Source organism: Pseudomonas sp. 65/3-MNA-CIBAN-0223 (assembly GCF_040310425.1).
In the GTDB taxonomy this organism is placed as follows: domain Bacteria; phylum Pseudomonadota; class Gammaproteobacteria; order Pseudomonadales; family Pseudomonadaceae; genus Aquipseudomonas; species Aquipseudomonas gregormendelii.
This window is the reverse complement of the sequence record NZ_JBEOPV010000006.1, coordinates 1-56,770: the sequence shown is the minus strand read 5'-3', so window position 1 is coordinate 56,770 and position 56,770 is coordinate 1. Positions and strand designations below refer to the sequence as shown.

49 protein-coding genes and 2 pseudogenes (1 of these 51 cut by a window edge) are annotated in these 56,770 nt (G+C 60.9%); 23 read left to right on the top strand and 28 right to left on the bottom strand.

All coding sequences use genetic code 11. The features are described from left to right. Together folM and AAEZ09_RS08405 are read right to left on the bottom strand one after the other, a co-directional pair. Positions 1–554: the 5' portion of a dihydromonapterin reductase gene (gene folM, locus AAEZ09_RS08410; RefSeq protein ID WP_350599015.1), read on the bottom strand. 157 nt of this gene lie to the left of the window's left edge; 554 of the gene's 711 nt are visible here — the first part of the coding sequence; it begins with the start codon at positions 552–554; the stop codon falls past the left edge of the window. 225 nt (positions 555–779) lie between these two features. Further along, positions 780–1,349 carry an antibiotic biosynthesis monooxygenase gene (locus tag AAEZ09_RS08405; RefSeq protein WP_045061418.1) on the bottom strand — a complete coding sequence of 190 codons (570 nt, stop codon included), beginning with the start codon at positions 1,347–1,349 and terminating at the stop codon, positions 780–782. 211 nt (positions 1,350–1,560) lie between these two features. On the opposite strand from AAEZ09_RS08405, the gene AAEZ09_RS08400 reads away from it, so the two are divergent. Continuing rightward, on the top strand, positions 1,561–2,520 hold the full coding sequence (locus AAEZ09_RS08400) for a MerR family transcriptional regulator (protein ID WP_350599255.1): 960 nt from the start codon (positions 1,561–1,563) through the stop codon (positions 2,518–2,520). Between the two features lies 1 nt (position 2,521). Here AAEZ09_RS08400 and AAEZ09_RS08395 read toward each other — a convergent pair whose 3' ends face one another. Both AAEZ09_RS08395 and AAEZ09_RS08390 read right to left on the bottom strand, forming a co-directional pair. After that, positions 2,522–3,127 (bottom strand): hypothetical protein, encoded by a 606-nt coding sequence (locus AAEZ09_RS08395; RefSeq protein WP_122837544.1) that lies wholly within the window; start codon positions 3,125–3,127, stop codon positions 2,522–2,524. 72 nt (positions 3,128–3,199) lie between these two features. Beyond that, positions 3,200–3,658 (bottom strand): PAS domain-containing protein, encoded by a 459-nt coding sequence (locus tag AAEZ09_RS08390; protein WP_045061415.1) that lies wholly within the window; start codon positions 3,656–3,658, stop codon positions 3,200–3,202. A 102-nt stretch (positions 3,659–3,760) separates the two neighbouring features. Here AAEZ09_RS08390 and AAEZ09_RS08385 point away from each other — a divergent pair, with 102 nt between their 5' ends. The 4 genes from AAEZ09_RS08385 (at position 3,761) to AAEZ09_RS08370 (ending at position 7,090) form a co-directional block, all read left to right on the top strand. Further along, positions 3,761–4,216, top strand: a complete 456-nt coding sequence (locus AAEZ09_RS08385) for a flavodoxin (RefSeq protein WP_045061414.1) — start codon at positions 3,761–3,763, stop codon at positions 4,214–4,216. Between the two features lie 102 nt (positions 4,217–4,318). Continuing rightward, positions 4,319–5,101, top strand: coding sequence for a class II aldolase/adducin family protein (locus AAEZ09_RS08380; protein ID WP_350599012.1), 783 nt, complete (start codon positions 4,319–4,321; stop codon positions 5,099–5,101). Then, the gene (locus AAEZ09_RS08375; RefSeq protein WP_205892967.1) at positions 5,101–6,003 is read left to right on the top strand and encodes an alpha/beta fold hydrolase; all 903 of its coding nucleotides are present in this window, start codon (positions 5,101–5,103) and stop codon (positions 6,001–6,003) included. Before AAEZ09_RS08380 ends, AAEZ09_RS08375 begins: the two co-directional genes overlap by 1 nt. A 175-nt stretch (positions 6,004–6,178) precedes the next feature. Beyond that, positions 6,179–7,090: an SDR family oxidoreductase gene (locus AAEZ09_RS08370; RefSeq protein ID WP_045061411.1), complete on the top strand. Its 912-nt coding sequence runs from the start codon at positions 6,179–6,181 to the stop codon at positions 7,088–7,090. A 547-nt stretch (positions 7,091–7,637) separates the two neighbouring features. Here the strand turns inward: AAEZ09_RS08370 and AAEZ09_RS08365 are convergent. Continuing rightward, entirely contained in the window at positions 7,638–8,429 is a 792-nt protein-coding gene (locus AAEZ09_RS08365) for an IclR family transcriptional regulator (protein WP_045061410.1), read from the bottom strand. 164 nt (positions 8,430–8,593) lie between these two features. Between AAEZ09_RS08365 and hmgA the strand changes: the two genes are divergently transcribed. Genes hmgA through maiA form a run of 3 tightly spaced genes read left to right on the top strand, consistent with a single transcriptional unit; the run spans position 8,594 to position 11,860 of the window. Next, positions 8,594–9,904, top strand: a complete 1,311-nt coding sequence (gene hmgA, locus AAEZ09_RS08360; protein ID WP_350599010.1) for a homogentisate 1,2-dioxygenase — start codon at positions 8,594–8,596, stop codon at positions 9,902–9,904. Between the two features lie 3 nt (positions 9,905–9,907). Continuing rightward, entirely contained in the window at positions 9,908–11,212 is a 1,305-nt protein-coding gene (gene fahA / locus AAEZ09_RS08355) for a fumarylacetoacetase (RefSeq protein ID WP_350599008.1), read from the top strand. Between the two features lie 12 nt (positions 11,213–11,224). After that, positions 11,225–11,860 carry a maleylacetoacetate isomerase gene (gene maiA, locus AAEZ09_RS08350; protein ID WP_045061407.1) on the top strand — a complete coding sequence of 212 codons (636 nt, stop codon included), beginning with the start codon at positions 11,225–11,227 and terminating at the stop codon, positions 11,858–11,860. A 133-nt stretch (positions 11,861–11,993) separates the two neighbouring features. On the opposite strand, the gene AAEZ09_RS08345 is transcribed toward maiA, so the two are convergent. Beyond that, positions 11,994–12,797 carry a SirB1 family protein gene (locus AAEZ09_RS08345; protein ID WP_045061406.1) on the bottom strand — a complete coding sequence of 268 codons (804 nt, stop codon included), beginning with the start codon at positions 12,795–12,797 and terminating at the stop codon, positions 11,994–11,996. Positions 12,798–12,972: 175 nt separating this feature from the next. Here AAEZ09_RS08345 and AAEZ09_RS08340 point away from each other — a divergent pair, with 175 nt between their 5' ends. After that, positions 12,973–13,992, top strand: a complete 1,020-nt coding sequence (locus AAEZ09_RS08340) for a Glu/Leu/Phe/Val dehydrogenase family protein (protein WP_045061405.1) — start codon at positions 12,973–12,975, stop codon at positions 13,990–13,992. A gap of 158 nt (positions 13,993–14,150) precedes the next feature. On the opposite strand, the pseudogene AAEZ09_RS08335 reads toward AAEZ09_RS08340, so the two are convergent. After that, positions 14,151–14,405, bottom strand: a pseudogene (locus AAEZ09_RS08335) (YebG family protein); the annotation flags it as partial. A gap of 765 nt (positions 14,406–15,170) precedes the next feature. Here AAEZ09_RS08335 and AAEZ09_RS08330 point away from each other — a divergent pair. After that, positions 15,171–15,671, top strand: a complete 501-nt coding sequence (locus AAEZ09_RS08330) for a phosphate-starvation-inducible protein PsiE (protein WP_045061403.1) — start codon at positions 15,171–15,173, stop codon at positions 15,669–15,671. Here the strand turns inward: AAEZ09_RS08330 and AAEZ09_RS08325 are convergent. The 3 genes from AAEZ09_RS08325 to AAEZ09_RS08315 form a co-directional block, all read right to left on the bottom strand. Beyond that, positions 15,668–15,985 carry a DUF3509 domain-containing protein gene (locus tag AAEZ09_RS08325; protein ID WP_045061402.1) on the bottom strand — a complete coding sequence of 106 codons (318 nt, stop codon included), beginning with the start codon at positions 15,983–15,985 and terminating at the stop codon, positions 15,668–15,670. The two genes, AAEZ09_RS08330 and AAEZ09_RS08325, sit on opposite strands and share 4 nt — an antisense overlap. Before the next feature lie 283 nt (positions 15,986–16,268). After that, positions 16,269–17,570 carry a serine/threonine transporter gene (locus tag AAEZ09_RS08320; protein WP_350599005.1) on the bottom strand — a complete coding sequence of 434 codons (1,302 nt, stop codon included), beginning with the start codon at positions 17,568–17,570 and terminating at the stop codon, positions 16,269–16,271. 63 nt (positions 17,571–17,633) lie between these two features. Further along, positions 17,634–19,010 carry an L-serine ammonia-lyase gene (locus tag AAEZ09_RS08315; protein ID WP_205892975.1) on the bottom strand — a complete coding sequence of 459 codons (1,377 nt, stop codon included), beginning with the start codon at positions 19,008–19,010 and terminating at the stop codon, positions 17,634–17,636. A gap of 135 nt (positions 19,011–19,145) precedes the next feature. Here AAEZ09_RS08315 and AAEZ09_RS08310 point away from each other — a divergent pair, with 135 nt between their 5' ends. From AAEZ09_RS08310 to AAEZ09_RS08275, 8 genes are all read left to right on the top strand, one after another. Beyond that, positions 19,146–20,093 (top strand): LysR substrate-binding domain-containing protein, encoded by a 948-nt coding sequence (locus tag AAEZ09_RS08310; protein ID WP_350599002.1) that lies wholly within the window; start codon positions 19,146–19,148, stop codon positions 20,091–20,093. A gap of 214 nt (positions 20,094–20,307) precedes the next feature. Next, positions 20,308–20,715, top strand: a complete 408-nt coding sequence (locus AAEZ09_RS08305; RefSeq protein ID WP_045061399.1) for an HPF/RaiA family ribosome-associated protein — start codon at positions 20,308–20,310, stop codon at positions 20,713–20,715. A gap of 311 nt (positions 20,716–21,026) precedes the next feature. After that, positions 21,027–21,332: a DUF3649 domain-containing protein gene (locus AAEZ09_RS08300; RefSeq protein WP_205892976.1), complete on the top strand. Its 306-nt coding sequence runs from the start codon at positions 21,027–21,029 to the stop codon at positions 21,330–21,332. Beyond that, positions 21,329–22,909: a PepSY-associated TM helix domain-containing protein gene (locus tag AAEZ09_RS08295; protein WP_350599000.1), complete on the top strand. Its 1,581-nt coding sequence runs from the start codon at positions 21,329–21,331 to the stop codon at positions 22,907–22,909. The genes AAEZ09_RS08300 and AAEZ09_RS08295 overlap by 4 nt, the downstream gene beginning before the upstream one ends. Next, positions 22,910–23,236: a DUF3325 domain-containing protein gene (locus tag AAEZ09_RS08290; protein WP_350598997.1), complete on the top strand. Its 327-nt coding sequence runs from the start codon at positions 22,910–22,912 to the stop codon at positions 23,234–23,236. 4 nt (positions 23,237–23,240) lie between these two features. After that, positions 23,241–23,807: an RNA polymerase sigma factor gene (locus AAEZ09_RS08285; RefSeq protein WP_350598995.1), complete on the top strand. Its 567-nt coding sequence runs from the start codon at positions 23,241–23,243 to the stop codon at positions 23,805–23,807. Beyond that, positions 23,804–24,793 (top strand): FecR family protein, encoded by a 990-nt coding sequence (locus tag AAEZ09_RS08280; protein WP_350598993.1) that lies wholly within the window; start codon positions 23,804–23,806, stop codon positions 24,791–24,793. The genes AAEZ09_RS08285 and AAEZ09_RS08280 overlap by 4 nt, the downstream gene beginning before the upstream one ends. A gap of 166 nt (positions 24,794–24,959) precedes the next feature. Next, positions 24,960–27,389: a TonB-dependent siderophore receptor gene (locus AAEZ09_RS08275; protein ID WP_205892981.1), complete on the top strand. Its 2,430-nt coding sequence runs from the start codon at positions 24,960–24,962 to the stop codon at positions 27,387–27,389. 37 nt (positions 27,390–27,426) lie between these two features. Here AAEZ09_RS08275 and AAEZ09_RS08270 read toward each other — a convergent pair. After that, positions 27,427–28,299, bottom strand: a pseudogene (locus tag AAEZ09_RS08270) (helix-turn-helix domain-containing protein); the annotation flags it as partial. Positions 28,300–28,435: 136 nt separating this feature from the next. Between AAEZ09_RS08270 and AAEZ09_RS08265 the strand changes: the two are divergent. Then, positions 28,436–29,338, top strand: a complete 903-nt coding sequence (locus AAEZ09_RS08265; RefSeq protein WP_045061391.1) for a DMT family transporter — start codon at positions 28,436–28,438, stop codon at positions 29,336–29,338. A 73-nt stretch (positions 29,339–29,411) separates the two neighbouring features. Here the strand turns inward: AAEZ09_RS08265 and AAEZ09_RS08260 are convergent, their stop codons facing one another. Both AAEZ09_RS08260 and AAEZ09_RS08255 read right to left on the bottom strand, forming a co-directional pair. Next, positions 29,412–30,386: a 2-hydroxyacid dehydrogenase gene (locus tag AAEZ09_RS08260; RefSeq protein WP_045061390.1), complete on the bottom strand. Its 975-nt coding sequence runs from the start codon at positions 30,384–30,386 to the stop codon at positions 29,412–29,414. Positions 30,387–30,462: 76 nt separating this feature from the next. Continuing rightward, on the bottom strand, positions 30,463–31,431 hold the full coding sequence (locus AAEZ09_RS08255; protein WP_045061389.1) for a LysR family transcriptional regulator: 969 nt from the start codon (positions 31,429–31,431) through the stop codon (positions 30,463–30,465). Positions 31,432–31,690: 259 nt separating this feature from the next. Between AAEZ09_RS08255 and AAEZ09_RS08250 the strand changes: the two genes are divergently transcribed. The 4 genes from AAEZ09_RS08250 to AAEZ09_RS08235 all read left to right on the top strand — a co-directional run bounded on the left by AAEZ09_RS08250 (position 31,691) and on the right by AAEZ09_RS08235 (position 36,635). Beyond that, positions 31,691–33,202 (top strand): efflux transporter outer membrane subunit, encoded by a 1,512-nt coding sequence (locus AAEZ09_RS08250; RefSeq protein ID WP_045061388.1) that lies wholly within the window; start codon positions 31,691–31,693, stop codon positions 33,200–33,202. Between the two features lie 168 nt (positions 33,203–33,370). Then, positions 33,371–35,563, top strand: coding sequence for an FUSC family protein (locus tag AAEZ09_RS08245; protein ID WP_045061387.1), 2,193 nt, complete (start codon positions 33,371–33,373; stop codon positions 35,561–35,563). After that, entirely contained in the window at positions 35,553–35,753 is a 201-nt protein-coding gene (locus AAEZ09_RS08240; protein ID WP_045061386.1) for a DUF1656 domain-containing protein, read from the top strand. Before AAEZ09_RS08245 ends, AAEZ09_RS08240 begins: the two co-directional genes overlap by 11 nt. Before the next feature lie 24 nt (positions 35,754–35,777). Next, positions 35,778–36,635: an efflux RND transporter periplasmic adaptor subunit gene (locus AAEZ09_RS08235; RefSeq protein ID WP_045061385.1), complete on the top strand. Its 858-nt coding sequence runs from the start codon at positions 35,778–35,780 to the stop codon at positions 36,633–36,635. Positions 36,636–36,665: 30 nt separating this feature from the next. Here AAEZ09_RS08235 and AAEZ09_RS08230 read toward each other — a convergent pair whose 3' ends face one another. The 15 genes from AAEZ09_RS08230 to yaaA all read right to left on the bottom strand — a co-directional run bounded on the left by AAEZ09_RS08230 (position 36,666) and on the right by yaaA (position 56,460). Beyond that, positions 36,666–37,490, bottom strand: coding sequence for an SDR family oxidoreductase (locus AAEZ09_RS08230; protein WP_045061384.1), 825 nt, complete (start codon positions 37,488–37,490; stop codon positions 36,666–36,668). Positions 37,491–37,523: 33 nt separating this feature from the next. After that, on the bottom strand, positions 37,524–37,988 hold the full coding sequence (locus tag AAEZ09_RS08225) for a multidrug transporter (RefSeq protein ID WP_045061383.1): 465 nt from the start codon (positions 37,986–37,988) through the stop codon (positions 37,524–37,526). A gap of 244 nt (positions 37,989–38,232) precedes the next feature. Beyond that, the gene (locus AAEZ09_RS08220; RefSeq protein ID WP_045061382.1) at positions 38,233–39,684 is read right to left on the bottom strand and encodes a mannose-1-phosphate guanylyltransferase/mannose-6-phosphate isomerase; all 1,452 of its coding nucleotides are present in this window, start codon (positions 39,682–39,684) and stop codon (positions 38,233–38,235) included. 146 nt (positions 39,685–39,830) lie between these two features. Further along, positions 39,831–40,487, bottom strand: coding sequence for an alginate O-acetyltransferase AlgF (locus tag AAEZ09_RS08215; protein WP_045061381.1), 657 nt, complete (start codon positions 40,485–40,487; stop codon positions 39,831–39,833). 17 nt (positions 40,488–40,504) lie between these two features. After that, positions 40,505–41,680 carry an alginate O-acetyltransferase gene (locus tag AAEZ09_RS08210; protein WP_045061380.1) on the bottom strand — a complete coding sequence of 392 codons (1,176 nt, stop codon included), beginning with the start codon at positions 41,678–41,680 and terminating at the stop codon, positions 40,505–40,507. A gap of 11 nt (positions 41,681–41,691) precedes the next feature. Then, positions 41,692–43,257, bottom strand: coding sequence for an MBOAT family O-acyltransferase (locus tag AAEZ09_RS08205; protein WP_045061379.1), 1,566 nt, complete (start codon positions 43,255–43,257; stop codon positions 41,692–41,694). Positions 43,258–43,382: 125 nt separating this feature from the next. Continuing rightward, positions 43,383–44,513 (bottom strand): mannuronate-specific alginate lyase, encoded by a 1,131-nt coding sequence (locus AAEZ09_RS08200; protein ID WP_350598987.1) that lies wholly within the window; start codon positions 44,511–44,513, stop codon positions 43,383–43,385. A gap of 11 nt (positions 44,514–44,524) precedes the next feature. Continuing rightward, positions 44,525–45,973: an alginate O-acetyltransferase gene (locus tag AAEZ09_RS08195; protein WP_205892991.1), complete on the bottom strand. Its 1,449-nt coding sequence runs from the start codon at positions 45,971–45,973 to the stop codon at positions 44,525–44,527. Positions 45,974–45,983: 10 nt separating this feature from the next. After that, complete coding sequence (algG, locus tag AAEZ09_RS08190; RefSeq protein WP_205892992.1) at positions 45,984–47,558, bottom strand: mannuronan 5-epimerase AlgG; 1,575 nt, start codon at positions 47,556–47,558, stop codon at positions 45,984–45,986. 26 nt (positions 47,559–47,584) lie between these two features. Next, on the bottom strand, positions 47,585–49,072 hold the full coding sequence (locus tag AAEZ09_RS08185) for an alginate export family protein (RefSeq protein WP_350598985.1): 1,488 nt from the start codon (positions 49,070–49,072) through the stop codon (positions 47,585–47,587). After that, positions 49,069–50,571, bottom strand: a complete 1,503-nt coding sequence (algK, locus tag AAEZ09_RS08180; RefSeq protein WP_350598982.1) for an alginate biosynthesis TPR repeat lipoprotein AlgK — start codon at positions 50,569–50,571, stop codon at positions 49,069–49,071. Before algK ends, AAEZ09_RS08185 begins: the two co-directional genes overlap by 4 nt. Positions 50,572–50,586: 15 nt before the next feature. Then, positions 50,587–51,756 carry an alginate biosynthesis protein Alg44 gene (locus tag AAEZ09_RS08175; protein ID WP_045061373.1) on the bottom strand — a complete coding sequence of 390 codons (1,170 nt, stop codon included), beginning with the start codon at positions 51,754–51,756 and terminating at the stop codon, positions 50,587–50,589. Positions 51,757–51,792: 36 nt separating this feature from the next. Beyond that, positions 51,793–53,274 carry a mannuronan synthase gene (gene alg8, locus AAEZ09_RS08170; protein WP_412548515.1) on the bottom strand — a complete coding sequence of 494 codons (1,482 nt, stop codon included), beginning with the start codon at positions 53,272–53,274 and terminating at the stop codon, positions 51,793–51,795. 289 nt (positions 53,275–53,563) lie between these two features. Then, entirely contained in the window at positions 53,564–54,880 is a 1,317-nt protein-coding gene (locus AAEZ09_RS08165) for a nucleotide sugar dehydrogenase (RefSeq protein ID WP_045061371.1), read from the bottom strand. Positions 54,881–55,680: 800 nt separating this feature from the next. Next, a complete protein-coding gene (yaaA, locus tag AAEZ09_RS08160; protein WP_350598980.1) occupies positions 55,681–56,460 on the bottom strand; it encodes a peroxide stress protein YaaA in 780 nt (259 codons plus the stop codon). Between the last annotated feature and the right edge of the window lie 310 nt (positions 56,461–56,770).

Sequence of the window (56,770 nt, the reverse complement as noted above, 5' to 3'; positions counted from 1 at the left end):
TCAGGGTTGAACAGTAGCAGGGCCGGCGCAATGCCGTTGACCTTGATGGTCGGCGCGTACCTCGCGGCGAAGGACAGCGTCAGGCTATCGAGCCCGGCCTTGCTCGCACAATAGCCGATGTGGCGGCTGCTGCCCTTGCGCGTCACGTCGTCACTGATGTGCACGATGTCTGCCGGGCTCGAGCGTTCAAGCAGGTCGGCACAATGCAGGTTGATCAGGTAGGGCGCCAGCATGTGTACATTGAACATGCGGGTGAAGGCGAGCGCGTCGGTGTCGGGGGTTTCAGCCAGCCATTCGGAGGCGTTATGCACGATGGCCCGCAGGCTGTCGGTGTGGGTTTTCAGCTCGGCGATGAAGGCGAGAATCCCGGCTTCGCTGGAGAAGTCGGCGAACACCGCCGTGGCGCCCAGATCGCGCAGGGCCTGCACACCGGGGCGTTCGGTGCGATAGCTGAAGATGACCGGCTGACCTTCCTCGAGCAATCGCTGCGCACAGTGCAGGCCGACTCGCTGGCCGGCGCCGGTGATGAGGATTGGGGCTGCGCAAGAGGTCATGTCGGGCTCGCTTTGCGGTAAGAGCCAAACTATACCAGCGCCGGGGTGGATCTACCTCCGTCCTGTGAGGCTCCGGGATTGAGGCCTGAGTACTGAGACCTGAGCACTGTGGGAGCAAAGCTTGCTCGCGATGGTCTGCACGTCGCGGCAGCCACACTGTTGCCCCGCGTCATCGTTGGCGACCATCGCGAGCGAGCGCGCGCCTACAGGGGAGTGGTGGTGGCTTCAATGATTCTGCGCAGAAGCCTTCACCGCCACCCGCCGAGCAGAATCACCACTCAGCCATCCCGCCAGTACCTTCGTCGACAGCGGAATGAAGAAATAAACCATCAACGGCGTCAGGCACAGCGTACTGACCAGCACCCGCGGCAAAAGGCTCAGCTCGCCCAGCAACGGCTCCAGCACAAAGTTGAACAACAACGACACCGGAAAGAACGCCAGCCAGATAGCCACCGCCTGTTTCCAGCGCGGCGGACGTACACCTGCGGCGCCGAACCAGCCTTCAATACCGCTGACCCGATGCTCCTTGGGGTGGGCAAACAGGTCGCTGCCACGCGCCAGCCAGGCTGTACGCGAGGCGGAATGCTCCCAGGCGTGCATGGTTTGCTCGTCGGCGAAGCGGAAGATGATCTGGAATTCGTTATCGCCGGGCGGCGGAGCAAGCACGCCGGAGCCAAGATAACCCTTGAAGTCGGTGGCCAGCTGTTCGCCTTCGCGCAGCCAGTCCATCAGGTCCTGATAGCGCCCATCGGCGACTCGACGCGCAACCATCAGCGTGACGGGGGAAGTAGACATTGTGTATCTCCGTAAGACAAATGCGTCTCTCCGGGTAGGAGATTCGCCAGGCGCAGCACCGGGGTAATGGGCTGCGCGTTGAATCAAGCAAGGATTATTCCTGATTCTGGATAATTCACCAGCGCCTTTGGTCATTCATGAATTTCTTGAATGGTCAGGGGGCAGTAGAGCTAAGATGACTGCCTATTCTTGCAAGGACGTGGGCCGCGAAATGCCTGTATTGACTGACATCGCCGCTTCTACGCTGCAAGCGCGTTCGCTGGAGCGCGAAGACCTGTTTCCCATTCGGGAGGTCTGTCGCCTGACCGGAATCAATCCGGTGACCCTCCGTGCCTGGGAGCGCCGTTATGGGCTGCTTCAGCCCACGCGCACCGAAAGCGGGCATCGCCTGTATTCCATGGCCGATATCGAAAAAGTTCGCAGCATCCTCGGCTGGATCGAGCGCGGTGTAGCGGTCAGCAAGGTCGGCAAGATACTGGCCAAGGCCGAACCTCTCCAGACCCTGGCGAACATCATCCCTGACGAACTGGTGCTCGCCGACTATGCCCAGTGGCAGCAGCAAGTGCAGGCGGCGGTCAGTGGTTTTGATGAAGTGCTGCTGGAACAGATCTACGGCCAGATCTTTTCGAGTTATCCACTGGCGGTGGTCTTTCAGGACATCCTCATGCCGCTGTGGCAACAGTTGCTGCTGCGCCATGATGGGTTCGGGCAAACCAGCGAATGGCTATTTCTCGACGGTTTCCTGCGCTCCCGGGTGTTGCAGCGCCTGCAACTGATGCGCGTCATGCAACCGCGCCGGGTGATTGTCTGCGCCTTGGGCGACCAGGCCCGCGAGCTTGAGGTACTGGTGACGGCGCTGTACCTCAGCCATGTCGACTCGGCCATTCAGTTCCTGTCGATCGGTCAGCCTTTTGACGAACTCACCCTGGTCTGCGAACGGGTCAAGCCGCAGGCACTGGTGCTGGTGTCTAATCACGCACCAGCCCCCGACTTTCCTCGACGCCTGAATCGACTGGCCCTGAGCCTGGATTGTCAGTTGTTCCTCGCCGGTGATGCGTCTGACCTGGCGCAAGAATGCCTGGCCGAGTCGTCGATCGGTTGCCTGGGCAGTGAAGGTGTGGTGATGCGCCAGCGCCTGAAACAATTTCTGGCGGGCAATCTCGATACTTAAATCAGAGGTGCAGGGCGGGGTGGGTCAGGCGATGTTGCTGAAGGATGAACTGACGCAGCCGCTCGGTTTCGTCCTTGTCGCTCTGACTTAGCTGATAAGCAAAAAAGCCGCTTTCGGTTTCTTTCTCGAATGTTCCGCGCAACGCGATCCGTTCATAGCCGGACGGGCTGAACCACAAGGCGAAGTGTTTCGGCGGTTTGGTCTTGTTGCGCACTTCCAGCAGAACACCTTTGAACGACACCTCATGTACCCACAGGGTACCTGGCTGGCCGTTGGCGTTTTCCAGTGCTACCGGCTCCTCAAGCACCAGGCGCCAGGGCCTCACCATCGGCCCGTCTTCGTAGATGCTGGGCACGCCGAGGCGCAGATGCAGCGCATGGAATTCGTCTTCGACCAGGTGCAACGGAAAAGTCATCTGCTGATTTTCGAAATTGGCCTGGATGGTGACTTGCTCGTGCGCAGCCAGGCGCGTGAGCAGATCACGGATTTGCGAACCACCATTTACCAACAGGCTCGACGTCGCATCCCGCATGTTCAGTTGCGGGTTGTGTTGCATGGTCTGGATGAAATCCAGCTCATCCTGCGTCAGGAGCGCGTCGCGTTGCATGATCTACTCGAAAGAAATAGTTACAAAGTCATCGGTGATTGTAGTTAATGACAATTAATTCGCCTTTTTGTTTTAACCGTTCGTCGCTTTCAGCGCGGCAAGCTCGGCCTGGACTTCAGCCAGTTGGGTCTCAAGTTGGGCAATGCGTTGCCGCGCCTTGACCTGAGCGCTGACGTCCTTCTGCACGCCAACGATGTACGTTATACCGTCGCTTTCGCTTTTTACCGTGGAAAGCGACAGCTCGTTCCAGAAGGGCGTCCCGTCCTTGCGGTAATTGCGCAGCGTTTCCCGGCATGAGCCACCTGTGCTCAAGGTCTCGCGAATGACCGCCAGTGCGTCCTGGTCGCGGTCGCCGGACTGCAGGAAGCGGCAATCTTGGTACAGGACTTCCTCGCTGGAATAGCCTGTCAGGCGTTCAAATGCCGGGTTCACGTAAATCAGGATGGTGTCTTGATCGCCTTCTTTCTCGGCAATCACGATACCGTCGTTGGAGGCGTTGATGACCAGTTGCAGCAGCTGGGCATTGATCATTGAGAATCCTTTCCTGTCTGATTGACCTTCGCATTCTAAAAGAAACCATTGTGGGCCTGCTGGTAATATCCTCCTTAATTACTCAGCATTAGGATCAGATTGATGAAAGTCGCCATTTTTTCCGGCTCGGTTTACGGTTCTGCCGAAGAAGTCGCTCGTCACGCGGCAGGCATTTTGAAGGAGGCCGGTTTCGACACCTGGCATAACCCTCGGGCAACGCTTGCTGATGTGCAGGCTTTCGCCCCCGAAGCCTTGCTCGCAGTAACCTCGACCACTGGCATGGGCGAGCTGCCAGACAACCTGCAGCCGCTTTATTTCGCCATTCGCGACCAGCTGCCGGCGGCCTGGCGCGGTCTGCCGGGTGCGGTCATCGGCCTGGGCGATGCGAGCTACGGCGATACTTTTTGCGGCGGTGGTGAGCTGATGCGTGAACTGTTCGGCGAGCTGGGCGTTCGTGAAGTACTGCCGATGCTGCGCCTGGACGCCAGCGAGAGCGTGACCCCGGAAACCGATGCCGAGCCCTGGTTGGCAGAACTGGTGGTGGCGTTACGTAACTGACTCGCTCGGCCATCAAGCTGGCTGCCAATGCAACTACGCGAATCCCGGAGGCTGACTAGACTGCTGTCACGTGCAGAACAATAAGAACAGGAGTTCCTTGTCGTGAGCGTAGCCCCCGTCTCGTCACCGCCTAACGTCAAAGATCAGGTCAGCGCCGCCGAATGGCAGGCTCGCGTTGATCTGGCCGCCTGTTATCGGCTGGTCGCCCAGCATGGCTGGGATGACCTGATCTTCACGCACATTTCTGCCAAAGTGCCTGGCACTGAAGATTTTCTGATCAACCCTTTCGGGCTGATGTTTCACGAGATCACTGCGTCGAGCCTGGTCAAGGTGGATCAGGCCGGCAACAAGTTGATGGGCAGCCCCTACGAGATCAATCCGGCGGGGTACACCATCCACAGCGCCGTGCATGAAGTGCGTCACGACGTGGTGTGCGTGCTGCACACCCATACGGCGGCCGGTGTCGCGGTGTCGGCGCAGAAGCAGGGCGTTTTGCCGATCAGCCAGCAGTCGCTGTTCGTCTTGTCCAGCCTGGGCTATCACGCTTACGAAGGTGTCGCGCTCAACCATGAGGAGAAAGCGCGACTGCAAGCCGACCTTGGTCAGAACAATTTCCTGATGCTGCACAACCATGGCCTGCTGACCTGTGGCAGCAGCATCGCCGATACCTTCCTGATGATGTTCATCTTCCAGCGCGCCTGCGATATCCAGGTGCTGGCGCAAAACGGTCGGGCCGAGTTGATCGCCATCGAGCCGCAGATTCTGGCTGGGGCCAAGGCGATGATTGCGGGTGTGACCAAAAGTGCTCAAGGGATGGGTGGTGCACTGGCCTGGCCAGCGTTGCTGCGCAAACTCGATCAACTCGACCCGGGTTATAAACTCTGATGGCACTCGCCGAGATTCCGCTGTGCGTCTGGCGCAAACGTGGCCAGACCTTCATTTTCCGTGGCCAGCACATCCGTTACTGGACGGCGGGGCAGGGTGAGCCGTTGCTGCTCATCCATGGTTTTCCCACCGCCAGTTGGGACTGGCATTGCCTGTGGCCGCCACTGGCCCAGCGTTACCGGGTTATTGCCTGCGACATGCTCGGCTTCGGTGATTCTGCCAAGCCCACCCAGCATGACTACAGCCTGCTGGAGCAAGCCGACTTGCAGCAAGCGCTGCTCGCGCACTTGCAAGTCGCAGACCCGGTGCATGTGCTTGCCCACGATTACGGTGACAGCGTTGCCCAGGAACTGTTGGCGCGGCACCACGAGACGCGCATCGAGCTGGCCAGCTGCGTATTTCTCAATGGCGGCCTGTTTCCTGAAACCCATCGTGCCTTGCTGGTACAGAAACTGCTGCTCAGCCCGTTGGGCTGGATGATCGGGCGGGCCTTTAACCGGGACGCGCTGGTGAAGAGTTTCCGGCATGTCTTCGGCCCTCACAGTGGCCCGAGCGAGAGCGAGATGGACGACTTCTGGAGTCTGGTGGAAAGCAACCGTGGCCCGCGCATCATGCACAAACTCATTGGCTACATTCCCGAGCGCCGCGCGCAGCGTGATCGCTGGGTCGCCGCCATGCAACGCAACGAAGTGCCCATGCGAGTGATCGATGGCGAGGCCGATCCCATTTCCGGCGGGCACATGGTCGAACGCTATCGCCAGCTGATACCCAACCCCGACACGGTCGTGCTGCCCGGTATTGGTCACTATCCACAAATCGAAGCGCCTGCGCAGGTGCTCAAGCACTACCTGGAGTTCCGCGACAATTGCGTGTTACTGCCGCGCAAGGTCGCCTGTTCGTAAATCTGCGGTAAATATCGCTGTCGGCGTTTCTGCAGGAACTGCCGAAGGCTGCGAGCTTTAACGCATCATCCCCCTGCCTTATCGAGCACTATTCAGCCCCAGCCGTTTTCATTGTGACCCGCAGCCCCGTGCCTGACACTCGGGCTCATGTCCCTTTGGCCTGGAGTTGTCCCCCATGAGTGAGTCTGTGCGCTTCGAAGATAAAGTCGTGATCATTACCGGTGCCGGCGGCGGCCTCGGTCGCGCCCACGCGTTGCTGTTCGCCAGTCAGGGCGCGAAGGTTCTGGTTAACGACCTGGGAGGTTCGGCCCAGGGGGAGGGCGCCAACGCTTCGGCGGCTGATCGAGTGGTCGCGCAAATTCGCGAAGCGGGCGGCATCGCCGAAGCCAACCACGACTCCGTCACTGACGGCGACAAAATCGTCCAGCACGCCATGGACGCCTTCGGCCGGGTCGATGTAGTCGTCAATAACGCCGGGATTTTGCGCGACAAAACCTTCCACAAAATGGAAGACGCCGATTGGGACCTGGTCTACCGCGTCCACGTCGAGGGCGCCTACAAGGTGACCCGCGCGGCCTGGCCGCACATGCGCGAGCAAAACTACGGCCGGGTGATCTTCACGGCGTCGACTTCCGGCATTTACGGCAACTTCGGCCAGTCCAACTACGGCATGGCCAAACTCGGCCTCTACGGCCTGACCCGCACCCTGGCCATTGAAGGTCGCAAGAACAATATTCTGGTCAACGCCATCGCCCCCACCGGCGGCACCCGCATGACCGAAGGCCTGATCCCGCCGCAAGTGTTCGAACAACTCAAGCCGGAGCTGGTCAGCCCGCTGGTGGTGTACCTCGCCAGTGAAAACTGCCAGGAGACTTCAGGGCTGTTCGAGGTAGGGGGTGGCTGGATGGGCAAAGTTCGCTGGGAACGCAGCCTGGGCGTCGGGTTTGATCCGCGGGTGGGGTTCTCGCCGGAAGATGTGGCGGCGAATTGGCAGCAGATTTGCGATTTCGAGGGGGCGGCACATCCCAAGGATAATATCGAGGCGCTGAAGGAGATGATGGGGAATTTGCAGAAGTACTCGTTGTAAACGCAGGTTGTTTCTCTGTGGCCACACCTGTGGGAGCAAAGCTTTGCTCCCACAAAAACGCCATAAAAAAGGCCGCTGCAAACGCAGCGGCCAAAGTAAGACGTTCGATCAAGGAGCTACAAATCAACGTCTGTGTACACAGTGCAATGAACCGAAAAATCTTCAATTCATCTGAATCCGGTCAACGATGCAGTGGACAACAACACACCGCCATCGATCCGCGCCTCCAGCCTGTTCCCCCGAAAGCTCACCCAGAATAAAGCCTTGTTCCCAAAGGAAAAATAGCGATTATCGACATGCACTGTTGCAGCATCGGCAACAGTGTCTGCGCGGCGCATCCACGCCCCTGATACCGCCCCATACACCCCGCATACCCCGCGCGGAGCCTGGGCGCTCAGGCCACCCATCCTTTTTGGCGGATGACGCCCAGGCGTTCGTGCTACTGCGCGATGCGCAGCGCTTGATGCAGCAACGGCAGATCGCCGACATCGTTTAACTTGGAGTACGGTTCCAGGTCAGCAGTCAGTCTGGTTGCCTCATCCTGAGGTCACGGGGCAGGGGCGGGCTCAAAGCCCATGCGCCAGCTGACGGCGCGGGTAGCGGCCAGCAATCGCTGCGCTGCGGGGCCGTCTTCATCGGCGTGGAACAACGACGCCGGGCCGACAATGGTCATCACCGCCACCACCTGGCCCACGGCGTTGAACACCGGCGCCGACAATGCATCGACGCCGGGCATCAATAACCCGTGCACGTGATGCAGGCCGCGGTCGCGGATGCGTTCACACAGCGTTACGTAGGCCTGATCGTCCGCCAGCGGGTGGGGCTTGCCTGCCTGTAGCTCCATCTCGCGCAGATCCACGGTTTCGCGCTTGGGCAAGTAGGCACCAAACACCAGGCCGGTGGACGAACTGAGCAGTGGCAGCACCGATCCCAGTTGAGTCACCACCGTGACGGCACGAACCGCGGGCTCAATGTGCACAACCGTCGCACCTTGGTTGCCCCACACCGCCAGGAAACAGGTTTCGTTCAGTTCGTCGCGCAAGTCGGCCAGGGGCAGGGCGCCGACTTTCAGCACGTCCATACTGTTCAGGGCTGCCAGGCCCACGCGAAGAGCTTCACGGCCCAGGCCGTAATGGTTGGTCGCGGAGTTCTGTTCGGCAAAACCACTGGCGATCAACGCCTGCAAGTAGCGATGCACTTTGCTCGCCGGCATCTGCACGTGTTCGGCCAGGCGTGACAGCGAAGTCGAAGGCGACAACTCGGCGAGCGCCTTGAGGATGTCGGTGCCGACCTCGGCCGAGCGGACTTTCTGCTTGTCGTTGCTACGCGGCGTTTCCATGAAGGCGATCTGATCCTGTTACGAATGGGCGTCTTTATAGCTTGACGGTAGAAACCAATCAAATTACGTTATGCGTAATCGAATTACGATAAAAATAACCCGGGCGTGCCGAGATTTCTGCGAAGCAGGACTGGCCACGGCCTGCTCCCTGTTCAGGAGGCTCCATGAACCTCGATTCAACCGCGTCCGCCGCCGGGCCTGCCTACCAGTCCGGTTTCGGTAACCAATTCAGCAGCGAAGCCCTGCCTGGCGCCTTGCCGATCGGGCAGAACTCTCCGCAGAAAGCCCCGTACGGGCTGTACACCGAACTGCTGTCTGGCACGGCCTTCACCATGGCCCGCGCCGAGTCGCGGCGCACGTGGATGTATCGCATCCAACCCTCGGCCAATCATCCCGCATTCGTCAAGCTTGAACGCCAACTGGCGGGCGGCCCGCTGGGCGAGGTGACGCCCAATCGCCTGCGCTGGAACCCGCTGGACATGCCGGATGAGCCGACCGATTTCATCGACGGGCTGGTCAGCATGGTGGCCAACTCGGCGGCGGAAAAACCGTCCGGCATCAGCATCTACAGCTACCGTGCCAACCGTTCCATGGAGCGGGTGTTCTTCAATGCTGATGGTGAGTTGCTGCTGGTCCCCGAGAGGGGTCGCCTGCGCATCGCCACCGAGCTGGGGGTGCTGGAGCTGGAGCCACTGGAAATCGCCGTGCTGCCCCGGGGCATGAAGTTTCGCGTCGAACTGCTGGACCCACAGGCCCGTGGCTACATTGCCGAAAACCATGGGGCGCCGCTGCGCCTTCCGGACCTCGGGCCTATTGGCAGTAACGGCCTGGCCAACCCTCGGGACTTCCTGGCGCCGGTCGCGCATTACGAAAACCTCCAGCAGCCGACTACCCTGGTGCAGAAATTCCTCGGCCAGCTGTGGGGCTGCGAGCTCGATCATTCGCCGCTTAACGTTGTCGCCTGGCACGGCAACAACGTGCCGTACAAATATGATCTGCGCCGGTTCAACACCATCGGCACCGTCAGTTTCGATCATCCGGACCCCTCCATCTTTACCGTCCTGACATCGCCCACCAGCACCCACGGCCTGGCCAATCTCGACTTCGTGATCTTCCCGCCACGCTGGATGGTGGCCGAGAACACCTTCCGTCCGCCCTGGTTCCACCGTAACCTGATGAATGAGTTCATGGGGCTGATCAAGGGCGAGTACGACGCCAAGGCCGAAGGTTTCGTGCCGGGCGGTGCGTCCCTGCACAGCTGCATGAGCGCCCATGGGCCCGACGGCGAAACCTGCACCAGGGCAATCAACGCTGAACTGGCGCCGGCGAAAATCGATAACACCATGGCCTTCATGTTCGAAACCTGCCAGGTCCTGCGCCCGAGCCGGTTCGCCCTGGAGTGCCCGCAATTACAGAAAAACTACGACACTTGCTGGGCCACGCTGCCCGCCACTTTCGACCCGACCCGGAGATAACCCATGACTCAGACTTCCACTACTCGCAGCTGGGTTGCTTCGGCCAACGGCCATGTCGATTTTCCGCTGCAGAACTTGCCACTGGGCGTGTTCAGCATTGACGGCGGTGCACTGCGCAGTGGCGTGGCCATCGGCGATCACATCTTCGATCTGGAAGCGGCGCTGGATGCCGGTCTGTTCGAAGGCGCTGCCAAAGCGGCGGCCGAAGCCACCTGCGGCGGGCAACTGAATGCTTTTTTCCAAGCCGGTACGCCAGCGCGCAAGGCGTTGCGTGAGCGGCTGCTGCAGTTGCTGGCAGAAGGCAGCACCCTGCACGGCAAAATCGAAGCCCAGGGCGCGAGGCTGCTGCCGCTGGCGGCAAACTGCGTGATGCACCTGCCGGCGAAAATCAGCGATTACACCGACTTCTACGTGGGCATCGAGCATGCGCAAAACGTCGGCAAACTGTTCCGCCCGGACAACCCGCTGCTGCCGAACTACAAGTACGTGCCAATCGGCTACCACGGTCGAGCCTCGACCATTCGCCCCTCCGGTACCGACGTTCGGCGCCCGAAAGGCCAGACCCTGCCGGCCGGGCAGGCCGAGCCGGTGTTCGGTCCGTGCGCACGGCTGGACTACGAGCTGGAGCTGGGCATCTGGATCGGCCAGGGCAACGAGATGGGCGACTCGATCGCCATCGCTGACGCCGCAGATCACATCGCCGGTTTCTGCCTGCTCAACGATTGGTCGGCGCGGGACATCCAGGCGTGGGAGTACCAGCCACTGGGGCCATTCCTGTCGAAAAGTTTCATCACCAGCATCTCTCCCTGGGTGGTGACGGCTGAAGCACTGGAGCCGTTCCGCCGTGCCCAGCCCGCACGTCCCAAAGGCGATCCGCAACCGCTGCCGTATCTGTACGACCCGCGTGACCAGGCCGCCGGGGCTTTCGACATTGAATTGGAAGTCCTGCTGCTCACCGAAGCGATGCGCGAGCAGAATCTGCCGGCCCATCGCCTGACCCTGAGCAACACCCGGCACATGTACTGGACTGTGGCGCAGATGGTGGCGCATCACAGCGTCAACGGCTGCCAGTTGCAGGCGGGCGACCTGTTCGGTTCGGGCACATTGTCCGGCCCGAAGAACGGTCAGTTCGGCAGCCTGCTGGAAATCACCGAAGGCGGGAAACAGCCGATTGAACTGGCGAGTGGTGAGGTGCGTAAATTCCTCGAGGACGGTGACGAGATCATCCTGCGCGCCCGTTGCAGCCGCGACGGGTTTGCCTCCATCGGTTTTGGCGAGTGCCGCGGCAAAGTGCTGCCGGCGAGTTAAGAGGATCGGCCGATGGAACTCTTTACCTATTACCGTTCGACATCGTCCTACCGGGTGCGGATTGCCCTGGCCCTCAAGGGCCTGGACTATCAGGCGCTGCCGATCAATCTGATCGCGCCGGCGGGGGGCGAGCACCGCCAGGCGCTGTATCTGGGCCTCAACCCGCAAGGCCGGGTGCCGGCCTTGCGCACTGATGAAGGCGATCTGTTGATCCAGTCACCGGCGATCATTGAGTACCTTGAGGAACGTTATCCACACGTGCCGCTGTTGGCCACCGATCTGGCCGCTCGCGCTCATGAGCGCGGGGTCGCGGCGCTGATCGGCTGCGATGTGCACCCGCTGCATAATGTCAGCGTGCTCAACAGGCTTCGGCAGTTGGGTCACGATGAACAGCAGGTAGTCGAGTGGATCGGGCACTGGATCAGCCAGGGGCTTGGGACCGTTGAACAGTTGATTGGTGACGAGGGGTACTGTTTCGGATCGCAACCTGGGGTGGCGGATGTTTATCTGATACCGCAGCTGTATGCGGCTGAGCGCTTCAACATCTCCCCGCAGGCCTGGCCACGTATTCGCCGGGTGGCGGCGCTGGCAGCGGCTCACCCGGCATTCATCAAGGCACACCCGGCCAATCAGCCGGATACTCCCTGACTGCACACGCCAATATAAGCATCCTGCAACCTGTGGGAGCACAGCTTGCTCGCGATGGCGGGGTGTCATTCAACATCAATGTCTACTGACACGACGCCATCGCGAGCAAGCTTTACTCCCACAGGATTGGGTGTCAGTGGACGATGGTGTTCGGCGGCAAGTGCCCCAGCCGTTCGGTCAGGCGAATCCGCTGGATCGGATCTTCGCTGAGCATCAATGCATGCTCCAGGTCGAAGCGTTCGGCGTTGGGACAGTCCAGTCTTTGATACAGGCTCGCCCGGGCCAGGTAGTCGGCGGCGCTGGCGTTGCCCAGTTCCAGTACCCGCTCGGCGTCGATCAGGGCACCGATATAATCATCGTGAGCCAGATGCAGTTGGCGCAGGTTGCGGGACAGGCGTTGCAGCATCTGCAACGGTTCGGCGGTGACCAGATGCTCGGCGCTCAGCTTCATGTTCGGACCGTACTGGCGATGCAGCAACTCCCGGCAATCATTCGGGTACAGACGCCGCCCGCCGCAAGGATCAAGCAGGTGGTCGGCGCCCGGAACCCGCAGTAGAAAATGCCCTGGGAAATTGACCCCGACCATCGGTATTTCCAGGCGCCGGGCCAGCTCAAGCGCGATCAAGCCCAGCGCCAGGGGTTGTCCGCGTCGGCGTGTCAGCACCTTGTCCAGCAATGCCGCCTGCGGACGCAGCGGCGTGAAGTCGTCCTGGGCAAACCCCAGGTCATTCATGCGGCGCAGCAACGGTTGCGCCAACTCGCTCACCGGCAACATTGGCAAACCATGGCTAACCCGTTGCTGCAGATCCCTGAACCCAGCCAGTAGGGATTCGACGTTCAGCTTCTGGTCATGCTCGACACAGATCCACAGCGCCGCTTCGAACAGCGCGGGCGGTGATCGTTGCAGGCACTCGAAGAAGCATTGGCGGGGCGTCATCAAAATCTCCCGGGACATGCCTCGTTTTAGCCCCGTCTCCCTCATTCGTCCAGTGCCCCGGAAGGTTATGTCCGAATGCCTGAGCCGCAGCGCTGCTTATTCCGGCGCGCTTCAGCAAAATTCAGGCGCGAGCCTATACTGGCGACTACAAGAAGTGATTTTCGGGAGCCTTACGATGTTCGCTCTCATGCAGAGCAATCGCCTTGAATCGCTGCATCTGAGCGTCGACCCGGTCACCGGGTTGAAGGCGGTCATTGCCATTCATGACAGCCGTCTGGGCCCGGCCCTTGGCGGATGTCGATACCTTGCCTATCCTGACGACGAATCCGCCGTCGAGGACGCTGTGCGCCTGGCCCGGGGCATGAGCTACAAAGCGGCGCTTGCCGGCCTGGCCCAAGGTGGCGGAGTCGCCGTGATCATCCGGCCGATGCACGTGGAAAGCCGCGCCGCGCTGTTTGAAGCGTTCGGTCGTTGCGTAGACCAGCTCGACGGGCGCTACATCACCGCTATCGACAGCGGCACTTCGGTAGCCGACATGGATTGCATCGCCCAGCAGACCCAGCATGTCACCAGCACCACCTCGGCCGGTGATCCCGCGCCACATGCTGCAATGGGGGTGTTTGCCGGTATTCGCAGCACGGCAATGGCACGCCTGGGCAGCGATAACCTTGAAGGCCTGCGCGTGGCAATCCAGGGGTTGGGCAATGTGGGTTACGCGTTGGCGGAACAGCTGCATGCGGCCGGCGCTGAACTGCTGGTGAGCGACATTGACCACGGCAAGGTCCAGCTTGCGATGGAGCAACTGGGCGCTCATCCAATCGCCAACGATGCATTGCTCAGTACGCCCTGCGATATCCTCGCGCCATGCGGCCTGGGCGGCGTCCTTAACAGCAACAGCGTGTCGCAATTGCGCTGCTCGGCGGTGGCGGGCTCGGCGAACAATCAGCTGACCCATGTCGAAGTCGCCGACTTGCTTGAGCGGCGGGGGATTTTGTACGCCCCCGATTATGTGATCAATGCCGGCGGTTTGATCTACGTCTCGCTCAAGCACCGTGGTGAAGAGCTGACCACCATCACCGCGCACCTGTCGAAAATCAGCTCCCGTCTTACCGAGGTGTTCGCCCATGCCCAGGCGGAAAAGCGTTCCCCTGCGCGGGTGGCGGATGAGCTGGCGGAGCGGGTGTTGTATCGCTGATGCCCAGGCATGAAAAAGGCCCTGAGTCGCTGGACTCAGGACCTGTTCAATTCGGGCGCTGTTTACTTTGGTGCTTTTGCCGCCTTTGCAGGTTTGGCGGGGGCATCGGGTTCAACAGCTTCAGGTTCTTGCGCTACTTCAACGGGGGCAACCACTTCGGCAGGCGCGCTCAACAGTTCGGACAGGGCGTCCGGTTGGCTCTTGAAGGCCTTGGCGAACACGTCGCGGTTCTTCGCCATGTAGATCCCGGCTTCTTCCACTTGCTGTTCGGTCAGGGACGGAACGGCTTTTTGCAACACTTCAGCCAGCAATTCGGCGAGTTCGAGCATTTTGTCATGACGGTCAGCTTCGGCTTTATCCATGAACAAGCGCTCCAGATCTCGGCTGCTGCGGTATACCACTTCGACGGCCATTCACCACCTCACATGCCTTCACATTAAGTTGTCGTATTCGACCACTGTATTTATATACAGCTAAAAGGATAAGCGAATCCTGCCGATTTGGGTAGTGACATTTCACTGTAGCTGCGTTTTGGCTGGGGGTGGGCTATAGGGAGGTCTCTGAGATACCAGTCCTCATCAGTGTTGAATGCCAAATCGCCATCGCGAGCAAGCTTTGCTCCCACGTGATCATCTCCCCCAGGGTTACCTTTGCCTGAGATCCCTCTACAAGTCTTCATTTCAATTTGGAACGGTGCACGACCAGACAAGCGCAGCGCGCCGGGTTGATACCTTGGTCGGCCCGAAGGCCGCCACGGCGAGCTGTGGATTGCAGGCGCCCCGTTAACCACGCTGGCCGAACGCAGGCATTGCGCAGCGGGGAAACCGGCAAGGATGCCGGTTTAGCCGCGCTGGGCCAGGGATGGCCCATCGCGGCGCCCCGCGGAGCAATGCCGGAGTGAGGGCACACCGAGCCTAGGCGAGGTGCCGAGTGGTGGGGCAAAAGCGTTTGGTTACTTTGCGCTTTTCAAAGTAACCCGCCGTAAGGGCGGAACCATAAGCCGCCGTTACCCAGAAACGGATATACACACATTGCCCGGGCGGAGTTCCGATGCCCAAAGTGCCTCAAATCCCCCAGCCAACATCTCACTTCTCACCCCTGGCCTTTTTTCTGCATGCCAAACAACCGTCACGTCAAAACCGCATCATCCGGTCAAACCGACCTAAGGAAGAACCACCGTGAAAATCAACTGGGCCGAGAAACTGCGGCAGAACGTGCACCAACTGGCCGAATCCCTGGGTAACCTGTTCGTCGAAAGCTTCCACTACCTGGCACTGTTCGCCATTGGAGCAGTAACCGCCTGGGCGGCGGTGATGGAATTTTTGGGAATGCTGGACAAGGGACACATCAAGATCGATGACATCCTGCTGCTGTTCATCTACCTGGAATTGGGCGCCATGGTCGGGATCTACTTCAAGACCAACCACATGCCGGTACGCTTCCTGATCTACGTGGCCATCACCGCACTGACTCGCCTGCTGATTTCCAACGTGTCGCATCACAACCCACCGGATATCGGCATCATCTACCTATGCGGCGGCATCCTGCTGCTGGCGTTCGCGATTCTGGTGGTGCGGTACGCCTCCTCGCAATTCCCTTCGGTGAAGATCGAGCACCCGCAGCGCAAGGTCGGCGCGGGTTCCAGCGAGCATCCCGAAGTGGAAAAGGGCGAGCTTTAAAGCCCGATCGCCGGACGCGGCAAGCCCTTGGCTGGTGGCGGTGGCAGCGTCCGGTTGTCGCCGTCAGTCATCGCTTCGAGAATGGCCACGGCACTGTGGCCCTGCTCTATGGCGATGCCGAACTGAATGCTTTGCACCAGGCGCTTGAGGCGCTTGGGATCATTGCGCTGTTCGGCACTGATCATCCGTTTGGCCACCACGCGACCACTGTTGGACAGCGTCAGCATGATGCTGCCGTCGAGCCCCTGAATGCTCAGGTTGATCTGGTAATCCGGCGCGAAGGCATCGGTAATGAGCTGAAAAGGATTGTCCATGATGCGTCACCGCCTGATTGAACGTGCAGTTGTTGACCGACCATGATCGGGTTGGTTCGCGTTACCGGACCATCGGCTGGCCGCTCGCGATCTCTCTCGGGGAACGTAGCAAGCGGCATGCCGGAAAGATTGTCGAACAAAAGCACAACCGTGTAGGAGCGAGCTTGCTCGCGAAGAACCCGAGAACGGCGCGGGCTGCAAGCTTTCCCCCGCGTTGACGATCATCCTTGATCGCCGCCCGGAGCAAGCGCGCACCTGCAGCCTCAGGCGATTTCCGCCCGATTCAGGGCAGGAATGAAAAGATGATCGCAGACAGTGCAATCAAGCCGATCAACACCACGAACACATTCGAAACCTGGCCCGAATAATGGCGTAATGCCGGTACGCGGCGGATGGCGTACATCGGCATCAGGAACAGCAGGCACGCGATGATGGGGCCGCCGAGTGTCTCGATCATGCCCAGGATGCTCGGATTGAACGTCGCCACTGCCCAGCAGCTGAGGATCATGAACACCGCCGTCGCGCGGTTCAGCCAGCTGGCGGACATGACCTTGCCACGGCCGCGCAGGCTCTTCACGATCAGGCCCTGGAAACCTTCGCTGGCGCCGATGTAATGGCCGAGGAAGGATTTGGTGATCGCCACCAAGGCAATCAATGGCGCCGCGTAAGCGATCACTGGCGTCTGGAAGTGATTGGCCAGGTAAGACAGGATCGAGATGTTCTGTGCCTTCGCCGCCGCCAGGTCAGCCGGGGACAGCGCCAGCACGCAGCTGAAGCAGAAGAACATCACCGTCACGACCATCATTGCGTGAGCAATGGCGAGAATGCCGCTGCTCTTGGCTTCGGCCTGTTCGCCGTAGCGCTGTTTCTGATCCACCGCGAAAGCCGAGATGATCGGCGAATGGTTGAACGAGAACACCATCACCGGGATTGCCAGCCACAGGGTCTTGAAGAACAGCGGCATCGGCATGCCTTCACTGGCGGTGGCGAAGAACGCGCCGTTCCAGTTCGGAATCAGGCTGATACCGAGCAGCAGCAATGCGGCGACGAAAGGGTAGACCAGCACGCTCATGCATTTGACGATCACGCCCTGGCCGCAGCGAACGATGGCCATCAGGCCTAGGATCAACCCTAGCGACAGGATGGCGCGCGGCGGGGGGGCGATGTGCAGCTGGTGTTCCATGAAGCTGCTCAGGGTGTTGGTCAGCGCGACGCTGTACACCAGCAGAATCGGGAAAATCGCGAAGAAGTAGAGCAAGGTGATCAGCTTGCCGGCACCAATGCCGAAGTGTTCCTCCACCACTTCGGTGATGTCACCAGAGCGACCGGACAGCACGAAGCGGGTCAGGCCACGGTGTGCGAAGAAGGTCATCGGGAACGCCAGCACTGCGAGGATCAGCAGGGGCCAGAAACCACCGACTCCGGCGTTGATCGGCAGGAACAGGGTGCCAGCGCCGATCGCCGTGCCGTAGAGGCCGAGCATCCAGGTGGTGTCGTGTTTGCTCCAGCCTTTGCTGGCTGTCGCGGTGTCGCGTGTTACTTCTACAGCAGGATTTTCGGCAGCAGGTGTACGTACATCGGTCATCGTATTGGCCTCGTTATTGTTCTTGCTCGGGCTCACGTGGTACGGGCGGTCAGGGAATGCTCCTCAGCACTCCACCCAGCTCACGGCCAGGCCGCCCCGTGAAGTCTCTTTGTATTTGTCGTGCATGTCGGCGCCGGTATCGCGCATGGTGCGGATGACCCGGTCGAGTGAAATGAAGTGTTTGCCATCACCGCGCAGCGCCATTTGCGTGGCATTGATCGCCTTGACGGCGGCGATCGCGTTGCGTTCGATGCAGGGCACCTGAACCAGTCCGCCCACCGGGTCGCAGGTCAGGCCAAGGTTGTGTTCCAGACCGATTTCGGCCGCGTTCTCCAGTTGCTCCGGCGTCGCGCCCAGCACGTCCGCCAAGCCGGCAGCCGCCATGGCGCAGGCAGATCCGACCTCTCCCTGACAGCCGACTTCGGCACCGGAGATGGACGCATTTTTCTTGCACAGAATGCCTACCGCGGCCGCGCCGAGAAAAAAGGCGACCACGTCGTCATCGGACGCGTCCGGATTGAATTTCATGTAGTAGTGCAGCACCGCCGGGATGATCCCCGCCGCGCCATTGGTCGGCGCCGTGACCATGCGCCCGCCGGCAGCGTTCTCTTCGTTGACGGCGAGGGCGAACAGGTTGACCCACTCCATGGCGGACAGCGTGGAAGTGATGACATTCGGCTTGCCGATTTCCAGCAGGGCACGGTGCAATTTCGCCGCCCGACGTGGCACGTTCAGGCCGCCCGGCAGGATGCCCTCGTGACGCAGGCCTTGCTCGACGCATTCGCGCATCACCGACCAGATATGCAGCAGGCCCTGGCGAATCTCGGCTTCGCTGCGCCAGGCCAGTTCGTTGGCCATCATCAGCTCGGAAACCCGCAGGCCGTTCTGGTTACACAGCTTGAGCAATTCGGCGGCGCTGGAGAAGTCGTAAGGCAATACGACGTCGCTGGACGGTGCGATGCCCGACTCGGCCTCGGCCGCCTCGATGATGAAACCGCCGCCTATCGAGTAATACGTCTGCTCGGCCAGTTCGCCGGTTTCGCCGAAGGCGGTCAGGGACATCGCGTTGGGGTGGTAAGGCAGGCTCTCGTCGAGCAGCAGCAGGTCGGTTTGCCAGTCGAAGGCTATGGTGGTTTTCCCGGCCAGCTTCAGCTCGCGGGTTTTCAACAGTGTGTTGATCCGGTCTTCGATGCAGTTCGGGTCGATGCTGTCTGGCCACTCGCCCATCAGCCCCATCACGCACGCGCGGTCGGTGGCATGGCCGACGCCGGTGGCCGACAGGGAGCCATAGAGGCGAATTTGCACACGACGAACGGCGTCGAGCAGATTCTGGTCCTGCAGGCTCTGGGCGAAGGTTGCCGCAGCGCGCATGGGACCGACGGTGTGGGAGCTGGACGGGCCGATGCCGACTTTGAAGAGATCAAATACACTGATAGCCATGCTAAAGCCTATACAAGCAATGGAAGAGAAATCGCTGCCATTTTTGTAGGACAAGCGCAATGTCGGCGATACTGCCCACCTCGGTCCTACGTGACCAACGAAATTTCCTACTCAAGCCTTTAGCAGGACTAAACGATGAGCCGTCAATTGCATGCCCAGACTTACGTCTGGCTGCACGTGTTTTCCTGTGCCGCGCGGCACCTGTCGTTTACCCGATGTGCCGAAGAGCTGCATATCACGCCGGGTGCAGTCAGCCAGCAGATTCGGCAACTGGAAGAGCGCCTCGGATTCCGGCTGTTTCATCGACGTGCCCGGGGCGTTGAATTGAGCGCAGAAGGCCAGCGATTGGCTATTACCGTGAACGAAGCGTACGGCAGCATTGATGCTGAATTGCGACGACTGGACGCCGGAATGATCAGCGCAATCCTGCGGGTGCGTTCGATTCCATCGTTCCTCAGTAAATGGCTGACGCCTCGGCTGCCGCGTTTGCAGCAGCGCTTTCCGGATATTCAGCTGCGGCTGGTGGCCGAGGACAGCAGCGTGCCGTTGCACGAAGGCGACTTCGACCTGGCGATCGACCTTAACGACGGCAGCTACCCAGGGTTGTTATCCACAACCCTGCTGGACGAGCAGATTTTCCCGGTCTGTGCCCCAGGCCTGTTGCGCGGCCGCCCGCCGCTGCACGGCCCGGCGGACCTGCTGCACTTTCCGTTGCTGCACGACATCACCGCCTGGCGCGGCAGCTATGAATACGCGGAATGGGAGTTTTACCTCAACGCCATCGGCTTTGAAGGCGCAGACGTGCGGCGCGGGCATACCTTCAACCGCAACCACCTGACCATCGAAGCGGCGATTGCCGGCATGGGCGTGGCGATCGCGCGGCGTACCTTGCTCAATGACGAACTGGAACGCGGCACCTTGATCGTGCCGTTTGGTCTGGCGGTGCCCAACCATAAACGCTACGTGCTGCTCTATGCGCCTGGGGCGCTGAGTCACCCGGGCGTGCGGGCGGTACATGACTGGCTGGTGGAAGAGGCGGGGGTCTTTCGAAGCCTGCACCCGCTGGGCGAGCGGCAGATGTGAACAGCCTGGGGGGCTGGAGCCTGGCTACCCAACTCCCGACCTTAACAGTGCTTTTGGCGGTTGTCCGGCTTTTTTTGCGAATAGATATTTATCTTTTTTTAGGGGTTGAAATGTTCTTCCGCCAGCCTGATTGTGTAAGTAAGAGGTCACGGTGATGACGCCCAAGGGCTAGCCTGAAGGCCTCTCGCGAGCTAGCTGAAATAAGGGATGAACTATGCAAATCCAAGTCAACAGTGATAACCATATTCAAAGCAGCATCCGACTGGAGGAGTGGGTACGTACTACCATTGAGAGCACGCTCGAACGCTATGAAGAGGACCTGACCCGTGTCGAGGTTCATCTGCGGGACGAGAACGGCGACAAGCCCGGTCCCCACGATATGCGCTGCCAGCTGGAAGCGCGGCCAAAAGGCCATCAACCGATTTCCGTAACCCACAAAGCCGACACCCTGGAGCAAGCCATCGATGGTGCGGCGGAAAAACTCGAACATGCGCTCGAGCACCTGTTCGGCAAACTGCGGGGCAAACCACGCGCCGCGATCGTGCCGTTCGAAAGGGTTCAGGCTGATGCACTGCTCGAAGACGAGTTTCTCGAGAACGAACAGGCTGCGCAAAACGGCTGACGCCTGATGTGATCTTTTTCCAGCCAACGACAAACGGGCCTGCATATGCAGGCCCGTTTTTATTTGGGTGGGGCGCGGACATTTCTGAGAGTGAGCTTGCTTCGGGGGCGGTCCGGGCGTTAGCGATAAGGTGAGGGATCTGTAATCCCGTGTCGTTCTCAGGTTTTTCGCGAGCAAGCTCGCTCCTACAGAAGCACACAGCAGACTCAAGTCTCATCGAACTCTTTTGCGTATGAGAATATTTATCATTATTATTGGCGCCTGCTTAGCCGCGTGATGATCGCGCAGCTCCATTGTTTCAAGGCCGAAACATGAAAGTCAAAACCAGAGCGCTCCCCGTTTCCTATCGACTGGCGGTCACTTCGCGGGTGCTTGCCGCCGTGGTGGGTGGCTATGTGGTCGCCGCATTGGCCAGTGTCAGCGTGACCCTTTGGCTGCCGATGCCGCGCGCCGAAGCGGTGGTGACCGGGATGATGATCTCGTTTCTGGTGTACCTGTGCGCCGTGCTGTGGTGCTTTGCCTGCCGCAGTGCGTGGCAGGCCTGGTACGGCTTGATTGTTCCAGCCCTGGTGCTGGCGGCAGTTTCCGGTGTGGCTTACTGGATGGGGCGAGCATGAAGGAAGGCTTTCGTCAGGCCATGGCCTGGGTCCATACGTGGACCGGGTTGCTCTTCGGCTGGCTGCTGTTCGCGATTTTCCTCACCGGCACACTCGCTTACTTCAACGACGAGATCAGTCACTGGATGCAGCCGGAGATTCCGGCGCGTTCGGTCTCGTCGCAACACAGCCTCGATCTTGCCCAGCACTACCTGCAGGAGCACGCACCGGGAGCTTCGCGCTGGCTGATCGACCTGCCGAGCGCTCGTCAACCGGCACTGACGGTGCGCTGGCAACAGTCGCCCGCCAAGCGCGGTGAGCGTGGCCAGTTCAGTGAAAAAAGCCTCGACCCCCAAACCGGCACAGAAGTGCAGGAGCGGGAGACCCGTGGCGGCGACTTCTTCTATCGCTTCCATTTCCAGCTGCAGATGCCCCATCCGTGGGGCCGCTGGTTGTCGACGATCGCGGCCATGGTGATGTTCGTCGGCTTGATCACCGGGATCATCACCCACAAGAAAATCTTCAAGGACTTCTTCACCTTCCGCCCGCGCAAGGGCCAGCGTTCGTGGCTGGATGGCCACAACGCCGTGGGTGTGCTGGTGCTGCCTTTTCACCTGATGATCAGCTATAGCAGCCTGGTGATTTTCATGGCGATGGTCATGCCGGCGAGCATTCTCGCTTCCTATAAAGGTGATGTGCGGGCGTTCTACGATGAGGTCTTTCCTGCCTCCAGCACGCCGGAACTCGCCGGTACCCCCGGTCAGTTGGCACCAATGGCGCCGCTGCTGGAGCGGGCGCGGGAGCAGTGGGCCGGAGGGCGTGTGGCGCGCTTGACGGTGAATAATCCGGGAGATGCCAATGCCTCGGTAGTGCTGGTGCGAGACGGTGCCGATCGGGTAGTGCACGATGTGAGCAGTGCCGTGACCTTCAATGGTGTGACCGGCCAACTGCTCAGTGCCACGCCTGAGCAACCGGCGGCGATGGCTGTCGCGGGGAGTTTCTACGGCTTGCATATGGGCCGTTTTGCCGGCCCGTTATTGCGTTGGCTGTACTTTATCTGCGGCCTGGCGAGCACGGCGGTGATTGGCACCGGGCTGGTGATCTGGCTAGGCAAGCGCCAACTCAAGCATGCAAAGAGTGGCGTGATGCCGTTCGAGTTGCGGCTGGTGGAAGTCCTGAACATTGCCAGCATGGCCGGGCTGACGGTCGCGGTGGCGGCGTTCTTCTGGGCCAACCGCCTGCTGCCAGTGCAAATGACTGGCCGAGCGGACTGGGAGATCAACAGCTTCTTTATCCTGTGGGGCTTGAGTGTGATTCATGCCGGGACCCGCCCCGGGCGCACCGCCTGGGTTGAGCAACTGATTCTGGCTGCGCTGCTGTTCTGCGGCATTCCACTGCTCAATGCGCTGACCACCTCGCATCACCTCGTAGCGTCCCTGACCCAAGGTGATTGGGCGATGGCCGGATTTGACCTGGCGTGCCTGGGTAGCGGCCTGTTCCTGGCCTGGGCCGCATGGAAAATGCGCCGCAGCGGCCGGGTTGCAACCACTACCCGCCAGCGTGTACCTGCCGTCACCCTCAAGCGAGAGGCGAACTGAATGCTGCTGGCCCTGTTGCTCTGCTACAGCGGTTTTACCGCGTTGTGTCTGTCGATGGACCGGCATCACGCCGAACTGCTTGGTCACAGGCCCACGGCGGGTCGCCGCAAGCTCCTGAAGCTGGCCGGCTGGTCACTGCTGGCTGTTTCGCCATGGGTGCTGGTGAGCCGGATCGGTTGGGGCCTGGGCCTGGTCGAATGGTTTGCAGTACTGATGCTCAGCGCCTTGTTGCTGGTGCTTTTGTTGCCGCACCGCCCCCGCCTGGTGCTGGCGCTCGCAGGCCTGAGTCTGCTCGCCAGCCCTGTTGCCGTACTCGCGCAGTCATGACTCGATGATCGGCCTCCCGCCCGAATCCGGCGAAGACGAACATCAAGGCGGGGGACGCGCGCATTTCCTGCAAGTGTTCCTGTCCCAGCGCTCGCAAATGGAGGCATTGGTAAGCCGGCGGGTGGGCTGTCGGGCGACGGCCGCCGATCTGGTGCAGGACTTGTTCCTGCGTTTCTGGCGGCGGCCATTGGTGCAGGTCGAGGAACTGAGTACCTACCTGCTGCGTTGTGCCGGCAACATTGCCATCGACCATTTGCGCAGCGAAGGCGCGCGGGTGCGCAGCAACGAGTGTTGGTTGCCGGAACAGCCGGACAGCCATGGCAGCGAGCCCGAGGCGGCGCTGGAAGCCGGCAATGATTTGCGCCACGTCGAGGCAGCGTTGCGCGCATTGCCCGAGCGCACGCGGCAGATTTTTCTGCTCAATCGCCTCCATGGGCGCAAATATGCGCAGATCGCCAAGGCCATGGGCCTGTCCCAGAGTGCCGTGGAAAAACATATGATGCGCGCCCTCGACGCCTGCAAGGCAAGCTTGCGGGACACCGAACCGCGCACGCCAGGGAAAGCACCGTGAACCACGCTGAACGTATCATTCCCACGCCGGCTCAGGAGCAGGCCGCCTACGCCTGGCTGAGCCTGTTGCATGACCATCCCAGCAGTGGCGACCAAGTGACCTTCAGTCACTGGCTGCAAGCCGATCCCGCCCACGCGGAGGCCTATGCCCAGGCCCAAGTGGTGTGGGAACTGAGCGAAGCACCGGCACGCACCCTGGCCGCCGAAGATGCGCTTGCCTTGCAGGGTTACCTCGATGCGATGAGTCGTTCCGGCCAGTACCCTGTGCGGCGCTGGGCCGGTGGCTTGGCAGTGGCGGCTTGTCTTTTGTTGATGGTCGGCATGGGCGCCGGGTGGCAGCCGATGCGCTGGCTGGATGACCTGGGGGCGGACTATGTGTCGGCTCCGGGGGAGATCCGCACGGTGACGCTGGCTGATCAGTCCCAGGTGACGCTCGATGCAGACAGCGCCATCGCGGTGGATTTCACTGGTGGTGAACGGCACGTGCATTTGCGTCGCGGCGCCGGTTTTTTCAGTGTCGTTCACACCGGCGAGCCTTTTGTCGTCGACGCCGAACAAGGCCAGGCGCGGGTATTGGGCACGCAGTTCGAGGTACGCCTGCAACCCGTTGGCGCTCAGGTGACGGTGCTGTCGGGGCGCGTCGGTGTCACGGCGCACAGGCAGGCTGCGCAGCAGATTGTCGGCGCGGGCCAGCAGCTGACTTACGGCGCCGGCGCAGCGCAGACACTCCATGGTGTGGACAGTGAAGCGCAACTGGCCTGGCGCCAGGGCTGGCTCAATTACTACAGGGCGCCACTGGCGGATGTGGTGAAAGACCTTGGACGCTATTACCCGGGGCGGATCCTGTTACTGAACGATGAACTGGCGGCACGCCGGGTCAGCGGCAGCTTCCCAAGCAAGGATCCGCAGGCGGTGTTGAGTTCATTGCAGGGGGTGTTGGGGTTTGAGCAGACCCAGGTGTTCGGGCATCTGATTATTTTGCGGTAGAGCAAGATCAAAAGATCGTCCGAAGGCTCGGGCCGCGTTCGGACGATCTTTTGATCTTCTAGAAATATTTCAAAAATCAAGGTGAGGTAAAACCCCGCGCCATCCGTGTAGTGACTGAAACTGCGAGTCATTCGCATCCGTTGCGGTTCTACACAGGTCATGAGCAATGAAGTCCAGGGCAAAATTGGTTTCGGTCAAACATTGGTTGGGTGCATCTGCACTGGGCTTGACGGCGTCGGCCTTGCTGCCGTCGGGCGTTGCCTTGGGCGCTGACGCCGGGGCAACCCAGCAACATTCCCAGTTCACTTTCGCCCTGCCCGCCAAACCGTTGCCCCAGGCCCTGGCCGACTTCAGCCGGATCACCGGCCTGAGCGTGGTCTACACCGACGAAGCGCCCTACGGTATCAGCGCCCCGGCGGTCAGCGGGCAGATGAGTGCCGAGCAGGCATTGCAGCGTTTGCTGGGCGGCTCGGGCTTCACCTTCCGTCGAACGGATGCTCATACCCTCGCGCTGGAGCCGCTGCCCACCCAGGGCGCTGTGAACCTCGGCGCGACGACCATCACCTCGGTGCTGGATCAATCCACCAGCTATCAGCCGCCGCCCACCAGTTCGGTGATGCGCTCGCAGGCGTTGCTCCAGGAAATCCCGCAGACCGTCAACGTGATCCCGGCCCAGGTCATCCGCGATCAGGCACCGCGCAATCTGGATGATGCACTCGCCAACGTCAGCGGCATCACCCAAGGCAACACGCTGGGTAGCACCCAGGACTCGGTGATGACCCGCGGCTTCGGCGATAACCGCAATGGCTCGATCATGCGCGATGGCATGCCGGTGATACAGGGCAGGGGCCTCAACGCCACGGTGGACCGGGTCGAAGTGCTCAAGGGCCCGTCTTCGCTGCTGTACGGGATTCAAGACCCCGGCGGTGTCGTCAACATGGTCAGCAAGAAGCCCGAGCTTGAGCAATACAACGCCCTGAACCTGCGCGGCTCGACCTACGGCAACGGCAAGAACGGCAGCGGCGGCGGCCTCGACAGCACCGGTGCCCTGGGTGATTCCGGGTTCGCGTACCGCATGGTGCTGGACCACGATGACGAGGATTACTGGCGCAATTACGGAGTGCAGCGCGAGACCCTGGTAGCGCCGTCGCTGGCATGGTTCGGTGACAACACCACGTTGTTGTTCGCCTATGAACACCGGGAATTTCTCACCCCGTTCGACCGCGGCACGGTCATCGATCCCCGGGACAATCATCCGCTGGACATCTCCCGCGGGCGTCGCCTGGACGAGCCGTTCAACGACATGGAAGGCCGGTCGGATCTCTATCATTTCGAGGCCGATCACCAGCTCAATGACAACTGGAGCGCGCACTTGGGCTACAGCTGGAACCGCGAGACCTACGACGCCAGCCAGGTCCGCGTCACGGCCATCAATACCACTAACGGCACGCTGACCCGCAGCATGGACGGCACGCACAACGCGATCAGCACCGATCGCTTCGCCACGGCCAGCGTGGAGGGGCGCGTCGATGTGGCAGGCATGCAGCATGACCTGGTGTTCGGGATCGACGACGAGTACCGCAAGATCTACCGCGCCGACCTGATCCGCCAGAAAAGCCTGGGCACCTTCAGCTACATCAATCCGGTGTACGGCCGCGAAGTGGAAGGCACCACAGTCAGCCCGGCGGACAGCGCACAGACCGACCTGCTGCGCAGCGATTCGATGTTCCTGCAGGACTCGATTCACTTGAACGAGCAGTGGATTCTGGTCGGTGGCGCGCGATTCCAGGCGTACGACCAGTACGCCGGCAAAGGCGTGCCGTTCCAGGCCAACACCGACAGCAACGGCCAGAAATGGGTGCCCCGCGCCGGCCTGGTGTACCGCTACACCGATGCCCTGTCGTTTTATGGCAGCTACACCGAATCGTTCAAGCCCAACTCGACCATTGCGCCGCTGAGCGGCAGCAGCACGGTGCTCGATGGCAGCATCGCCCCCGAAGAGGCCAAGTCATGGGAGGTCGGCGCCAAGCTGGATCTGCCAGGGCGCGTCACCGGCAACATCGCGTTGTTCGACATCAAGAAGCGCAATGTGCTGGTCGCCAATTCCGAAGGGCCGGTGACCCTCTACAGCGCTGCTGGCGAAGTACGATCCCGTGGCCTGGAAATGGATCTGAGCGGCCAGCTCAGTGACCGCTGGAGCATGATTGGCAGTTACGCGTACACCGACGCCGAGGTCACTGAAGACCCGACCTACAAGGGTAAGAAACTGCAGAATGTGGCGAAGAACAGCGGCTCGCTGTCGGCGGTGTATGACTTCGGCAATATAGTCGGAGGTGACCAGTTGCGGGTGGGCGCCGGCGCACGTTACGTCGGCGAGAGGGCGGGCAACGCGGTGAATGATTTTGACCTGCCCAGCTACACGGTGGCGGATGCGTTTGCCACCTATGACACCAAGGTCGAGGGGCAGACGGTCAAGTTCCAGCTCAACGTGAAGAACCTGTTTGATCGCACGTACTACACCTCGGCGGCGAGCCGGTTCTTCGTTTCGATGGGGGATTCGCGGCAGGTGACGCTGTCGAGTACGCTGGAGTTCTGACGAAGGCGGCAGCACAGGCGCCAACCCCCCAAGCCTGGCGTAAAAAAGCCTGCCGATAATCCCCAGGTGTTCCCCCCAACGCCTGGCGAAACCGGTTGGTGAAATGACTGGCACTGGAAAACCCGCACGCCAGTGCAATCTCCCCCAGGGGCTGTGCGCTTGTGCGCAACAGGTCCTGCGCCCGACGCAAGCGCCGCGCCAGCACATACTGGTGCGGCGGCAAGCCAAAGCTCTGGCGAAACATCCGCGCAAAGTGATACTCCGACAACGCGCACAATCCGGCCAGTTGCCCCAGGCTGATGGGCTCGGCCAGCTGACTGTCGATGAATTCGACCAGTTGCCGCCGCTGATGCGCCGCCAGTCCGCCCTTGAGCCGCAATCCTTCGCGCTTGCCCACCTGGCCAAGCAATACGTGACTGAGCATCTCGTGGGCCAGGCTGCTGGTTAGCAGGCGTTCGCCAGGCTCGTCCCAGTTGAGCGCGATCAACTGGCGAAAGCGCCGGACCTGGATCGGGTCGTCGAGAAAGGTGTGCTCGCGCAGGAGCAATTCGCGAGGTTCGCGGTCGAGCAGGGTGACGCAACCGAGGGCAAACTGCTCAGGGCTGAAATACACATGAGCCAGGCGGATATCGCCATTGATCACCCAGGCCGAGGGGTGTTCGGCAGGCAGGATGCACAGCTTGTCCGGGCCGCCCATGATGCCGGGCTGATCACGGCGAAAGGTGCCGGTACCGCCGCCGATGTAGCAGGACAAGGTGTGGTGACTGGGCGCTTCGTAATCCTGAGCGTCGTGATGATTGTTCCACAGGGCTGCCGCCATGCCGTCACCGAGTTCGGCGCTGTGCTCAAGGCGAGCATGGGCCGAACGGTTAAGGGCTTGAAAGACTTGCAGGGATTCCAGTGCGGGCATTATCGATTCTCCAACGCCTTGCATCCTACTCCGTAGCACGTGACCTGCCAGCCCGTGGCCGGACAAAAGCGCAAGTTTATGCAAGTGCGCCGAAACCCGACGCAGGACACTGAGCTCCTATTCAGGAGTTTTGACCATGAACCTTTCGTTGTATTTGCTGACCGTGCTGATCTGGGGCACCACCTGGATTGCCTTGAAATGGCAGTTGGGCGTGGTCGCTATCCCGGTGTCGATCGTCTATCGCTTCGGCCTCGCCGCGCTGGTGCTGTTCGTGATGTTGCTGCTCACCCGACGCCTGCAGGTGATGAATCGCCGCGGCCATCTGATTTGCCTGGCGCAGGGTCTGTGCCTGTTCTGCGTCAACTTCATGTGTTTCCTCACCGCCAGCCAGTGGATCCCCAGCGGTCTGGTGGCGGTGGTGTTTTCCACGGCCACCTTGTGGAACGCCTTGAATGCCCGGGTGTTCTTCGGTCAGAAAATCGCTCGTAACGTCTTGATGGGGGGTGCTTTGGGCCTGATGGGGCTCGGTTTACTGTTCTGGCCAGAGCTTGCGGGCCACACCGCCTCCCCGGAAACCCTGCTGGGCCTGGGGTTGGCGCTATGCGGCACGCTGTGTTTTTCTGCCGGCAACATGTTGTCGAGCCTGCAGCAGAAAGCTGGCCTCAAGCCACTGACGACCAATGCCTGGGGCATGGCTTATGGCGCAGCAATGTTGTCGGCCTGGTGCCTGGTCAGGGGCATCCCGTTCGACATGGAGTGGAATGGCCGTTACATCGGCTCATTGCTCTATCTGGTGATTCCAGGTTCGGTGATTGGCTTCACCGCCTACCTGACATTGGTCGGCCGCATGGGGCCGGAACGAGCCGCTTACTGCACCGTATTGTTCCCGGTGGTTGCACTGAATGTTTCGGCATTTGCCGAAGGTTATCAGTGGACCGCTCCGGCACTCGTCGGGCTGGTTTTGGTCATGCTGGGCAACGTGCTGGTGTTCCGTAAGCCTCGCGCGACGACCAGACCCATGGCCGGCAAATTGGCATAAGCAGCAGGGCCTTCACGAGTCTTTCACTGCTGTCAGATACATGGCACGCCGGTGAAGGCGTGCCAGGTCACAATCAGCCTTTCCAGGTCTGCGGATTGACCAGGTCTTGTGGGCGTTCGCCCTGCAGGGCGCTGCGCAGGTTAATAATGGCGCGATTGGCCATCGCTTCACGGGTTTCATGGGTGGCCGAGCCGATATGCGGCAGGGTGACGGCGTTCTTCAACTGGAACAACGGCGACTCGCTCAGCGGCTCTTTCTCGTAGACGTCCAGGCCCGCGCCACGAATGCGGTTGTTCTGCAGCGCTTCAATCAGTGCCGGTTCATCCACCACGGGCCCGCGCGAGATGTTCACCAGGATTGCGCCCGGCTTCATCAGTCCCAGTTCACGATGGCTGATCAGGTGTTTGGTCTTCTCGCTGAGCGGCACCACCAGGCAGACGAAATCGGCTTCGGCCAGCAACTGGTCGAGGCTGCGAAATTGCGCGCCGAGTTCCTGTTCCAGGTCGCTCTTGCGGCTGTTGCCGCTGTAGATAATTGGCATGTTGAATCCCAGGCGGCCGCGCCGAGCGATCGCGGCGCCGATATTGCCCATGCCGACGATGCCCAGGGTCTTGCCATGCACATCGCTGCCGAACAGCGCCGCGCCGACGCTGGCCTGCCATTGGCCGGCCTTGGTCCAGGCATCCAGTTCAGCTACCCGGCGGGCGCTGCTCATGATCAGGGCGAACGCCAGGTCCGCCGTGCTCTCGGTCAGGACGTCAGGGGTATTGGTGAGCATGATGCCGCGCTCGTTGAAATACGCCACATCGTAGTTGTCGTAGCCCACCGAGACGCTGGACACCACCTGCAGCTTGGCTGCGGTCTCCAGCTGCGCACGCCCGAGCTTGCGTCCGACACCAATCAAGCCATGGGCGTGGGGCAGGGCCTCATTGAATTGGGCGTTGATATCGCCGTTTTTCGGGTTGGGCACGATGACGTCGAAATCCTGCTTCAGGTCTTCGATCATCTGTGGCGTGATGCGGCTAAAGGCGAGTACGGTCTTTTTCATGGGTGGAGGGCTCGTCGGGCGGTGAGAATGCCAAGCACGCTAACATTCTTTTCCGGTGCCGGGCGAGCCTGGGCAGTCAATTCGCCAGCCGGACACCGGCCAGGCTGCCGCTCAATTCATAAGCCGCCAATTCCGCCTGATGCGCCGCCAATATTTCCGGCAATGACCCACGCAGGTACTCGACCCAGGTCTTGATTTTCGCGTCCAGATATTGCCGCGAAGGATAGATCGCATACAGGTTCAGTTCCTGTGAGCGGTAATTGGGCATTACCCGCACCAGCGTGCCGTTGCGCAGGCCTTCAATGGCCGCGTAAACCGGCAGAACGCCCACGCCCATGCCGCTGGTGATTGCCGTTTTCATGGCGTCCGCTGAATTCACCAGGAACGGCGAGGTATTGATGGTGACCATTTCCTGGCCCTCCGGGCCATCGAACGTCCATTTCTCAAGCGGTATCACCGGGCTCACCAGGCGCAGGCAGGCGTGGTTCAGCAGGTCGCTGGGTTTGTGCGCACAGCCATTGGCTTTCACATAGGCCGGCGAGGCGCAGACGATGCTGTAGGTGATGCCCAGTCGTTGCGAGACGAAGCCGGAGTCTGGCAATTCGCTGGCCAGCACGATGGACACGTCGTAGCCCTCGTCGAGCAGGTCTGGCACGCGGTTGGCCAGGGTCAGGTCGAAGGTCACGTCGGGGTGGGTTTTGCGGTAGCGGGCGATGGCGTCGATCACGAAGTGCTGACCGATACCGGTCATGGTGTGCACCTTGAGCTGGCCGGCAGGGCGGGCGTGCGCGTCGCTGGCTTCGGCCTCGGCTGCTTCGACGTAGGCAAGGATCTGTTTGCAGCGCAGCAGGTAGCGCTTACCGGCCTCGGTGAGCGCGATGCGGCGGGTGGTGCGGTTGAGCAGTCGGGTTTGCAGGTGGGCCTCCAGGTTGGAGACCGCGCGCGAGACGTTGGCCGTCGTGGTGTCGAGTTGCACGGCGGCGGCGGTGAAGCTGCCAGCCTCGGCCACGTAACTGAAGGCGCGCATGTTTTGCAAAGTGTCCATGGGGTGCTCTCTGGGCGAATGACAAATTGTGACACAACGTTTCAGAGTCCGAGACCCCGACCAAGGGATTATCGCGTTAACGGTAACAAAGATTCACAAGAATCCCAGCTTATCGCCAACAAAACCCGCCCCTAGAATTGCGCCCACCCTGGTAGGAGCTGCCGCAGGCTGCGATCTTTTGATCTTAAGATTCAAGATCAAAAGATCGCAGCCTGCGGCAGCTCCTAAGGGGATCTCCCTTATTTCAGGAATATCCGCAGTGCCGCGTCGCATCAGCAGAGCGCTTCAGACGTTCAGTGTTTTCGCCCTTTCCCTGGTCATCAGCGGCTGCATCGGCACCGCAGGCATCGCCCCGCAGGGCGAGGCACTGCAGGCCAATGCCCTGGCCACCGACGAAGCTATCCAACACGCTGCAAAGGACGCCAACTGGCCTGTCGCTCAATGGTGGCAGGCCTACCGCGACCCTCAGTTGAATCACTGGATCGACCTGGCCCTGCAGGGCAGCCCGACTCTGGCCATCGCAGCCGCACGGGTACGCCAGGCCAGGGCCATGGCGGGTATCGCCGAATCCGCCGAGTCACTGCAGATCAACGCCGAGTCGACCCTCAAGCGCCACAACTGGCCTTCCGATCAGTTTTACGGGCCGGGCGAACTGGCCGATACCACGACCTGGGACAACAACGCCGCGCTGGGCTTCAGCTACGCCCTCGACCTCTGGGGCCGCGAGCGCAATGCCAGCGAGCGCGCCGTGGACCTGGCGCACATGAGCGCCGCCGAGGCCAGGCAGGCTCAGCTCGAATTGCAGAACAACGTCGTGCGCGCCTATATCGAATTGTCGCTGCATTACGCCCAGCGCGACATCGTGGCCGCGACGCTGCAGCAGCAACAGCAGATTCTTGAACTGGCGCAAAAGCGCCTGGACGCCGGCATCGGTACGCACTTTGAAGTCAGCCAGGCCGAAACCCCGCTGCCCGAAACCCATCGCCAACTCGACGCGCTGGACGAGGAGATCGCCCTCAGCCGCAATCAGCTGGCGGCATTGGCAGGTTTTGGGCCTGGTAACGGGGCGCAATTGCAGCGGCCGACCTTGTCCTTGGGGGCGGCGTTGAAGCTGCCATCGGCGCTGCCGGCGCAGTTGCTTGGGCAACGGCCGGACGTGGTTGCCAGTCGCTGGCAAGTGGCGGCGCAGGCGCGGGGCATCGATGTCGCGCATGCGGGTTTCTACCCCAACGTCGATCTGGTCGGCAGCCTCGGTTACATGGCCACTGGCGGTGGGGCACTGGAGTTCCTGACCGGCAAGAAACTCAACTACAGCGTCGGTCCGGCGCTCTCGTTGCCGATCTTCGACGGCGGTCGGTTGCGGGCGCAGTTGGGTGAAGCATCGGCCGGCTATGACATCGCCGTGGCCCGCTACAACCAGACCCTGGTCAACGCCCTGAAGAACATCTCGGACCAGTTGATCCGCCGCGAGTCCATGGACAAGCAGCAGACGTTCGCCGCCGAGTCCGTGGCCGCCGCGCAGAAGACCTACGACATCGCCATGATCGCCTACCAGCGCGGTCTCACCGATTACCTCAATGTGCTCAATGCCCAGACGTTGCTGTTCAAACAGCAGCAAGTGCAGCAGCAGGTCCAGGCCGCGCGCCTGAGTGCCCACGCAGAGCTGGTGACAGCACTGGGCGGCGGGTTAGGGGCGGGCGCGGATGTGCCGCAAGACAGCCAGACCCAGGCGCCGAAAACCCCGGCCCTGCTCAGGAGCCTCTCCCATTGATCACCACACCTGCGGCAGACCCTGTGGGAGTGAGCCTGCTCGCGATGAGGGCGCATCAGTCAATGAGTGTGTTGCCTGACAAAGCGCCATCGCGAGCAGGCTCGCGCCCACAGGTTCCAAGTCGCCTGCAGGGCTTGCGTCCGACAAAATTTCATTGAGCAGGACACCATGACACCCTTGCCCGCACCGCTGCGCTGGCTGTACTCCCTCGAATGGCGCCGGGGCTTTTTTGACTGGGCGCGCAGCGATGGCGTGACCTGGGTCTACATCTTTAAAGTGCTGTTCGCCGCCTTCCTGACCCTGTGGCTGGCAATGCGCCTGGAACTGCCGCAGCCGCGTACGGCGATGATTACCGTGTTCATCGTCATGCAGCCGCAAAGTGGTCAGGTGTTCGCCAAGAGCTTCTACCGCTTCCTCGGTACGCTGACGGGTTCGGCGGTAATGGTGGCGCTGATTGCCTTGTTCGGGCAGAACACCGAACTGTTCCTGGGTTCGCTGGCGATCTGGGTCGGCATCTGTTCGGCGGGGGCGGCGCGTTACCGCAATTTTCGCGCGTACGGGTTTGTGCTGGCCGGCTACACCGCCGCGATGGTCGGCCTGCCGGCGCTGGCCCATCCGGACGGCGCCTTCATGGCGGCCGTCTGGCGGGTGCTGGAAATCTCCCTGGGGATTCTCTGCGCCACCCTGGTCAGCGCCGCGATCTTGCCGCAAACCGCCAGTGCGGCAATGCGCAATGCCCTGTATCAACGCTTTGGCGTGTTTGCCCTGTTCGTCACCGATGGCTTGCGCGGCCGCAGCCAGCGGGACGCGTTTGAAGCCAGCAACGTGCGGTTTATTGCTGAAGCTGTCGGCCTGGAAGGCCTGCGCAGTGTCACCGTATTCGAGGACCCGCACATGCGCCGGCGCAATGGCCGCCTCAATCGCCTGAACAGCGAGTTCATGGGCATCACCACCCGATTTAATGCCCTGCATCAGTTGCTGGAACGGCTGCGCAGCAGTGGCACCGATCACGTGGTGGCGGCCATCACCCCGGGCCTGCAGGACCTGGCCGAACTGCTCGACAACTTCAGCGGTCGCGCCCTGACCAGCCCCGATGCCGCACGCCTGGCGTTGGCTTTGGCGACCTACAAGGAGCATTTGCCAGCCCGGGTGCGCAGCTTGCGGGCAACATTCCAGGAGAGTGAACCGAGCGATTCCGAGCAGCTGGATTTTCATACCGCGTACGAGTTGCTGTATCGCTTCGTCGACGACCTGCACGGGTACGCCCAGACACACGCCTCGCTGGCCGAGCACCGCCATGCGCGGGAGCAGTGGGACGAGCCGTTCACCCCGCAGACCAACTGGCTGGCGGCGGCCGCATCAGGCATTCGCGCGGCGTTTGTGCTGGTGGTGCTGGGCAGTTACTGGGTGGCCACGGCCTGGCCGAGCGGGGCGACCATGACCCTGATTGCCGCCGCGACCATTGGCCTGTCCGCTGCCACTGCGAACCCCAAGCGCATGGCGTTTCAAATGGCCTGCGGGACCCTCCTCGGCGCGCTGATCGGTTTCATCGAGATGTTTTTCATCTTCCCCTGGATCGACGGTTTCCCGTTGCTGTGCGTGATGCTCGCGCCAGTAATCGTGCTGGGCTCGTTCCTGTCGTCGCGGCCGCAATATGCCGGTGTGGGCCTGGGCCTGCTGATCTTCTTCAGCACTGGATCTGTCCCCGATAACCTCACGGTCTACAACCCCTACACTTTCATCAACGACTACATCGCCATGGTGTTGGGCATGCTGGTGTGCGCGGCCGCCGGGGCGATCATTTTACCGCCCAACAGCCGCTGGCTGTGGCGCCGGCTGGAGCAGGACCTGCGCGGCCAGGTGGTGTTCGCCATCAGCGGCAAGCTCAAGGGCCTGGCCTCCAGTTTCGAAAGCCGCACCCGCGACCTGCTGCACCAGGCCTACGGGCTCGCGGCGGGTCAGCCTCAGGTGCAACGAGACTTGTTGCGCTGGATGTTCGTGGTGCTGGAAGTCGGCCACGCGATCATCGAGTTGCGCAAGGAGCAGGCGATCCTGCCGGTGCATCCGGCCTATGCCGAGTCCCAGCCGTGGCGCCAGGCGATTCGCGTGATGGGTCGCTCCCTGGTGCGCCTGTTCCTGCAGCCGAGCCAGAGCAATCTGGAGCGCGGCCTGATCGCCGTCGACCACGCCATCAGTCGCGTACAGGCCACCGACGAACCTTTCGCGCCGCACTTTGATACCTCGGCGCTACGTCGGGTCAAGAGCTACCTGCACTTCATCCGCACCTCGCTGCTGGACCCGCAATCGCCATTGGCCGCGTATGCCGCCACCCGGCCCCAAGGACTTGATCATGCCTCGTGAAATTGCCTTCCACGGCGTGTACATGCCGACCATGACGCTGATGTTCTTCCTCGCCGTCGCGTTGGCCTGGGCCCTGGACCGGTTCCTGTCCGGGTTCGACCTCTACCGTTTTTTCTGGCACCCGGCGTTGCTGCGCCTGAGCCTGTTTACCTGTCTGTTTGGCGCCTTGGCGCTGACTGTCTACCACTGACTCTCTGCCTTAGAGAATGCCTTGATGAAAAAGCTTTTCAGCCTGCTCGCCACGTTGCTGGTGCTGGCGCTTGCAATATGGATCGGCCGGACCCTGTGGGTGCATTACATGGACACACCCTGGACGCGCGATGGCCGGGTGCGCGCGGACATCATCAACGTTGCCGCCGATGTCACCGGGGAAGTGGTGGATGTGCCGGTGCGCGACAACCAGTTGGTTCGCAAAGGCGATCTGTTGATGCAGATCGATCCCGAGCACTACCGCATCGCGGTCAAACAGGCCCAGGCGCTGGTGGCCTCACGCAAGTCGACCTGGGAAATGCGCAAGGTCAACGCCCATCGTCGCGCCGACATGGACGCGCTGGTGATCTCCAAAGAGAACCGCGACGACGCCAGCAACATCGCCGACTCGGCCCTGGCTGATTACCAGCACGCCCAGGCGCAACTGGAAGCGGCGCAACTGAATCTCAAGCGCACCGAAGTACGTGCTGCAGTCGACGGTTATGTCACCAATCTCAACGTGCATCGTGGCGACTATGCGCGCATCGGCGAAGCAAAAATGGCCGTGGTGGATATGAACTCGTTCTGGGTCTACGGCTTCTTCGAAGAAACCAAGCTGCCCCACGTAAGGGTGGGCGACAAGGCGGACATGCAGTTGATGAGCGGCGAAGTGCTCAAGGGACATGTCGAGAGTATTTCCCGCGGCATCTACGATCGGGACAACCCGCAGAGCCGCGAGCTGATCGCCGATGTGAACCCGACCTTCAACTGGGTACGTCTGGCCCAGCGGGTGCCGGTACGGATTCACATCGACGAGGTACCGGAGGGGGTGCTGTTGGCGGCGGGGATTACCTGTACGGTGATCGTCAACAACGGACTCTGAAACGCTACGTATTGCTGGGTCGACTCGGTATCAGAGCTGCCCACGCAACCCGAACCGCTTCATCAACCCCGACTCCAGCAATCCCTTGGGCAACAACCCCGCCAGCAACGGCAACGCCCGGCTGCCATTGCCCAACCGCAGCAGTCGCGGTGGTTTGTTTTGTTGCACAGCCTTGAGCAGCCCCGCCGCAAATTCAGTGGCCGGGGTCGGGTTGTCTTGCGAGGCCTTGGCCCGCGCACGAATGCCTTCACGCAGCGGCCACCACGGTGATTGCTCGGTGATCAATTGTTCGGCTTCATGGCCGGCATTCTTCGCGAAGCTGGACTCGATTGCGCCCGGCTGAACTTCCATGACGCGGATACCAAACGGCGCCAGTTCCATGCGCAGCGCATCGCTCAAGGCATGTACCGCGGCCTTCGACGCACAGTAGGCGCCGGCGAATGGTGTCACCAGCACCCCGGATACGCTGCCGATATTCACCACCAGGCCTTTGGTGCGACGCAGCACCGGAAACATTGCGCGGGTGACACCGACAATCGCGAACACATTGGTTTCGAACTGGCGCTGCATCGCCGCCACACCGCCATCGAGCAGCGGCCCCATGGCGCCATACCCGGCGTTGTTGATCAGCACATCGAGGCCGCCGCGCTCCTGGTTGATCCGTGCACTCAATACCTCCAGCGCCGCAGCGTCGTTGACGTCCAGCTGCACGGCGGTAAAGCCGGCAGCGCTCAACGCGGCCACGTCTTCGGGTTTGCGGGCACTGGCCCAGACTTCGTAACCGGCCGCCTTGAAGGCGTCGGCCAGGGCGCGGCCAATGCCGCTGGAACAACCGGTAATCAACGCAATCGGCATGACGCAGTCCTTGTGCAGGAGAAAGTGGAGAGGTCAGTCGGAGAAACTGCCTTGCAGACGCTCGGCGCGAAACTCGAGGGTTTCCGGGCGATAACCGGGACGCAACGGCGGCATGGGCAAACAGTCTTCCCAGTTGCCACCGGCCTGCAATTCGCCAGGGCCACGGTAGCGCGGTGCGGTGTATTGGTTGTCGGCGAGGTTGACCGTGTCGCCCGGCGCATAGGCGCCGACACGCCAGCGCAGTTCGGTCAGCGGCACGTCGTTGGCGTTGTTCATGGTCAGGTGCAACGGCCGGTCTGCGGGGCAGCTCTGTGGTGCATAGCTGATACGTAGCTCCAGGCGTTCGAGTTGCTTGAGCTCGCGATGATCCATCCAGATGACCCAGGTGGCCACGAGGCCCAGCCCAACGGCGGCCGCCAGGGACACCGGCAAGGCTTTGGCGGGGTAGCGCAGGAGCAGGACCAGCCAGGTAATGACCAGCAGGACGCCGATAAACATGACGCGAAACCTCAGGGTTAGAGGACGTCATCCTACCTAAGCGCAGGGGAGGTTGGCGATGGGCAGTGCCAAAGTCAAAAGATCGCAGCCTTCGGCAGCTCCTACATGGCGGCGCGCACCCTGTAGGAGCTGCCGAAGGCTGCGATCTTTTGATCTTGATGGATTACAAAAAAGCCCCCGACCAACCCGCTGCGGATGGGGATTCGCAGCGGTCTGGGCGGGGGCTTCCTGTTTTGCTGAACGCTTACTGCGCGATGGTTTTCACCGACACGCCACGCTCGATCGGGGTGGAGCGACCGTAGATATCTTCAAACCGCTCGATATCGTCTTCGCCCAGGTAGCTGCCCGATTGCACTTCGATGATCTCGAGTGGAATCTTGCCCGGGTTGCGCAAGCGGTGAACCGAAGCGATCGGAATGTAGGTCGACTGGTTCTCGCACAGCAGGAACACGTTGTCGTCGCAGGTCACTTCCGCCGTGCCGCTGACCACGATCCAGTGTTCGGCGCGGTGGTGGTGCATCTGCAGTGACAGGCACGCGCCCGGCTTGACCGAGATGTGCTTGACCTGGAAGCGTCCACCCATGTCGACCGAGTCGTAGGAACCCCACGGGCGATAGACCTCGCAGTGGTTCTGCGTTTCGCTGCGACCCTGCTCGTTGAGGGTATTGACCATCTGTTTCACGCCCTGGACCGAGTCCTTGTGCGCGATCATCATGGCGTCCTTGGTTTCGACCACCACGATGTTTTCCAGGCCGATCACCGACACCAGTTTGCCGTTGCCGTGGATCATGCAGTTCTTGCTGTCCTGGATCACCACGTCGCCTTTGGTGACGTTGCCGTTGGCGTCCTTCTCGTTGACCTCCCACAGCGACGACCAGCAGCCGACGTCGCTCCAGCCGGCCGTGAGTGGCACGACGCAGGCGCGTTGGGTTTTTTCCATCACCGAGTAATCGATGGAATTGTCCGGGCAGCAGGCGAAGGTGGCTTCGTCGAAGGTGATGGTGTCCGCGTCCTGTTCGCTGCGCTCAAGGGTCAGCAGGCAGGTGTCGTAGATGTCCGGATCGTGCTTCTTCAGCTCTTCGAGGAAACGGCTGGCGCGGAACAGGAACATGCCGCTGTTCCAGAAATAACCGCCGGACTGGACAAACTCGGTGGCGCGTTTCACGTCCGGTTTCTCGACGAATTGCGAGACGCGGCTGACGCCTTCGGGCAGCAGCGAATCATTGGTCGACTTGATGTAGCCGTAGCCGGTTTCCGGTTTGGTGGCCGGCACGCCGAACAGCACCATTTCGCCGTTTTCCGCAGCGACTGTCGCCAGGGCGAGGGCTCGCTGCAGGGCTTTCTGGTCTTCGAGCACGTGGTCGGCCGGCAGCACCAGCATCAACTCATCGCGACCCTCGTTGATCAGCATCATCGCGGTCAAGGCTACCGCAGGCGCGGTGTTGCGACCGAACGGCTCCATGAGGATGCGCTGGGTCTCCAGCTTGCGGGCACTGAGCTGTTCGTTGACGATGAAGCGGTGGTCCTTGTTGCAGACCACGATCGGGGTGTCCATGCCATCGAACACCAGGCGTTCCAGGGTTTGCTGGAACAGCGTGTGCTCGCCGGTCAGGGCGAGGAACTGCTTGGGGAATTGCTTACGCGAAAGCGGCCAAAGACGTGAGCCGCTACCACCTGACAAGATCACCGGAATCATGTTGTTACTCCTTGAAAATCGTTTGGTTAGAGCTACGAACGCTGTGTCGTTTCACTCTTGTTTTTGTTCCGTGTCAGAAGGTCGACGCAGCTCCTACAGGGGCCCGTTTCAAGGCCCCGGTGGGTGTCAGCCTTCCGAAAAAATGATTAGCGCGTCGAAACCGGGCGTTTTACCCAGACTGGCGACAGGCTGCTGCCTTTGCCGGTGACGTACAGCACGGCGGCTTCACCGCGTTCCAGGGCAACCGGTTTCACGTCGCCGACTTTGGTGGCGCCGTCGTACAGGGCCAGGCTGACTTTGACCGGGTTGATTTCACGCTCGCCACGGCCCTTGGCCGCCACGGACGGCACAACTTCAGTCTTGCCGTCAGCCGTTTTCAGGGTCAGGGCCTTGTCGCTCAGGTTTTGCACGCGTACCAGGGATTTCTGCTTGTTCTTGAACGGCGGTTCTTCGATCAGTTGCGGCGCGCCGCTGGCGTTGTTGACCAGGGTGTAATAGTGGTCACCGGCCAGTTTTACCGGCAGCGACTGGCTGCCGACCTTGGCGCTGTAGTCGCCGCCCGGCATGAAGCTGAAGTCAGTGCTGGACAGCGGCGCGACTTCGGCCAGGTTGGTGCTGCCGACGGTGGCGCTGACTTCAGCATTACCTGCGTTGTAGACACGCACGAAGCTCGAGCCTTTCGGTGCGGTCGGGCCGTAGAGCGCGGAGTCGCCACCGGCGAATGCGTTCATCGACAGGACGCTGAAGGTCGCGGCCAGTGCAAAGGTCTTGGCGAGACGACGAGGAGTTGTAGTGAAAGTCATGGTAGTACCTCTCTCTTTCAGTTTTGCGCCCGGTCGGGCGTCTCGGATTTAGTGTTTGCGGCTACGTTTTGTTGGCGGGCGCCGGCTTGTTTAAGCTCTGCGACCCACTGCGGGTCGGCGTCACCGATTTCGTTGTTCACAGGCAGATAACGTTCAGGAAACTCCCAGATCAGCACCTGTGGCGGGCTGTTCTTGAAAGCGTCGCTTTTGAGGTAGGTGAGCATCGGCAGAATCGGGCCATGGCCGTCTTCGGCGTAATTGACCACGTCGCTGTTGAGCGCCTGTTTCAGCGCGCCGACGAAGTTCCAGTTCGGGTTGGCGCTGTAGCTGGTGCCAATCAACGCCACGGGAACTTCGGTGTTGGCGAACAGGGCGTCATCACCGGCTGGCTGCTCGCCAGTGGCGACCGTGTTGCGCTTCTGCAACGGCTCTTGTGCCGGCATCAGGTTTTCGAACAGCGGGTCCAGCGGCAGGAACAGGCGCAGGTCGCCTTTGTGGGTGACTTTCTCCCCTGGCTGGGTGACGAAGTGTTGCGGTTCGCCGCTCAGCGGGAACTTGGCGGTAATGGTTTTGGCCAGGGTTTCGGCAGCCACTTGCGCGCCTTCCGGCGTCCAGTGAGTGTCGGTGCGCAGGAACACTTGCTCACCCCTGAGCTTGGCCTGGTTGAACGGGCCGAGCAGGTCCGGGGCGAGGATCTTGTTGGCTGCCACGCGGGCGTGGAAGTCCTGGTACAGGTTGCCGTGAATGCTCGAGGGCTTCACGTCACCCAGGTGCTCCGGATACAGGCGCGCCTTGGCCGGCACGATCGCCATCACCAGTTTCACGCCTTTGTCTTTCAAGGTCTGGCGTACGCCTTCGACCAGCGCGTAGTTGCCTTGCAGGTTCAACTCTTCGTTGACGATCGGGTTGAACTCTTCATCGCTGTACAGCCATTGATCGCGACCGAGCACCACGCCCGGACGACCTTCGTTGAACAGTTTGAAGTCCAGCGCAGCCCACAGGTTGGTGCCCAGGCGCTTGATCGGGAACTCTTCGTCGTAGTGCGTCTCGACCGCTTTGGCCCAGCGCCCGTTGAGTACCGTGGTTTCGGCGTTGGTGCTGAAGCCCAGGAAGCTGCGCGTGGACCACAGCCCCAGGACCACCAGGATCACCATGAACAGGGCGATGTAGAACAGACGTAATGAGCGGGTCATGGTCAGATCCCTCAGAACTGGAAGTAAAGGAACGGCGAGAAGCTTTGCGCCGACAGTTTGAAAATCGAGGCAATGAACAGCAGCAGTACCAGGGTGCGCATCACGTAACGCGACCAGTCAGCGGTCCAGTAGGCCGGTTGCACGGTGGCTTCAACGCCAACGGTGTAGCCGGGTTCGTGGATGCTGGCCGGGTTGTCGCCCGGTACGGCCTTGATCATTCCAGGGGTGGCAGTCGCCGGGCCTTCGGCCGTAGCGTCCACCGCAGGTTTGGACTTTTCAGGCGGCAGGTTGCTGTAGAAATCACGAATGCCGAAGAACGCCAGGGTGGCGTAGGCCACGAACAGGGTCGCCACTTGCAGGCCGGTGAGGCTGGCCTGGTTGAGTTCCGACAGCGACCACTCGCCGAAGCTGAACATCGCACCGTACATGCGACCGGCGACGTGCAGGTTTTCCGAGCGGAAGATGACCCAGCCCATGACCACCAGCAGGAACGTCAGGGCCCAGCGGATCGGGTTGATGCTGCGTGGCGAGGTATTCAGACCCAGGGCCTTTTCGATCGCCAGCCACATGCCGTGCCATGCACCCCAGATGATGTAGGTGATGTTCGCACCGTGCCACAGACCACCGAGCAGCATGGTCAGGAACAGGTTGCGATAGGTCGTCAGCGTGCCTTTGCGGTTACCGCCCAGGGTGATGTACAGGTAGTCACGCAGCCAGGTGGACAGGCTGATGTGCCAGCGCCGCCAGAACTCGGTGATCGACTGGCTGATGTACGGCTGCTTGAAGTTTTCCATGAAGCGGAAACCCATCATCAAGCCCAGGCCGATGGCCATGTCGCTGTAGCCGGAGAAGTCGAAATACAGTTGCGCGGTGTAGGCCAGGGCGCCGAGCCAGGCGTCGCCGGTTGTCGGGTTCTGCAAGGCAAAGCAGTGGTCGGCGACCACTGCCAGGGTGTCGGCGATGAAGACTTTCTTGATGAAACCCTGCATGAACCGCGTGCAGCCCTCGGAAAACTTGTCGAGGGTGTGGGTGCGGTTGTTGAACTGATCGGCGAGGTCGCGAAAACGCAGGACCGGGCCGGCAATCAGGTGCGGGAAGATCGCCACGAAAGCGGCAAAGTCGATCAGGTTGCGTGTCGCCGGGGTATCACCGCGATAGACGTCGATGATGTAGCTGATGGACTCGAAGATGTAGAACGAGATACCGATCGGCAGCAGCACGTGGGTCAGGATGAAGGGCGACAGGCCGACCGAGGTCATCATCGCATTGATGCTGTCGACGCCAAAGTTGGCGTACTTGAAGTAGCCCAGAATGCACAGGTCGACAGCCACGCCGAGCAGCAGCCAGCGCTGTGCCGGTTTGGTACGCACGCCGGCGGCGCCGACTTTGAGGCCGATCCAGTAGTTCCACAGCGTGACGGCTGCGAACAGTGCAAGGAAGTCCACGCGCCACCAGGCATAGAACACGTAACTGGCGAGCAGCAGCAGCAGGTTGCGATAGCGTATTCCGCTCAGATAGTACATGCCGAGAAAGATCGGCAAGAACAGAAACAGGAACACATTGGATGAAAATACCATCCCGATCTCTCCGTGTTTAACCAACATTCAAGGGCCAACGGCCCCCCCAAACCCCCCACGAACAACCGGGGGGTTAACCCAAAAAACCCAAACTCGACACTGACCCTACGGGGCTATGTGCGGCTCTATGAGCCTTTGCCTTTTTCGCTGGCCGGGTCGTAGACCCTGGTCAGGTCACCCCCCAGCCGGAACGTCTTGAACGGTTGCATCTCGCGCTTCTTCTCAAGCACATCAGGGGAGCAGGTGTAGAGCGTGCAGAACGGTTCCAGCCAGGCGAATTTCGAGTCGACCTTGAGGTCGGTCATGTCCTGTTCCTTGCCGTTCTTCTTCTCAAATGCCTCAGGGTCTTCAACCCCGGCGAGCACTCGATCACCCAGGCGTTTGAGCGCGCCGTTGTTTTCCTGACGCACGTCCACACCGTTGACCAGCGCAAAACTGGCGATCATCGACAGCGGCGGCAGGGCGTAGTTGTGATAGGCGAGGGCGCGTTGCTGACGCTTCATTTCGTTAGGCAGGAAGCCATCGGCACCGACCTGATTGGCACCGACCTTGTATTCCTTCACGGCCCAGTCGAACAGGTCGCGGCGGTTGGTGGCGATGGAAGTTGCCATCACCGACCAGGCGGACCAGTAAGAGTGGTTGTTGGTTTTTTCCAGCGGCAGGTTGTCCCAGTCGCTCACCACCTGATCAGCCATCTTGCTGAACCAGGCCTCGATCAACTGCGACTCCTGCTGATGGTTCGCCAGCGGATGCGAGTCGGAGAATTTCAGGTGGATGTACGAAGACGCCATGCTGCCCAGCGCCCATTTGCGCATGGACTTGCCGGTGTGGTTGAAGTCCTTGGACATCAACGCATCGGCCTTGGCCCACGCGGTCAACCAGTTGAGCGTGCATTCGAGCTGTTCCGGGCGACCGTCACGCATGAACTGCATCACGCGCTTGCTGGTGCCGCGCTCGATCTTGGTGATATCTGCAGTGGTGTCGCGGAAGGCTTTTTCCGATGCTTTGTTCAGGGTCGAACGGGCCTTGTCGGAGCCTTCGTACTTGCTGCGAAATTGCAGCGAGCCGGTGTAGGGCGTCGGCATGGCATCACAGCCATCCTTGAAGTCGCCGGTCTTCACTTTCTCGATCGGCGCGAAGTAACCCTGGGGCGGCCGCAGTGGTGCGGCGGCCTGGGTGGCGCCGGCGAACATCGCCAGCGTCAGCAGAGAAGGTGCGAGCAACTTCTTCAGCGTTCGCGATTGCATGCATGTCATAAGAGGTAACCTCATTGCCCGGCTTGAGCGGTACGCTGCCCAGCGCCAGGGAACACGTTGCGTTTGCAGATTTTCGCTTCGACTTTCTGCGGCGCGGCACCTGCTTCAGGGCCCTGGACTTCGACGGCCAGCAAATTCTGCGAGGCCCAGTCTTCGTCCGTGCGCAACTCGAAGGCGAAACGCCCGTCGGTGTCGGATGTTTCCGGTTTGTCGATCTTGATGTCCTCGTGGCGACCGTTCATGTACCAGAGGGTGGCTTGCAGGGTTTTCACCGATGGATCGGCGAACCGGATGTCAACCTGGTGGCTGCTGTTTTGCAGGTTCAGGTTCTTGCTGTTGACCATCAATTCGTTCTTGCCCGGCTTCAATGTAGTGCTGCCGGTCATCTGTGCTTCCTTGCCTTCGCAACCGTTATCCAGCAGCGCCATCATCTGGCGGTAGATGGTTTCCTGGTCGAGGCGATAGAGCGGCGAGAATTCCCAGATCAGGATCTTCGGGGGCTTGGTCTGGAATTCTTCGCTGCCCAGGTACTGCAGCATCGAACCTTCCAGGCCACCGCCAGGGAACGCTACGTTGAGGATGTCAGCGCCGATGGCCTCTTGAAGGAAACCGGCGAAGTTGTAGTTCTTGCCACTGTGACTGGTACCGACCAGGGTGATCTCCGGATTACCGGAGTCGCTGAACAGATCGCCATCGGCGGCTTCGCCTTTGGGTTCCGTGGTGAATTGATCCATGTACTGGATGGCGTAACTGGTGCCGCAGAGTTGACCGGCCATATTGTGTAATGTTCCGGTCTTGCCCATGCGACCCGACTTATGGGTCTCGAATTCACGCTTGGGAATGTCGGCAAAGGCAGGAATCTGCTTGACCTTCTCGGCCACGATTTTCGCCGTGCGCTGGGCGCCATACGGGGTCCAGTGCTGGTCGCCGCGGAAATAGAAATCGTGGGCGGGCAGGGTGTCGGGCAGCGATTCGTTGGTCAGCGGCGACAGATCCGGCACTACGTAGCCCATTTGCGCGAAACGCCCGAGCATGGTCTTGTAGTTCTTCAGCGCCTTGTCGAAATCGAACTGGGCTTTATCCTGCGGATTGAGCTTGTTGCGGTTCACCAGGCCACGGGTGGGCTGGTACACGACCACCAGCTCGACGCCTTTACTCTTGAACGCATCGTGCAGTTGCTGCATGCGCTTGTAGCCGGCTGGCGTGGTGTCGAACTCGGTGCGCAAGTCTTCCTGCGTACGGAACAGCCAGTCGCCCTGGGCCTGCACCAGCGTGGTGAAGTTCTGCTGGTAACGCGTGGTGTAGTTCTTCGCGTCATGGGCTTCGGGGCACAGGTTGCAGCAAGGTTCGGCAGTAAAATCCGGCGCCTTGAGCTCGTCGGCGCGTACACCGTTGCTGGCAGCGAGAATCCCCAGGGTCAGGCCCGACAGGCTGAGTAATTTGATCAAGTGTGGGTGCATAAAATTATCCTCAGTCCTGCAGTTCGGTCTGGCGTTCGACAGGGTCGATCAGCACGGCTTTCTGCTGGCGTACCAGCAGGTCGAGAATTTCATCCTGGCGTTCGCCAAGAATCCCGTTGAAGCTGATGCCGCTGGATTTGGTCGGGGCGAGCATCGATACGCGATACAGCTCGACGCTCAAGGGCGAGTCGATGGACAGCGGGCCGCTGCCGTTGCCGGCCAGTTCGCCGCCAACGATGATCAGCGAGACCTGGGCGTCGAACGGGTCGAGCTTGATGTCGCGGTCGGTATCGCTCAGGTCCTTGATGTGGCCGTACACGCCGGTCAGGCCGTTGGCCATGGCCAGGTTTTCGTAGAGGCGGACGTTCACGCTGTTACGAATGCGGATGCCGTGGCGACGGTTGCTGATCACCTTGTTGCCATACAGCAGGTTGTCGGCACTCTCGTAGAGGGTGATGCCGTCGGTGTGGTTCTTGTAGATCTCGTTGTAGGCGACCAGGTTGTTGACGCTGTTCCGGTCGATCACCAGGCCCGACAGCTTGTTGTCGTAGCTGCGGTTGTTGAAGATGAAGCTGTCGTTGACCTCACGGGAAATGATGATCCCGTGCTTCTTCTTGGTTCCGTACACGGTGTTGTCGGCGATGATCAGGCCGTGGGAGCGGTCATGCGGGTCAATGCCGTAGACGATGTTGTCCTTGTAGGTATTGCCCTTGACCACGAAGCCTTCGGTTTCGTAGCAGTAGAAGCCGTACCACATGTCCGAGAACTCGGAGCCGACGATCCAGCCGGTCGGTTCGGCGCGCTTGAGCACCTTGGCCATGTTCGGCGTGTATTGGGAAATACTCACGCCGTAGGACTTGCTGTTGGCGTAGCCGAAACTGGCGAGCTTGCTGTTGGCGATGTAGGTCTCGGTGCCGCCCCAGGACAACAGGAACGGACGGAATTCCTTGGGCGACTTGAAGGTCGCCGGGCCATTTTCCTTCTCGCGCCAGCCGGTGATTTTGGTATCACGCACGAACAGCTGGCCGTCGTTGACCAGGAACGAGCCGGCCTCCTGGGACAGGCGCAGTTCCTGGGTCTGCTGGTCGATTTCGAGGATGCCTTTTTCACCGACCACGATCGGCAACTTCGCCAGGTAAACCCCCGGCGAGGTTTCGCTGAAGTACTGCTTGGGCAGCTTCTTCGCCAGGTCCTTGAGGTTCATGTAGCCGTCGTCGATGAAGATCGCCTGGGGGATGCCGTGCTGGCGCACTACCCATTCGGCCATCTTGTTATCGCCGCCGATGAAATCCTTCAGGGCGTTTTCCTGCATCATCCGGCGCACGCTGACTTTGCCGGCCTTGGTGCGAACGATCTTGGCGGCAATGGCTTCGGCGGTGTAGCCGGAGGTGTCCGGCAGCTTGGGTTTTGCCAGCTCCAGCGGCGCAGTCGGCGCACTGGTAACGGTGTAGGTTTTGGCCTGTTGCAGTTCCTTGCCCATGGTCACCGGCTTGCTCGCCGGCTCCACGTTGGCGAAGGCGGCCGCGCTTGCCAGCAGCATCGCGCCGGCCAGCAAGGTGATTGAACCTCGCTTCGGATTGTTCATGTCGGGCACTCCCTTCGCAGTTGGCATCAGAAGCGCCAGATCACGTCGATGAACGCACGGTGCATGTACGAGTCGACGTCCTTGCCATACGCATCACCCGGCTTGAACACGCCGCCACGAAAACGCACGAGGGCCGAAGGCTCGTCGATGGACTGGCTCAGGGAGGCTGGCAGCAAGCCTTGCTTGAAGTACTTGGTGACCACCAGGTCCATCTCCTGACCCAGGTCCTTGGTGCCGTCTTCCAGTGGCAGGGAAGTGCTGGAGAGCACCGCACCGGTGACGTCGTCGGTGTCGTTCTGTACCGCATTGATGCCGTTGCTGCCGACCGGCTTGTTGCCGTCGACGCGCCAGAACTTGTGGTAGATCAGGCTGGCGTCGTATTCGTCGTTGAGCATCCAGGAACCGAACAAGGTGGCGGTCTGCATGTTGTTCATTTCGCCGCGGAACGCTTCGCCGAAACGGTGCACGCGCGAACGGGTACCGGTGTAGGTCGAGCGGTTGCTTTCCAGGCCGTTCTGTTCGTAATCGGCGCTGGCGCGGGCGTAGGCGGCACCGACTTGCCATTGCTGATCGAGGCGCAGGCGTACGCCAATGTCGGTGGCCCAGCCGTTGAGGTCTTCACCACGCTTGGCTTCGGCCGGACGGGTGCCGTCGGCATTCAGCGCATTGACCGTGTCGGTGTCGCCGCTCATGCCGGTGATGCTGCCCCAATAATTGAGGGTGTTGGTGTTGCGGTAGTTATAGGCGTCGCTGTCGGCGGTGAGGCCCAGCCAGCTGATGTCGCCGTTCTGCTGCTTGTCCAGCGAGTCGCCCGCTACACCCGGTTCCGGGTAGTCGAGCTTGCCGTCGTCGTGGGTGTGGTGACCGCGAACGCCGACCCAGTTGCCCGGTGTCCACTGATAGGCCGCGTCGGCATAGGCGTGCAGGCGATCCTTGTCCTTGGGCGCGAGTTCCTTGAGGTCGGTGCGGTATTCGCTGAAGCGTTCGGCAACGCCGACGTTGGCGCGCAACAGGGTGGTATCGAAGGTCCAGTTCAGCGCTTCGATATTGGTGTCGCGCCATTGGCCGTCGTCGTTGCGCAGGCGCTGGCGCCCCAGCTTCAACTGCTCGCCCGGGTAAGGCGTGAGGCCGCTGTAGCCGACCCAGAACTCGCGCATGGCCAGGTAGTTCTTCTTGGTCTTGCGATCACTGTTGTCGGTGGTCTGGGTGCCGTCGCTATCGGACTGCTGCAGGGTGTCGGTTTCGATGATGTCGGTGGACGTCACCGCCTGACCCATGGCGTAGGCGCTCCACGCGCCGCTTTCGCCGTAGATCCAGGGGCGCAGGTCCAGGCCCACACCGCTGACGTCGCCGCCGCTGGCGGTACCCAGGTCACGGTCGTCCTCGGACTGGCCGGTGATTTTCACGTCCAGGCCGTAGTTCTGGGTTTCAGTCAGTGCCGCCAGGGTCGGGCACGACCACAGCAAGGCGAACGTCAGGCCAATGCCGGCCTGCACAAAGGGATTCAACTTCATAGGGATTCCTCGCCGTCTTCTTCTTGCAGGGCGTGCAGTTGCAGCGTGTTCTGGCTCAAGGCACCACGAACGGCCTGTTCCTGTTTCAACAGGCGTTGGGCCTCGGCGAGCTGGGCAGGCGGCAGTTGGGCTTCGAGTGTTTGCGCAAGCTCGGTGGCTTGAGGGGTGTCTTGAACCTTGGCCAGCTGGCTGAAGACATAGGCATTGAGCGGGTTAGGCTTGGTGCCCTTGCCTTGGGAGAACAGCTGGGCGATGGCGAAGTCGGCGCTGTTCTGGCCATTGCGCGCAGCGGTCAGCAGGTGGTCCAGGGCCTTTTGCGAATAGACTTTGCCCAGGTAGCCACGGCGATAAATCTGGCCGAGGTAGTAATCGGCTGCCACTTCGCGGCCGACGGCTTTCTGGAAGTGTTCTTCGGCTGCCTTGGCGTCGGCCGGGACCATCTTGCCTTCGTAGTAGAGCTTGCCCAGCAACAGTTCGGCGCGCGGCTGATCGGCGGCGCGGCCGTTGTCCAGGTACTTCATCATCGTGTCGACGTCGCCCAGTTCCGGGAAGTCGTAGAGCAGTTGCGCCAGGCTGACCCAGGAAGCGGGGTAGCCGGGGGCGATGCCTTCGAGCAGCGACTGGGCGGTTTTCTCGTCGGTAGTCCCAAGGGTTGCATCGCCGAGGACGCGGGCGACGCTGTCCACTCGCTGGGCGGAAACCGTGCCGCGGGCATGGGCGGCTTGCATCTGCTTGATCAGCTCGGCCTGTTGCTCGGGCTTGGCCTGTTTCTGATAGACCGTGGCCAGCTCGACGTAGCAGATGTCGGTGGTATTGAGCGCGGCTTTGCAGATGCTCTCGACTTCGTCCAGGTGCTGGTCGTAAGTGCCTTGGGTGCGATACAGCAGCACCTGGGCCAGACCGGCTTCAGGCTTGCCTTCGGCGCGCCATTGGCTGATCTGCTGTTGCGCGTTGACGTCCGGGAAGCTGTGGGGGTATTGCAGGTACAGCATGGCCAGTGGAATCAGGGTATTGCCCTGGCCATTGGCCGAGGCTTTCTTCAACAGGCCTTCGGCTTCGTGCTGTTCGGCTTCGGTGGAACCGGGCTTGGCCACCAGCAGGCGACCCAGGCGCGCCTGGGCCCGCGGCGAGACATCGACGGCCGCGCGATAAGTCGCCTCGGCCTGCCGGATCTGCGCCGGGTCACGGCTGTCGACCTGGATATCGGCGAGGCCTACCTGGGCTTCGCTGTAGCCGAGGTCGGCCAGTTGCTTGTAATTCTGCTGGGCCAGGGCGGTGTCGCCGCGCTTGAGGGCTTCGTTGGCCAGGCGCTGGTCGGGCAGGCCGGCGCAGCCAGCGAGGCTGACCGCCAGGGCCAGTGCACACATCGCACCCCTGTGGGAGCCAGCCTGCTGGCGATTCAAGCGGCTCGGTGCATCAGACAAACCGCAGCGATCCCATCGCGAGCAGGCTCGCTCCCACAGGGATTGCGGTGTTCTGAGGATAAGTGGAATCGTCACGGGCATGTCCTCCGGTTACAAACCAGCAGCCATGGCTTTGTCGATCAGCCAGTTCAGGTTTGGGCCACGGTCGCTGTTCACTTCAACCGGGCGACCGGCGAACTTGCTGTCCAGCGGCTCGTCCGGCTGGATCAGGACGCGGATGTCGGAGGACAGGTCGGCGCTTTTCAGGCTGGTGCTGCTGACGATCTTGCCGGTGCGGGATTTGTCTTCGCCGGCGATCTGGAAGCTGACCTGGGTACCCGGGCGCACGTCGCTGAACTGGCGGTACGAGAACCGCGCTTCGACGTTGGCTTCGCTGTTGCGCGGTACCAGTTGGAAGATCACGTCACCCTTACTGGCGTACTGACCGTCGGCAACCAGTTGCTGCGACACGGTGCAGTCGCACGGCGAGGTCAGGGTGCCGGTCATTTGCTTGCCGAACAGCTCTTCAACCTTGGCCGGCTGCAGCTGGTCTTCTTCCAGATGGCCCTTGAGCACATCGAGCATGCTGGTGCTGAAAGTCGCCAGTGGGGCGCCTTTGGCGGCGATGCCGTCGGCCTTGATCAGGCTCTGCACGGTGCCGTCGCGGGGCATGGTGATGTTCATGCCCGGCACGCTGACCAGACCCGCCTGGGCGTGGCTGACGAAGTACATGCCGTACACCGACTTGAAGATGAAACCGAACGCCGTGAGGCCGACGAGGAAAATCGCCAGGCTGAACGTCACCGCACGCAAACGCCCGAACGGGGTCATGCCGTGGCCGCCGTCCTTCATTTTGCGCGCCTTGGTGAAGTTGTCGCGCTGCAGGGTCGCCAGTACTTCACCCATGCTGACGATGTCGCCGGACAGGTGCGAAGTGATCAGGTGACGCAGAGTCGAGATGTCCTGCGGTTCCAGGTTCTGGAACTGGCAACCGGCGCGACCGGTCTGGCGATCGAACGAGCGCACTTGCAGTTCCACGTCCATGGCCAGGCCGAGGTTGTCGATCACGAATTGCAGGCGAGCCTTGTGCACGTCGCCGATCTTCAGCGGCAGCTGGCCGGCGTTGAAGGCCAGGCCTCCGGCGGAAAGGTCGAGGACCCGGGCTTCAATCGGGGTCCGGTCGGGACCGAAGAAACGCAGCTTCGCCGGGATTTTCACGCGGGCGTGTTGGCGCTGGGCTTCTGATTCGTGCACTACGTTGGCGTTGACGGCGGTATTCATATAGGCGATTTCCTGGTTAATTCAATAAGGGGGCGGTCAGACCATCATCAGCAGCACGGCGACAAAAATGCTGCCGGCGGAGAAGGTCATGGTCCGAGACGACCAGGTGTTGAACCAACGTTGAAAGCTGGCGAGATCACGGGTCAGTTTGGTGTCCTGGCGGGTCCAGGATTGTTGGTCGAGGCGGAAGAACACGTAGATCTTCACCAGCGCGCCGACGATCTGGTTGTAATAGAGGATCGCCGGGTAGGCCGGGCCGATCTTGTGACCCGAGCACGACAGCAGCAGGGTCAGGATCAGGCGGGTGATGCCGATCCACAGCAGGTAGACCAGGATGAACGCGGTGCCGTACTTGAAGCTGGCGATGATGGCCACGGTCAGGCCCAGCAGCGAGGTCCACATCGATACGCGTTGATCAAACAGCACCACCGAAGTGAACAGGCCGAGGCGTTTGACCCCCAGGCCCAGGGCGCGAGCGTTCTGGCGCAGGTTGTTGCCGTACCAGCGGAACATCAGTTTGCGGCTGGCCTTGATGAAGCTCTTTTCCGGCGGGTGTTCCACGGTGTGGATCGCCGCGTCCGGCACGTAAAACGTGTCGTAGCCCAGGCGCATCAGGCTGAACCAGCTCGACTTGTCGTCACCAGTGAGGAACTTGAAGCGGCCCAGGCGCCAGTGTTGCAACGAGTCGCTTTCCACGTCGGCGATGAAGTCCGGGTCGGTCACCACGGTGGCGCGGAACACCGACATCCGGCCGGTCATGGTCAGGACGCGCTTGGACAGAGCCATCGAGCACATGTTGATGTGGCGCTGGGCGAAGCGCAGTTTGTGCCACTCGCTCATGATGTAGCCGCCGCGCACTTCGCAGAACTCGTTGGTGGTCAGGCCGCCGACGTTGCCAAACAGCTGGAACCACGGCACGGTCTTGAGCACCACGCCCTCGGCGAGCACGGTGTCGCCATCGACCACGGCGACAACCGCACGGTCGTCCGGCATGTGCCGGGAGATCGCACGGAAACCGTAGGCCAGGCCATCACGTTTGCCGGTGCCGGGAATGCGCACGAAGTCGAGCTTGACCCGCTCTGGCGGGTTCATCCGCAACCAGAGGCTTTTGACCAGCAGCTCATCGGACATTTCCACGATGGAGCAGACCACGGTGGTCGGCAGGCCGCAGTCGATCGCTTCGCGAATCACCGAGCTGTAGACCTGGGCGGTGGTCAGCGCGTCGATACGGAAACTGGTAACCATCAGGAAGACGTGGGACGGGTCCGCCGCCTTGCCCAGCTTGCGCACTTTGCGGCGCAGGTGCGGGTAGACCACGTACAGAAACAGCATGCCGCGCAGAAAGTGCGTGGCACCCATCGAGTAGCGCCAGATACCGACGATACCGATCAGGAAGATGAAGTCCTTCGACTCGGAGTCGAACGTGGACACAGGCAGCGCCATGGCGATGCCCATCAAAATAGTGAGGTAAAACAGCCAGCCGGCGGCCTGAAGTAGGCCGTGCTTTAGCCTGTGCATAATCTGCATCCGTCTCGATCTCGGGCGAGCCTGTGGGGTGGCCCGATGGGGTTAAGGCAGGCTTACAAAAAACTTGCAAGGTTACGGGTGACACCGATCTTTTCGGGTTCACTCGAAACCCGGGTGAACCTGTGTAGGAGCTGCCGAAGGCTGCGATCTTTTGATCTTGATCTTTCAGGGTTCGCTCAGAACTCAAGTGACCCTGAAAAGATCGCAGCCTCGTTTCACTCGTCAGCTCCTACGACGGGTTCGCACAGTTGTTGCGCGGCGCCGAAGAGATGCCTTGCGGTTACCAGCAGATGCCTTCGGTGCGATCTTTGACGCTGGTGGCCTGGGACATGAAGCCAACCAGGTCGACCACTTGCTTGCCGTGCGGAGCGTTCTGCGCCAGGGCGCGGAATTTCTCGTCACGGTTGCCGAGGATGATCACGTCGGAGTTGTTGATCACATCGTCGAAGTCGGAGTTGAGCAGGGACGAGACGTGAGGGATCTTCGATTCGATGTAGTCCTTGTTGGCACCGTGGACACGGGCGTACTCGACGTTGCTGTCGTAGATGCTCAGGTCGTAACCCTTGCCGATCAGCATTTCGGCCAGGTCGACCAGCGGGCTTTCGCGCAGGTCGTCGGTGCCGGCCTTGAAGCTCAGGCCCAGCAGGGCGACTTTGCGTTTGTCGTGGCTGGAAACGATGTCGAAGGCGTTCTGTACCTGCGACACGTTGCTGCGCATCAGCGAGTTCAGCAGCGGCGCTTCGACGTCCAGGGAACCGGCGCGGAAGGTCAGGGCGCGCACGTCCTTGGGCAGGCAGGAACCGCCGAAGGCGAAGCCAGGGCGCATGTAGTACTGGGACAGGTTCAGTGTCTTGTCCTGGCAGACCACTTCCATCACTTCACGACCATCGACACCGACGGCCTTGGCAATGTTGCCGATCTCGTTGGCGAAGGTCACCTTGGTGGCGTGCCAGACGTTGCAGGTGTACTTGATCATCTCGGCAACCGCGATGTCCTTGCGGATGATCGGCGCGTCGAGCTCTTCGTACAGCGATTGCAGGACGTCGCCCGAGGCTTTGTCGAATTCGCCGATGACCGTCATGGGCGGCAGGTCATAGTCGGCGATCGCGGTGCTTTCACGCAGGAACTCAGGGTTCACTGCAACGCCGAAGTCGACGCCGGCTTTCTTGCCGGAGCAGTCCTCGAGGATCGGGATGACAACGTTTGCGACAGTGCCCGGCAGTACGGTGCTGCGAACCACGATGGTGTGGCGGGTGGTCTTGTCACGCAGGACAAAACCGATCTCGCGGCACACAGCCTCGATGTAGTTAAGTTCCAGGTCGCCGTTTTTCTTGCTCGGTGTGCCGACGCAGATCATCGACAGGTCGGTGTCGCGAATCGCTTCGGCGAAGTCGGTCGTGCCGCGCAGTTTGCCGGTATCGATGCCCTTGCGCAGAAGTTCGCCCAGACCCGGTTCAACGATCGGCGATTTGCCGGCGTTGATCATATCGATCTTGTCTTTGGCAACATCGACGCCAACCACGTCGTGGCCCCGTGCAGACAGGCAGCCGGCACAGACAGCGCCCACGTAACCCAAACCAAATATGCTGATGCGCATCGCAAATTACCTCAGTGTTTTATCAAGCCATTACATGGCCGGAGTTAATGGTGTTCAGCGGTCAAAGTGCACTCGGAAGTACGGCATACAAGCGCCGCCGTGCCGCGTACAGGCATATAAGTTCCGAGTGTCTAAATAAGTGCACTCAAGGTGTGCGTAACTAGGCTTTATTGTTATGGCTTGCCCTGTCATGCAGCGGATCCTCGGCTCAGAGGACCTTCGTGCAAAGGTCTTGCGCGCTCGATGCCAGGCGAAAGGCCCGTAGATCAAGCGGTTGGGTGCTCAGGCGAGCACGTTTATAGGGGCGCAGCCTTGGCCTTTCAGGGGATAGCAGTGTGGCTTATCTCCAGTCCTTTCAGTGTTGCCCAAATGAGCGATTAGTTAGCGCTAGTTCATGTGACAACTTCGCTGCATGAATCCCTTATCTGCGTAAGTTATCTCGTACAACCTCACGGATAATCGTTACCGGTGGTATGAGCGACGCATGTGGACATAGTTCCTGTCCGCCCATCGCGAAATCTGAAATTTCTTGAAATATAGAGAAAGATGGCACTGCTCTCATATTGATAGCACTTGCCGTCTCGCCCTTTATATATAGGCGTATAATTGCCGGGGATAGTTTTGTGCCACTACAGAGAAAAATTTTCGGTGCCACTACTGAAAAAAAACGTCGACGTCGAGTGAAACAAAAGTTAGGGGAGGGCGCGCTGTATTTTTGACGCCAGAATGTCGGCGATTCGGTGAGGGATTGTCAGACGATCAAACGTCGGCGCACGGAGATCGTGCGCCGAGCCGGTGCATCACTCGGGAGCGTGATCGCGAAGGAATACCAGGTTGTCCGGTTTAGACTGCTCGGCACTGAACCGATAGCCCTGGACGTCGAACTGCTTGAGCGCCAGCGGATCGTTGATGCGCTCTTCAATGACGAAGCGGCTCATCATTCCGCGGGCTTTTTTTGCGTAGAAACTGATGATCTTGTACTGGCCGTTTTTCAGGTCCTTGAACTCGGTATTGATGATGCGTGCGTTCAAGGCGCTGCGTTTGACGGCCGAAAAATACTCGTTAGAGGCCAGGTTCAGCAGCACGTCATCGCCCTGGTCGGCCAAGGCTTCGTTCAACCATTCGCTGATGCGCGTGCCCCAGAAGGCATACAGGTCCTTGCCACGGGCGTTTGCCAGTTTGGTGCCCATCTCCAGCCGGTACGGTTGCATCAGGTCCAGGGGGCGGAGCAGGCCGTACAGACCCGAGAGCATGCGCAAGTGTTCCTGGGCGTAATCGAAATCGGCTTCGCTGAAGGTTTGCGCGTTCAGCCCGGTGTAGACATCACCCTTGAAGGCCAGCAAGGCCTGTTTGGCGTTTTCCGGGGTGAATGCAGGCGTCCAGCTGCCAAAGCGCGCGGCATTGAGGCCGCCGATCTTGTCGGAGACGTGCATCAGCTCACTGATCTGCGCGGGCGTGAGGTCGCGCAATTGCTGGATCAGTTCCTGGGAATGGTCGAGGTACTGCGGCTGGGTGAAGCGCTGGGTGGCCGGCGGTGTTTCGTAGTCGAGGGTCTTGGCGGGGGAAATCACCATCAGCATGAAGTCGTCTCCTTTAATCGTGGGGGCGATTCTAGGGGGTTGTCTGCGTTGACTCCAGCTATGGGTGTGATAGGTGATCGGTGGTGTCATGGAAAAAGATCGCAGCCTCGTTTCACTTGGCAGCTCCTACGGATCGGGGTCACTTGGGACTGGGGTGCGGCACCTGCGGCAAGATCGCAGCCTCGTTTCACTTGGCAGCTCCTACGGATCGGGTTCACCGGGGATTGGGTGTGCTCCTGTAGATACTCTGTTACCGGTCAAGCTTTCAGCAGGTGTTTTTCGCTGAAAAGCTTGGCCGTATCAAAATCTT

Excerpts from the sequence above, each read along its gene's own strand:
- AAEZ09_RS08405 (WP_045061418.1), bottom strand. The coding sequence starts at position 1,349 with ATGTCTACTTCCCCCGTCACGCTGATGGTTGCGCGTCGAGTCGCCGAT.
- AAEZ09_RS08400 (WP_350599255.1), top strand. The coding sequence starts at position 1,561 with ATGCCTGTATTGACTGACATCGCCGCTTCTACGCTGCAAGCGCGTTCG.
- AAEZ09_RS08395 (WP_122837544.1), bottom strand. The coding sequence starts at position 3,127 with ATGCAACGCGACGCGCTCCTGACGCAGGATGAGCTGGATTTCATCCAG.
- AAEZ09_RS08390 (WP_045061415.1), bottom strand. The coding sequence starts at position 3,658 with ATGATCAATGCCCAGCTGCTGCAACTGGTCATCAACGCCTCCAACGAC.
- AAEZ09_RS08385 (WP_045061414.1), top strand. The coding sequence starts at position 3,761 with ATGAAAGTCGCCATTTTTTCCGGCTCGGTTTACGGTTCTGCCGAAGAA.
- AAEZ09_RS08375 (WP_205892967.1), top strand. The coding sequence starts at position 5,101 with ATGGCACTCGCCGAGATTCCGCTGTGCGTCTGGCGCAAACGTGGCCAG.
- AAEZ09_RS08370 (WP_045061411.1), top strand. The coding sequence starts at position 6,179 with ATGAGTGAGTCTGTGCGCTTCGAAGATAAAGTCGTGATCATTACCGGT.
- AAEZ09_RS08365 (WP_045061410.1), bottom strand. The coding sequence starts at position 8,429 with ATGGAAACGCCGCGTAGCAACGACAAGCAGAAAGTCCGCTCGGCCGAG.
- hmgA (WP_350599010.1), top strand. The coding sequence starts at position 8,594 with ATGAACCTCGATTCAACCGCGTCCGCCGCCGGGCCTGCCTACCAGTCC.
- fahA (WP_350599008.1), top strand. The coding sequence starts at position 9,908 with ATGACTCAGACTTCCACTACTCGCAGCTGGGTTGCTTCGGCCAACGGC.
- maiA (WP_045061407.1), top strand. The coding sequence starts at position 11,225 with ATGGAACTCTTTACCTATTACCGTTCGACATCGTCCTACCGGGTGCGG.
- AAEZ09_RS08345 (WP_045061406.1), bottom strand. The coding sequence starts at position 12,797 with ATGACGCCCCGCCAATGCTTCTTCGAGTGCCTGCAACGATCACCGCCC.
- AAEZ09_RS08340 (WP_045061405.1), top strand. The coding sequence starts at position 12,973 with ATGTTCGCTCTCATGCAGAGCAATCGCCTTGAATCGCTGCATCTGAGC.
- AAEZ09_RS08325 (WP_045061402.1), bottom strand. The coding sequence starts at position 15,985 with ATGGACAATCCTTTTCAGCTCATTACCGATGCCTTCGCGCCGGATTAC.
- AAEZ09_RS08320 (WP_350599005.1), bottom strand. The coding sequence starts at position 17,570 with ATGACCGATGTACGTACACCTGCTGCCGAAAATCCTGCTGTAGAAGTA.
- AAEZ09_RS08315 (WP_205892975.1), bottom strand. The coding sequence starts at position 19,010 with ATGGCTATCAGTGTATTTGATCTCTTCAAAGTCGGCATCGGCCCGTCC.
- AAEZ09_RS08310 (WP_350599002.1), top strand. The coding sequence starts at position 19,146 with ATGAGCCGTCAATTGCATGCCCAGACTTACGTCTGGCTGCACGTGTTT.
- AAEZ09_RS08305 (WP_045061399.1), top strand. The coding sequence starts at position 20,308 with ATGCAAATCCAAGTCAACAGTGATAACCATATTCAAAGCAGCATCCGA.
- AAEZ09_RS08300 (WP_205892976.1), top strand. The coding sequence starts at position 21,027 with ATGAAAGTCAAAACCAGAGCGCTCCCCGTTTCCTATCGACTGGCGGTC.
- AAEZ09_RS08295 (WP_350599000.1), top strand. The coding sequence starts at position 21,329 with ATGAAGGAAGGCTTTCGTCAGGCCATGGCCTGGGTCCATACGTGGACC.
- AAEZ09_RS08290 (WP_350598997.1), top strand. The coding sequence starts at position 22,910 with ATGCTGCTGGCCCTGTTGCTCTGCTACAGCGGTTTTACCGCGTTGTGT.
- AAEZ09_RS08285 (WP_350598995.1), top strand. The coding sequence starts at position 23,241 with ATGATCGGCCTCCCGCCCGAATCCGGCGAAGACGAACATCAAGGCGGG.
- AAEZ09_RS08275 (WP_205892981.1), top strand. The coding sequence starts at position 24,960 with ATGAAGTCCAGGGCAAAATTGGTTTCGGTCAAACATTGGTTGGGTGCA.
- AAEZ09_RS08265 (WP_045061391.1), top strand. The coding sequence starts at position 28,436 with ATGAACCTTTCGTTGTATTTGCTGACCGTGCTGATCTGGGGCACCACC.
- AAEZ09_RS08260 (WP_045061390.1), bottom strand. The coding sequence starts at position 30,386 with ATGAAAAAGACCGTACTCGCCTTTAGCCGCATCACGCCACAGATGATC.
- AAEZ09_RS08255 (WP_045061389.1), bottom strand. The coding sequence starts at position 31,431 with ATGGACACTTTGCAAAACATGCGCGCCTTCAGTTACGTGGCCGAGGCT.
- AAEZ09_RS08245 (WP_045061387.1), top strand. The coding sequence starts at position 33,371 with ATGACACCCTTGCCCGCACCGCTGCGCTGGCTGTACTCCCTCGAATGG.
- AAEZ09_RS08240 (WP_045061386.1), top strand. The coding sequence starts at position 35,553 with ATGCCTCGTGAAATTGCCTTCCACGGCGTGTACATGCCGACCATGACG.
- AAEZ09_RS08235 (WP_045061385.1), top strand. The coding sequence starts at position 35,778 with ATGAAAAAGCTTTTCAGCCTGCTCGCCACGTTGCTGGTGCTGGCGCTT.
- AAEZ09_RS08230 (WP_045061384.1), bottom strand. The coding sequence starts at position 37,490 with ATGCCGATTGCGTTGATTACCGGTTGTTCCAGCGGCATTGGCCGCGCC.
- AAEZ09_RS08225 (WP_045061383.1), bottom strand. The coding sequence starts at position 37,988 with ATGTTTATCGGCGTCCTGCTGGTCATTACCTGGCTGGTCCTGCTCCTG.
- AAEZ09_RS08220 (WP_045061382.1), bottom strand. The coding sequence starts at position 39,684 with ATGATTCCGGTGATCTTGTCAGGTGGTAGCGGCTCACGTCTTTGGCCG.
- AAEZ09_RS08215 (WP_045061381.1), bottom strand. The coding sequence starts at position 40,487 with ATGACTTTCACTACAACTCCTCGTCGTCTCGCCAAGACCTTTGCACTG.
- AAEZ09_RS08210 (WP_045061380.1), bottom strand. The coding sequence starts at position 41,680 with ATGACCCGCTCATTACGTCTGTTCTACATCGCCCTGTTCATGGTGATC.
- AAEZ09_RS08205 (WP_045061379.1), bottom strand. The coding sequence starts at position 43,257 with ATGGTATTTTCATCCAATGTGTTCCTGTTTCTGTTCTTGCCGATCTTT.
- AAEZ09_RS08200 (WP_350598987.1), bottom strand. The coding sequence starts at position 44,513 with ATGACATGCATGCAATCGCGAACGCTGAAGAAGTTGCTCGCACCTTCT.
- AAEZ09_RS08195 (WP_205892991.1), bottom strand. The coding sequence starts at position 45,973 with ATGCACCCACACTTGATCAAATTACTCAGCCTGTCGGGCCTGACCCTG.
- algG (WP_205892992.1), bottom strand. The coding sequence starts at position 47,558 with ATGAACAATCCGAAGCGAGGTTCAATCACCTTGCTGGCCGGCGCGATG.
- AAEZ09_RS08185 (WP_350598985.1), bottom strand. The coding sequence starts at position 49,072 with ATGAAGTTGAATCCCTTTGTGCAGGCCGGCATTGGCCTGACGTTCGCC.
- AAEZ09_RS08175 (WP_045061373.1), bottom strand. The coding sequence starts at position 51,756 with ATGAATACCGCCGTCAACGCCAACGTAGTGCACGAATCAGAAGCCCAG.
- alg8 (WP_412548515.1), bottom strand. The coding sequence starts at position 53,274 with ATGCACAGGCTAAAGCACGGCCTACTTCAGGCCGCCGGCTGGCTGTTT.
- AAEZ09_RS08165 (WP_045061371.1), bottom strand. The coding sequence starts at position 54,880 with ATGCGCATCAGCATATTTGGTTTGGGTTACGTGGGCGCTGTCTGTGCC.
- yaaA (WP_350598980.1), bottom strand. The coding sequence starts at position 56,460 with ATGCTGATGGTGATTTCCCCCGCCAAGACCCTCGACTACGAAACACCG.